At 73.6% G+C, this 56443-nt stretch carries 52 protein-coding genes, 1 pseudogene and 1 riboswitch (2 of these 54 running past the window's edge); of the genes and pseudogenes, 30 read left to right on the forward strand and 23 right to left on the reverse strand.

Annotated features, from left to right (window positions below; all coding sequences use genetic code 11):
• The 7 genes from ACZ6S5_RS19995 to eccB form a co-directional block, all read right to left on the reverse strand.
• On the reverse strand, positions 1 to 203 hold the 5' portion of the coding sequence (locus ACZ6S5_RS19995) for a hypothetical protein (RefSeq protein ID WP_466002453.1). 196 nt of this gene lie to the left of the window's left edge; 203 of the gene's 399 nt are visible here — the first part of the coding sequence; it begins with the start codon at positions 201 to 203; its stop codon lies beyond the left edge, outside the window.
• Positions 204 to 300: 97 nt separating this feature from the next.
• Entirely contained in the window at positions 301 to 2625 is a 2325-nt protein-coding gene (locus ACZ6S5_RS20000) for an FtsX-like permease family protein (RefSeq protein WP_466002455.1), read from the reverse strand.
• Positions 2622 to 3305, reverse strand: a complete 684-nt coding sequence (locus ACZ6S5_RS20005) for an ABC transporter ATP-binding protein (RefSeq protein WP_466002457.1) — start codon at positions 3303 to 3305, stop codon at positions 2622 to 2624. The genes ACZ6S5_RS20000 and ACZ6S5_RS20005 overlap by 4 nt, the downstream gene beginning before the upstream one ends.
• On the reverse strand, positions 3302 to 3826 hold the full coding sequence (locus ACZ6S5_RS20010) for a PadR family transcriptional regulator (RefSeq protein WP_466002459.1): 525 nt from the start codon (positions 3824 to 3826) through the stop codon (positions 3302 to 3304). The genes ACZ6S5_RS20005 and ACZ6S5_RS20010 overlap by 4 nt, the downstream gene beginning before the upstream one ends.
• Positions 3827 to 3937: 111 nt before the next feature.
• Positions 3938 to 5173: a WXG100 family type VII secretion target gene (locus ACZ6S5_RS20015; protein ID WP_466002461.1), complete on the reverse strand. Its 1236-nt coding sequence runs from the start codon at positions 5171 to 5173 to the stop codon at positions 3938 to 3940.
• On the reverse strand, positions 5166 to 5540 hold the full coding sequence (locus tag ACZ6S5_RS20020; protein ID WP_466002463.1) for a hypothetical protein: 375 nt from the start codon (positions 5538 to 5540) through the stop codon (positions 5166 to 5168). The genes ACZ6S5_RS20015 and ACZ6S5_RS20020 overlap by 8 nt, the downstream gene beginning before the upstream one ends.
• A 117-nt stretch (positions 5541 to 5657) precedes the next feature.
• Positions 5658 to 7148 carry a type VII secretion protein EccB gene (eccB, locus tag ACZ6S5_RS20025; protein ID WP_466002465.1) on the reverse strand — a complete coding sequence of 497 codons (1491 nt, stop codon included), beginning with the start codon at positions 7146 to 7148 and terminating at the stop codon, positions 5658 to 5660.
• 162 nt (positions 7149 to 7310) lie between these two features.
• Here eccB and ACZ6S5_RS20030 point away from each other — a divergent pair, with 162 nt between their 5' ends.
• Positions 7311 to 8483 (forward strand): type VII secretion protein EccE, encoded by a 1173-nt coding sequence (locus ACZ6S5_RS20030; RefSeq protein WP_466002467.1) that lies wholly within the window; start codon positions 7311 to 7313, stop codon positions 8481 to 8483.
• Here ACZ6S5_RS20030 and eccD read toward each other — a convergent pair.
• Positions 8467 to 9864 carry a type VII secretion integral membrane protein EccD gene (eccD, locus tag ACZ6S5_RS20035; RefSeq protein WP_466002469.1) on the reverse strand — a complete coding sequence of 466 codons (1398 nt, stop codon included), beginning with the start codon at positions 9862 to 9864 and terminating at the stop codon, positions 8467 to 8469. The two genes, ACZ6S5_RS20030 and eccD, sit on opposite strands and share 17 nt — an antisense overlap.
• Before the next feature lie 169 nt (positions 9865 to 10033).
• On the opposite strand from eccD, the gene eccCa reads away from it, so the two are divergent.
• The 4 genes from eccCa to ACZ6S5_RS20055 all read left to right on the forward strand — a co-directional run bounded on the left by eccCa (position 10034) and on the right by ACZ6S5_RS20055 (position 15162).
• Positions 10034 to 13999 (forward strand): type VII secretion protein EccCa, encoded by a 3966-nt coding sequence (gene eccCa, locus ACZ6S5_RS20040; RefSeq protein ID WP_466002471.1) that lies wholly within the window; start codon positions 10034 to 10036, stop codon positions 13997 to 13999.
• Positions 14000 to 14049: 50 nt separating this feature from the next.
• Complete coding sequence (locus tag ACZ6S5_RS20045) at positions 14050 to 14316, forward strand: hypothetical protein (protein ID WP_466002473.1); 267 nt, start codon at positions 14050 to 14052, stop codon at positions 14314 to 14316.
• A gap of 227 nt (positions 14317 to 14543) precedes the next feature.
• Positions 14544 to 14852: a WXG100 family type VII secretion target gene (locus ACZ6S5_RS20050; protein WP_123239542.1), complete on the forward strand. Its 309-nt coding sequence runs from the start codon at positions 14544 to 14546 to the stop codon at positions 14850 to 14852.
• A 28-nt stretch (positions 14853 to 14880) separates the two neighbouring features.
• Positions 14881 to 15162 (forward strand): WXG100 family type VII secretion target, encoded by a 282-nt coding sequence (locus ACZ6S5_RS20055; protein WP_073839147.1) that lies wholly within the window; start codon positions 14881 to 14883, stop codon positions 15160 to 15162.
• A 102-nt stretch (positions 15163 to 15264) separates the two neighbouring features.
• Here ACZ6S5_RS20055 and mycP read toward each other — a convergent pair whose 3' ends face one another.
• On the reverse strand, positions 15265 to 16503 hold the full coding sequence (gene mycP / locus ACZ6S5_RS20060; RefSeq protein WP_466002476.1) for a type VII secretion-associated serine protease mycosin: 1239 nt from the start codon (positions 16501 to 16503) through the stop codon (positions 15265 to 15267).
• Positions 16504 to 16560: 57 nt separating this feature from the next.
• Positions 16561 to 16887 (reverse strand): helix-turn-helix transcriptional regulator, encoded by a 327-nt coding sequence (locus tag ACZ6S5_RS20065; RefSeq protein ID WP_466002478.1) that lies wholly within the window; start codon positions 16885 to 16887, stop codon positions 16561 to 16563.
• A 216-nt stretch (positions 16888 to 17103) separates the two neighbouring features.
• Between ACZ6S5_RS20065 and ACZ6S5_RS20070 the strand changes: the two genes are divergently transcribed.
• Positions 17104 to 17781 carry a carbonic anhydrase gene (locus tag ACZ6S5_RS20070; protein WP_466002480.1) on the forward strand — a complete coding sequence of 226 codons (678 nt, stop codon included), beginning with the start codon at positions 17104 to 17106 and terminating at the stop codon, positions 17779 to 17781.
• Between the two features lie 69 nt (positions 17782 to 17850).
• Here ACZ6S5_RS20070 and ACZ6S5_RS20075 read toward each other — a convergent pair whose 3' ends face one another.
• Positions 17851 to 18867, reverse strand: coding sequence for a coiled-coil domain-containing protein (locus ACZ6S5_RS20075; protein ID WP_466002482.1), 1017 nt, complete (start codon positions 18865 to 18867; stop codon positions 17851 to 17853).
• Between the two features lie 5 nt (positions 18868 to 18872).
• Positions 18873 to 19003, reverse strand: a riboswitch (cyclic di-AMP (ydaO/yuaA leader).
• A 154-nt stretch (positions 19004 to 19157) separates the two neighbouring features.
• Positions 19158 to 20468: a YibE/F family protein gene (locus tag ACZ6S5_RS20080; protein ID WP_466002484.1), complete on the reverse strand. Its 1311-nt coding sequence runs from the start codon at positions 20466 to 20468 to the stop codon at positions 19158 to 19160.
• 198 nt (positions 20469 to 20666) lie between these two features.
• Here ACZ6S5_RS20080 and ACZ6S5_RS20085 point away from each other — a divergent pair, with 198 nt between their 5' ends.
• Both ACZ6S5_RS20085 and ACZ6S5_RS20090 read left to right on the forward strand, forming a co-directional pair.
• A complete protein-coding gene (locus ACZ6S5_RS20085) occupies positions 20667 to 21185 on the forward strand; it encodes a hypothetical protein (protein ID WP_466002486.1) in 519 nt (172 codons plus the stop codon).
• Positions 21186 to 21271: 86 nt separating this feature from the next.
• Positions 21272 to 21904 (forward strand): DUF305 domain-containing protein, encoded by a 633-nt coding sequence (locus ACZ6S5_RS20090; RefSeq protein ID WP_466002488.1) that lies wholly within the window; start codon positions 21272 to 21274, stop codon positions 21902 to 21904.
• A 57-nt stretch (positions 21905 to 21961) separates the two neighbouring features.
• Here ACZ6S5_RS20090 and ACZ6S5_RS20095 read toward each other — a convergent pair whose 3' ends face one another.
• Both ACZ6S5_RS20095 and ACZ6S5_RS20100 read right to left on the reverse strand, forming a co-directional pair.
• Positions 21962 to 22249 (reverse strand): SHOCT domain-containing protein, encoded by a 288-nt coding sequence (locus tag ACZ6S5_RS20095; RefSeq protein ID WP_466002490.1) that lies wholly within the window; start codon positions 22247 to 22249, stop codon positions 21962 to 21964.
• Between the two features lie 72 nt (positions 22250 to 22321).
• The gene (locus tag ACZ6S5_RS20100) at positions 22322 to 22621 is read right to left on the reverse strand and encodes a metal-sensitive transcriptional regulator (RefSeq protein ID WP_046568942.1); all 300 of its coding nucleotides are present in this window, start codon (positions 22619 to 22621) and stop codon (positions 22322 to 22324) included.
• Between the two features lie 153 nt (positions 22622 to 22774).
• On the opposite strand from ACZ6S5_RS20100, the gene ACZ6S5_RS20105 reads away from it, so the two are divergent.
• The 5 genes from ACZ6S5_RS20105 (at position 22775) to ACZ6S5_RS20125 (ending at position 27267) form a co-directional block, all read left to right on the forward strand.
• Positions 22775 to 22984: a heavy-metal-associated domain-containing protein gene (locus ACZ6S5_RS20105; RefSeq protein WP_466002492.1), complete on the forward strand. Its 210-nt coding sequence runs from the start codon at positions 22775 to 22777 to the stop codon at positions 22982 to 22984.
• Positions 22985 to 23019: 35 nt separating this feature from the next.
• Complete coding sequence (locus ACZ6S5_RS20110; protein WP_466002494.1) at positions 23020 to 23982, forward strand: hypothetical protein; 963 nt, start codon at positions 23020 to 23022, stop codon at positions 23980 to 23982.
• Between the two features lie 14 nt (positions 23983 to 23996).
• Entirely contained in the window at positions 23997 to 26252 is a 2256-nt protein-coding gene (locus tag ACZ6S5_RS20115; RefSeq protein ID WP_466002496.1) for a heavy metal translocating P-type ATPase, read from the forward strand.
• Between the two features lie 141 nt (positions 26253 to 26393).
• The gene (locus tag ACZ6S5_RS20120; RefSeq protein WP_466002498.1) at positions 26394 to 26567 is read left to right on the forward strand and encodes a CsbD family protein; all 174 of its coding nucleotides are present in this window, start codon (positions 26394 to 26396) and stop codon (positions 26565 to 26567) included.
• A gap of 205 nt (positions 26568 to 26772) precedes the next feature.
• Positions 26773 to 27267 carry a hypothetical protein gene (locus ACZ6S5_RS20125; RefSeq protein WP_466002500.1) on the forward strand — a complete coding sequence of 165 codons (495 nt, stop codon included), beginning with the start codon at positions 26773 to 26775 and terminating at the stop codon, positions 27265 to 27267.
• Positions 27268 to 27306: 39 nt separating this feature from the next.
• On the opposite strand, the gene ACZ6S5_RS20130 is transcribed toward ACZ6S5_RS20125, so the two are convergent.
• The 3 genes from ACZ6S5_RS20130 to ACZ6S5_RS20140 all read right to left on the reverse strand — a co-directional run bounded on the left by ACZ6S5_RS20130 (position 27307) and on the right by ACZ6S5_RS20140 (position 30218).
• Positions 27307 to 28551: an RNA polymerase sigma factor gene (locus tag ACZ6S5_RS20130; RefSeq protein WP_466002502.1), complete on the reverse strand. Its 1245-nt coding sequence runs from the start codon at positions 28549 to 28551 to the stop codon at positions 27307 to 27309.
• Positions 28548 to 28910 (reverse strand): YciI family protein, encoded by a 363-nt coding sequence (locus ACZ6S5_RS20135; protein ID WP_466002549.1) that lies wholly within the window; start codon positions 28908 to 28910, stop codon positions 28548 to 28550. The genes ACZ6S5_RS20130 and ACZ6S5_RS20135 overlap by 4 nt, the downstream gene beginning before the upstream one ends.
• Positions 28911 to 29012: 102 nt before the next feature.
• Positions 29013 to 30218 (reverse strand): DUF2786 domain-containing protein, encoded by a 1206-nt coding sequence (locus tag ACZ6S5_RS20140; protein WP_466002504.1) that lies wholly within the window; start codon positions 30216 to 30218, stop codon positions 29013 to 29015.
• Positions 30219 to 30513: 295 nt separating this feature from the next.
• On the opposite strand from ACZ6S5_RS20140, the gene ACZ6S5_RS20145 reads away from it, so the two are divergent.
• From ACZ6S5_RS20145 to ACZ6S5_RS20165, 5 genes and pseudogenes are all read left to right on the forward strand, one after another.
• Positions 30514 to 31281 (forward strand): DUF3152 domain-containing protein, encoded by a 768-nt coding sequence (locus ACZ6S5_RS20145; protein WP_466002506.1) that lies wholly within the window; start codon positions 30514 to 30516, stop codon positions 31279 to 31281.
• Positions 31282 to 31310: 29 nt separating this feature from the next.
• Positions 31311 to 31976 (forward strand): response regulator transcription factor, encoded by a 666-nt coding sequence (locus ACZ6S5_RS20150; RefSeq protein ID WP_466002508.1) that lies wholly within the window; start codon positions 31311 to 31313, stop codon positions 31974 to 31976.
• Between the two features lie 10 nt (positions 31977 to 31986).
• Positions 31987 to 33177 carry a sensor histidine kinase gene (locus tag ACZ6S5_RS20155; protein WP_466002510.1) on the forward strand — a complete coding sequence of 397 codons (1191 nt, stop codon included), beginning with the start codon at positions 31987 to 31989 and terminating at the stop codon, positions 33175 to 33177.
• A gap of 98 nt (positions 33178 to 33275) precedes the next feature.
• Positions 33276 to 33794: a DUF2231 domain-containing protein gene (locus ACZ6S5_RS20160; RefSeq protein ID WP_466002512.1), complete on the forward strand. Its 519-nt coding sequence runs from the start codon at positions 33276 to 33278 to the stop codon at positions 33792 to 33794.
• A 79-nt stretch (positions 33795 to 33873) separates the two neighbouring features.
• A pseudogene (locus ACZ6S5_RS20165) lies at positions 33874 to 34850 on the forward strand (aldo/keto reductase).
• Between the two features lie 60 nt (positions 34851 to 34910).
• Here ACZ6S5_RS20165 and ACZ6S5_RS20170 read toward each other — a convergent pair.
• Both ACZ6S5_RS20170 and ACZ6S5_RS20175 read right to left on the reverse strand, forming a co-directional pair.
• Entirely contained in the window at positions 34911 to 35351 is a 441-nt protein-coding gene (locus tag ACZ6S5_RS20170) for an ATP-binding protein (RefSeq protein ID WP_466002514.1), read from the reverse strand.
• Positions 35352 to 35454: 103 nt separating this feature from the next.
• On the reverse strand, positions 35455 to 36210 hold the full coding sequence (locus ACZ6S5_RS20175) for an SAM-dependent methyltransferase (protein ID WP_466002516.1): 756 nt from the start codon (positions 36208 to 36210) through the stop codon (positions 35455 to 35457).
• 226 nt (positions 36211 to 36436) lie between these two features.
• On the opposite strand from ACZ6S5_RS20175, the gene ACZ6S5_RS20180 reads away from it, so the two are divergent.
• Entirely contained in the window at positions 36437 to 36775 is a 339-nt protein-coding gene (locus ACZ6S5_RS20180) for a hypothetical protein (protein WP_466002518.1), read from the forward strand.
• Positions 36775 to 38970, forward strand: coding sequence for a bifunctional polysaccharide deacetylase/glycosyltransferase family 2 protein (locus ACZ6S5_RS20185; RefSeq protein WP_466002520.1), 2196 nt, complete (start codon positions 36775 to 36777; stop codon positions 38968 to 38970). Before ACZ6S5_RS20180 ends, ACZ6S5_RS20185 begins: the two co-directional genes overlap by 1 nt.
• On the opposite strand, the gene ACZ6S5_RS20190 is transcribed toward ACZ6S5_RS20185, so the two are convergent.
• Positions 38963 to 39946 (reverse strand): glycoside hydrolase family 6 protein, encoded by a 984-nt coding sequence (locus tag ACZ6S5_RS20190; protein ID WP_466002522.1) that lies wholly within the window; start codon positions 39944 to 39946, stop codon positions 38963 to 38965. The genes ACZ6S5_RS20185 and ACZ6S5_RS20190 overlap by 8 nt on opposite strands.
• 86 nt (positions 39947 to 40032) lie before the next feature.
• On the opposite strand from ACZ6S5_RS20190, the gene ACZ6S5_RS20195 reads away from it, so the two are divergent.
• The 10 genes from ACZ6S5_RS20195 (at position 40033) to ACZ6S5_RS20240 (ending at position 52317) form a co-directional block, all read left to right on the forward strand.
• Positions 40033 to 40635, forward strand: coding sequence for an FIMAH domain-containing protein (locus ACZ6S5_RS20195; RefSeq protein ID WP_466002524.1), 603 nt, complete (start codon positions 40033 to 40035; stop codon positions 40633 to 40635).
• A 141-nt stretch (positions 40636 to 40776) separates the two neighbouring features.
• Positions 40777 to 41811 (forward strand): extracellular catalytic domain type 2 short-chain-length polyhydroxyalkanoate depolymerase, encoded by a 1035-nt coding sequence (locus ACZ6S5_RS20200; protein WP_466002526.1) that lies wholly within the window; start codon positions 40777 to 40779, stop codon positions 41809 to 41811.
• Between the two features lie 140 nt (positions 41812 to 41951).
• The gene (locus ACZ6S5_RS20205) at positions 41952 to 43196 is read left to right on the forward strand and encodes an FUSC family protein (RefSeq protein ID WP_466002528.1); all 1245 of its coding nucleotides are present in this window, start codon (positions 41952 to 41954) and stop codon (positions 43194 to 43196) included.
• A gap of 311 nt (positions 43197 to 43507) precedes the next feature.
• The gene (locus ACZ6S5_RS20210; protein WP_466002530.1) at positions 43508 to 43942 is read left to right on the forward strand and encodes a hypothetical protein; all 435 of its coding nucleotides are present in this window, start codon (positions 43508 to 43510) and stop codon (positions 43940 to 43942) included.
• 199 nt (positions 43943 to 44141) lie between these two features.
• Positions 44142 to 44231: a K(+)-transporting ATPase subunit F gene (gene kdpF, locus ACZ6S5_RS20215; RefSeq protein WP_036343797.1), complete on the forward strand. Its 90-nt coding sequence runs from the start codon at positions 44142 to 44144 to the stop codon at positions 44229 to 44231.
• Positions 44231 to 45886 (forward strand): potassium-transporting ATPase subunit KdpA, encoded by a 1656-nt coding sequence (kdpA, locus tag ACZ6S5_RS20220; RefSeq protein WP_466002532.1) that lies wholly within the window; start codon positions 44231 to 44233, stop codon positions 45884 to 45886. Before kdpF ends, kdpA begins: the two co-directional genes overlap by 1 nt.
• Before the next feature lie 20 nt (positions 45887 to 45906).
• Positions 45907 to 48099, forward strand: a complete 2193-nt coding sequence (gene kdpB, locus ACZ6S5_RS20225; RefSeq protein ID WP_466002534.1) for a potassium-transporting ATPase subunit KdpB — start codon at positions 45907 to 45909, stop codon at positions 48097 to 48099.
• Positions 48099 to 48980, forward strand: a complete 882-nt coding sequence (locus ACZ6S5_RS20230; RefSeq protein WP_466002536.1) for a potassium-transporting ATPase subunit C — start codon at positions 48099 to 48101, stop codon at positions 48978 to 48980. Before kdpB ends, ACZ6S5_RS20230 begins: the two co-directional genes overlap by 1 nt.
• 86 nt (positions 48981 to 49066) lie before the next feature.
• Positions 49067 to 51622 carry a sensor histidine kinase gene (locus ACZ6S5_RS20235; protein ID WP_466002538.1) on the forward strand — a complete coding sequence of 852 codons (2556 nt, stop codon included), beginning with the start codon at positions 49067 to 49069 and terminating at the stop codon, positions 51620 to 51622.
• Positions 51619 to 52317, forward strand: a complete 699-nt coding sequence (locus tag ACZ6S5_RS20240; protein ID WP_466002540.1) for a response regulator — start codon at positions 51619 to 51621, stop codon at positions 52315 to 52317. The genes ACZ6S5_RS20235 and ACZ6S5_RS20240 overlap by 4 nt, the downstream gene beginning before the upstream one ends.
• Before the next feature lie 74 nt (positions 52318 to 52391).
• On the opposite strand, the gene ACZ6S5_RS20245 is transcribed toward ACZ6S5_RS20240, so the two are convergent.
• From ACZ6S5_RS20245 to ACZ6S5_RS20255, 3 genes are all read right to left on the reverse strand, one after another.
• On the reverse strand, positions 52392 to 54353 hold the full coding sequence (locus tag ACZ6S5_RS20245) for an APC family permease (protein WP_466002542.1): 1962 nt from the start codon (positions 54351 to 54353) through the stop codon (positions 52392 to 52394).
• 171 nt (positions 54354 to 54524) lie between these two features.
• A complete protein-coding gene (locus ACZ6S5_RS20250) occupies positions 54525 to 55742 on the reverse strand; it encodes an MFS transporter (protein WP_466002544.1) in 1218 nt (405 codons plus the stop codon).
• Positions 55743 to 56423: 681 nt separating this feature from the next.
• Positions 56424 to 56443, reverse strand: the final stretch of a protein-coding gene (locus tag ACZ6S5_RS20255) for a nucleotidyl transferase AbiEii/AbiGii toxin family protein (protein ID WP_466002545.1). The gene runs 652 nt beyond the window's last position; only the last 20 of its 672 coding nucleotides appear in the window; the start codon falls outside the window, past its right edge — the gene reads right to left on this strand; the stop codon is at positions 56424 to 56426.

The raw sequence follows: 56443 nt of genomic DNA on the forward strand, positions 1-56443 counted from the left end.
GCGTCCACCGGCCCGGGAGCGACCCGGAGGTCGGCCAGCGGGCGGACCGTCGAGACCGGACGGAGCGGATCGGCGGGAACGGGCGCGGTCAGGCCGTTGAGCCCGACGACGAGCACCAGTGCGGTCGCCGCCATCCGGGTGAGCCGGCGCAGGCTGCGCAGCGTGGCCGCCCAGACGGGCGGGGCGAACGCTACGGACTGCACCGTTTCAACCTATCGGTCAGATCCGTCTCATGCACCCCGATGAGCTGCCCGGAACACGTGACCCGGCCCACGATGCGCTGTGGACGGACCGTCCGGCTCACTCGGCGCGCAACCCGTCCGGCCGGGTCAGCCGCCAGAGCACCGGCAGGCTCGCGCCGGTGACCAGCAGCACGACCGCGGCGCCGAGGCCGACGCCCAGCCCGACCACCGGCCAGCTCACCACCACCGGCGCGCCGACCATCCGGAGCAGCGCCGCGCCCATGGCGATCCCGATCGCCGCGGCGAGGACCAGCCCGGCCAGCACCGGCACCCCGGTCTGCCCGAGCACCGACCAGCCGAGGGTGCCCCGGGGCGTCCCGACCGCGACCAGCGTGGCGAGCAGCCGCCGCCGTTCCCGCAGCTGCTCCAGAACGCCGACCAGCATGCTCATCCCGATCAGCAGCAGGGTGACCACCGCGCCGATGAGCAGCCCGCGCCGGACGTTGGCGAACTGGCGACTCTCCCGGGTCGCGTCCAGCGTGAGGACCGAGGCGGTCAGGTCGATCGCGGCCACCTCGCTACGGAGCCGTTCCACCGCGTCCGTGTCCGCCGGATCCAGGCGGACCAGCGCGGTGGCCGAGGCCTCGTGCGGCGGCCGGTACGCCAGCGCGCCGGGCGTCACCAGCAGACCGTTGCCCCGCCCACCCGTCGGATCGTCCCGCGCCGGCACCGTCCGGGTGTCTGCCGGGAGTCGCCAGGTCGGTGCGCCACCGCCGAAGCCGAGCCGGGTCCCCGGGCCGACGCCGGGGACGGGGCCGTCCCGCCAGGCCAGAAAGACGTCCCCATCGGCGCAGCCGCCCAGGTCGGCGTACTCGGCCAGGGCCGCGCAGTCGCCGACCCGCACCTCGACGGGCGAGTCGTCCGTGCGGGCCACGCCGGCGGGCGCCGGGAACGCCACGAACGACACGGTGGCGAGGCTCCGGGCCACACCCGGTACGGCGGCGATCCGGGCGAGTGCCTGCCGGGACTCCGGCGGCCCGTACAGCGAGACCATCGCCTGCGCGCGATCCGGGTCCTGGCCGGTGGCCTGCCGGAACTCGTCCTGCACCCCGGCCACCAGCATCTGCAGCCCGATGGTGCCGGCCACGGCCACCGCCACCCCGCCGACCAGCCGGGCCGACGCGGCGCTGTCGAGCTGGAGCCGCCGTACCGCGAGCTGCCACGGCGGCGGTCCGCCGCGCAGCCGGCGTACCAGCAGGTCGACCAGCCAGGGCAGGAGGGTGACCGTGCCGATGAGCAGGAGCACCGCGCCGGCCGCGACCTGGGCGTCGGTCGCCACGGCACGCGTGGTTCGCACGTCGGCGAGCGGCTGGAGCAGCGCCAGCCCGGTGACCGGCAGCAGCAGCCGCCACCAGAGTCGTCGTCGGGCCGGAGTCGCCTGACGGCTGACGCCCAGCGGCGTCACCACGACCCGGCGCAGCGCGAGCAGCGCCATACCCGCGGCGAGCAGTGGTACGCCCAGCGCCACCACCGCCACCAGCCACGGCACCGGACGCAGGTCGGCCGGGAAGACGCTGATGTCGTACAGCGACACCAGGGTCGCCAACTGTCGGCCGGCGAGGAAGAACCCCGCGCCCACGGCGAGCCCGAGCAGCGCGGCGGCACCGGCCTCGGCGGCGGCGATCCGGCGGACCATGCCGGCGTCGGCGCCGAGCAGCCGGAGCGCGGCCAGCCGGCGGTCGCGCTGCTCGCCGCCGAAGCGGACCGCCGCCCCGAGGAACACCACGATCGGCAGCAGCAGCACCACGACGACCACCACGACGAGCAGCCACAGCAGGGGACTGAACTCCTCCGCCGGGCCACCCGCGCCGAATTGGTCGAGCCGCGTCGCGCGGTCCGCCGTCAGGTTGTCGCGGCCGAGGTAGAAGGCCAGTTCGTGCGGGCCGGCCAGGCCCGCGGGGGCGATGGTGCCGGCGACCCGGGCGCCGCCCAGCCGCGGCGCGAGCAGGGGCCCGTCGGGCGAGTCGAGCAGCTCCCGCAGTGCCGGCGAGACCACCACCTCGCCGTCCCGCGGAAACGCGGTCAACCCCGGCGGCAGCGGCGCGTCGGGGCCCTCCGGGTGCAGCAGTCGCCCCCGCACGGGGTGGTTCCGGAAGACGGTGTCGACCGGGGCGATCAGTAGGCTGCCCGCCGCCGGCAGCCCCGACCGGGGCGGCCCCAGGTCGTTGCGGGCGGCGCCCCGCTCCGCGCGGGCGTCGATCGCGCCGGGCGCCGCCGCCGCGAGCAGCAGCATCGCCACGCCGATGCCGACGCCGAGCGCGGTCAGCAGCGTCCGGGTCCAGCCGGATCGTCCGCCGGTGACCGCCATCCGCGCACCCATCACCAGGTCGCCGTAGCCCGCGCGCAGCCGGCCGCCGCGCCGTCGGGGGTCCGCCCCGGTCACGGCACCTGCTCCAGGCTCCGGGTCCGGCCGTCCCGGACCACCACCTCCCGGTCGGAGTACGCGGCCACCCGCGGCTCGTGGGTGACCAGCAGCACGGCTGCCCCGGTCTCCCGAGCCGCCCCGGCCAGCAGGCGCATCACCCGCTCGCCGTTGAGCGAGTCCAGCGCCCCGGTGGGCTCGTCGGCGAAGACCACCCGCGGGCCGGTGACCAGCGCCCGGGCCACCGCCACCCGCTGCCCCTGCCCGCCGGAGATCTCTCCGGGGCGCTTGCCGGCGACGTCGGTCACCTCCAGCCGCGCCAGCCACTCGGCGGCCCGCCGCTCCGCCTCCCGGCGCGGCACCCGCTCCAGGCGCAGCGGCAGCGCCACGTTCTCCAGGCAGGTCAGCTCCGGCACGAGCTGTCCGAACTGGAAGACAAAGCCGAACTTGCGGCGGCGCAGGGCGCTGCGGCCCGCATCGGAGAGGCCGGTCAGCTCGGTGCCCCGGTAGCGGACCGAGCCCTGGTCCGGGCGGACGATGCCGGCGAGGCAGTGCAGCAGGGTGGACTTGCCGGACCCGGACGGGCCCATCACCGCCACCACCTCGCCGGCGCGTACGGAGATCGACGCGCCGGCGAGGGCCGGGGTGGGGCCGAAGGACCGGTGCAGGTCCTCGCCGACCAGCAGCGGCTCGGCGGTCATGCCCGTACCTCCTTCGCCAGCTCGTCCAGCCGCGCCGCGGTGAGTTCCAGCCAGCGCAGGTCCGCCTCGAGGTGGAACAGCGCGTGGTCGCAGATCAGCTGCTCGGCGAGGTCGCCGTGGGTCTTGCGGCGGGTCAGCTCGCGCATCAACCGCAGGTGCTCGGCGCGCTGGGTGTCGAGCAGGTCGGCTGCGGGCCGGTCGGTGAGCAGCGCCAGCACCACCTTGGTGTAGAGGAGGCTCTGCAGGTACGGCTCCGGCTTCTCCGGCTGGGACAGCCACCGCTGGACGTCGGTCACCCCCGCCTCGGTGATCGCGTACCGCTTGCGCTCGGGGCCCTCGCCGGGCTCGACCGAGTCCACCGCCACCAGGCCGTTGCGCAGCAGCCGGGACAGGGTGGAGTAGACCTGGCCGAAGTGGAGCGGACGGGCGTGCCCGAACCGCTCGTCGTACGTCCGCTTGAGGTCATATCCGTGCCGGGGACTGGACTCCAGCAGCCCGAGGAAGGTGTGGCCGATCGACATGGCGCGACTATACACAGCAGGTATACCACGTAGGTATACCCGGACAGTCGAAACGACGAACGGCGCGACGCCCCTCGTCGGAGGGGCGCCGCGCCGTCGGTCAGCAGGCGATCAGTCGGTGCCGAGCACCGAGGGCGGGGCGGACCGGCCGTCGCCCCAGACCATCTCGTCCTCGGTCAGCCAGGTGAGGTGCTCATCCGTCTCGTCCTCGTCGTGCTGGCCGTGCTTGCCCAGCACCCCGTTGCGGCCCGGCATCGCGGAGCGCGCCCCGGTGCCCTTGCCGCCGTTGGACCGGCTCTCGGCGTCGATCACGGCACCGCGGCCGCCGGCGAGTCGGCCGGTGCCGGCCGCCGACCGGTTCTCCAGCCCGCCCGGCCGACCGGCCGCCCCGCCGGTGGAGCCGGCGAGCGAGCCGGTGCCCACGCCGGGCACCCCGAAGAAGGAGTTGCCGCCGGCGGTCGGAGCGGTGGGGGTGGTGCCGGTGAAGGTGGCGCCGCTGAGACCGGTCGTCGGGCCCGTGCTGGTGAGCGGCGGGGCCGCGCCGGCGAGCGAGGTGCCGGCTGGGTCGGTGACGCCGACCGACCCGATGGTGCCCGGGCTGCCGGCGCCGGGGCCGGTGCCCGGGTCGCCGCCCGCCGTGCCGCTGGTCGGCGCGGTGTGGTGGACGCCCGAGGTGGTCGCGGTGGCGCTGGAGGTGGGACCGAACGTGCCCGAGCTCGGCCCGCCGGACGGCGTGCCCACCGAGGGGCCGCTGCCCAGCGTCGGGCCGGAGGTGTCGGTGCTGCCCGGGAGGTGGATGGGGGGCTCCTCCGGCACGACGATCCGCCCGTACGCGGAGAAGTCGTAGCCCTCGGCGAGGTTGGCGACGACCTGCACCATCCGCTGGTGCGCCTTCTCCTGCTCGGCCTCGTCCTGCTCGTGCCCGACGAACCCGCCGATCACCGCGCCGGCCGCGCCACCCATCAGGAAGCCCTTGACCGCCCCGTCGACCAGCTTGTCGTTGTCGTCGGTCTCCTCCGGGCTCTCCGCCTTCGACTGGGCGGTGCGCAGCTCCGTCGCCATCATGCCGAGACCCTGCTTGATGCCGGCCATGCCCTCGGCCAGGTTGCCGGAGTAGTCGACGACCAGGTTCAGCCGTTGGTGGAACACCCGGGCGGCGTCGCCGGACCAGGTCTTGGCGAGCGCGTCCAGATCCTTGGTCAGGTCCCGGCCGAGGCCCTCCAGGGTGTCCTTCATCGAACTCCACTGGGCGCTGAGCCCGTCGATCTGCTTCGGGTCGCCCGCGGTGACGCCCTGGTAGAGCTCCTTGTGGCTGACGTGCTCGTAGCGCTGGGTGTACTCAGACACGCGGATCCTCTCCCTTCGCCGGCTTCATCGCCTCGCTGAGCCCGGAGAGGGCGGCGATGATGTCGGCCGCGGCGGCCGCGTTGCGCGCCTCGGCGGTCCGGTAGTTCGTCATGATCGTCTTGGTCGCCTCCTGGGCGGCCACGATCGCCCGACGCAGCCGCTCGGCGTGGTTGGCGAAGCTCGCGTGCGTCTCGGAGTAGCGACGGGCGTTGTCGGTCGCGTCGGTGAAGGCACCCAGCGCCGGCGGCCGGCACTGCATCTCGGTGTTGAGCTTCTTCAACACCGACTCGGCCTCGCTCAGCCGCCGCTCGAGCCGCTGGTGAAAGTCCTCCAAGGACAGTACGTCTACTGTCGTGCGCCCGGTCATGGCTGCATCCCCGTAGTCATCGTCGAGAACCGTTGGCCACGCTCAGGTTAGTCGACCCGGGCCAGCCAAGGCGACCCGTACCCGCCGGGGCCCTCCACATCGGACCGCCGATGCCGGTCATCCGCCCTGCGCGGGCGACGATCCTGACGGCGCCGGAGTGTCTGGCTGGTCCGGCTTGTCCGCTGCGGCGTCGCCCGACGGGGCACCCGGGTCGAAGAAGCTCATCGCGTCCCGCCGCTCCAGCGCCGGCCCGGTCGGCACCAGGGCCAGCAGCGAGGCGGGCACCGCCAGCGGCGTCACGCCGCCGTACCCGAGGGCGGCGCGGGCGTCTCCGGAGGCGGTGCCGAGCGGGTAGCGGACCCCCTGGGCGGTGATCAGGTAGACCGTCGAGCCGGCTGCCGCCTTCCCGGTGTCCCCGGCCGCCGCCTGCACCAGCACGCCCTTGCCACCGGGCAGCAGCACGCTCTCGGCGGTCCGCACCGCGTCCCGGGCGCTCTGCCGCGCGGCGACCCCGGTCGTCGCGGTCAGCTCGGCCGGCCGCTGGTCGTAGACCTCCAGCGTGGTGGTCGGCGGCTGGCCCGGCCCGCCCGACCGGTAGCTGGCGCAGAGCACGGGGCGCCCGGCCCGGACCTCGTGCAGCGCGGGCAGCTTCTGCGGCAGGCCCTCGGCGTCCAGCCGCCGGTCGGTGAGGAGCTCGCCGACCTGGGACGGGGTGATGTCGGTGATCTGACCGCCGTCGCCGAGCAGCAGCAGCGCGGTCATCTCCTTGACCGCCACCAGCCCCTGCCGGGTGAGCACGTAGTACTGGTCGGCGGCCCGGAACACCTGGCCGATCCGTGCCGGCCGGTCGGCCACCGACACGCTGCTGGAGCCGCCGTACCCGTCGATGCTCGGCTTGCGCAGCTCCGGCCCGACCGGCACCGCGTTGAGCAGTTGCTGCCCCACGGTCAGCGTGGGCGCGCCGGCCATCTTCAGCGCGACCAGGGCCTGCTCGTCGCCGGCGACGCGCAGCTGTGCGCCCCCGGTGAGCAGGTACCGGGTGCCGTCCACCCGGACCAGCACCGCCTCGTCGGTGAGCGGGGTGCCGCCCGGCAACTGCCGGTCGATCACGAGCCGCGTGGTGGAGCGCTGCGGGTCGACCGGGTCGGGCACGTCGCAGACCGACCAGGGGAGGCCGACCAGGGACTTCCGGTCCGGCACGTCGTCCGGCGCGCCCACGATGCCGACCGTCCGGCCGCGCGGGCGGTCCTTGATGGCGGCCTGCGACATGGTACGCACCGGGGCGTCGGCCTCGTTGAGGATCAGCCGGGCGGAGGCGTAGTTGAGCGTGGGGTGCAGCAACCCGTCGTCGGTGAAGACGTAGGTGGCGCCGGTCTCCCGCTCGATCACCAGCGTGTTCGGCTCCAACGGCGCGGCGTTGCCGGTGAACTGCCCGTACGCGCCCGCGCCGCCGAGCACCACGGCGGCGGCGACGATGCTGCCGAACACCGCCATGCCGAGCCGCCGCATCGGCAGGTCGTTGGTCTCCGGGTCACCGGAGAGCAGTGCGGAGACGATGCGGCGGGTGACGAAGCGGTACGCCTGCACCTGATCGCGGCGGGTCCGCATGACTAACCTCCGACGGGGGTGGGTCCGCGACGATCAGGTCCGAACTCCGTCGCGGGCTTCCCTACGATAAGGGGCCGTCGGGGGTCCACCGGGACCCCGCCCGCCCTCCGACGTCGCACCGATCCGGCGGATGCCCAGGATGTCCAGAAGGGACGCTCACCGATGACGCAGGTCCAGGCGCCACCCGGCCGTACGGCGACCGCCCCCGCTACCCCGGACGACCGTCCGGTCACCCCCGCCGACAGGCGTCGACGCGGCCGGCTCGGCCCGGTCGTGGTCGGCCAGCTGGTGGTGCTGGAGTGCGCCGCGCTCGCCGTGTGGTTCGCCACTGCCGGCCCGCCCTGGCTGCTCCCGGCCGTCGGCGCGGTGGCGCTGATCGCGGTGGTGGCCGCCTTCGCCCGGCGCGGCGGCCGCTGGTGGTACGAGGACCTGACGCTCCGCCGCCGGCTGCGCCGGCGCCGCGACCGGGCGCGGGGCGCGGTGCCGTCCGGCGATCCGCGACTGGCCGCCCTCGCCCCCGAGCTGACGGTGGTCGAGCTGACCGAGCGCGGCACCCGGATCGGCGTCGGGCAGGACGAGCGGGGCTGGTTCGCGGCGGTCGCGCTGACCGGCCGTCCGGGCAGCCCCGCCGGCTCGATCGAGGCGGCCGTGGTGGACCGGGCGCTCGCGGTGCTCGCCGACCTCGCCGGCCCGGTCACCCAGGCCCAGGTCGTCTCGCACACCCTGGTCTGGTACCCGGCGCCGGGTGGCCCGCCGGCGGCGCACCGGACGGTCTGGGTGGCGCTGCGCCTCTCCGTCGCCGACGCCCGCGCCGAGACGGTGAGCCGGGGCGGCGGCCTGCGCGGGGTGCACCGTACCGTCGCCGCCGGCATGGGCCGGCTGGGCAAGGCGCTGAACGCCGCCGGCCTCCACCACCGCGTCCTCGGCCGGGACGAGCTGCACGCGGCGGTGGTCTCCGGCGCCGGGCTCGACCTCGCGCCGCAGGCCCCGGTGGAGAGCTGGACCAGCCTCAGCGGTGGCGGCTGGACGCAGCGCTGCCTGGCCCTGCGGGTCCGCCCCAACGGCTCGCTCGGCGCGCTGGTGGACGCGGTGACCGCCACCTCCGCCCCGTCGCACACGGTCGCGGCGGTGGTACTCCCCGGCGGCCGCCGGGTGCCCCCGCTGCTGCGGGTGGCGGCGATGGACGGGCACGCCGCCGCGCTGGTGAAGGTCGTCCGGGACGTGGCCAAGCGGTCCGGTGTGCCGGCCCGCCCGCTGGACGGGCAGCACGGCCCCGGCGTCTACGCCACCGCGCCGGTGGCCACCGTGATGGGCACGGTCACGGTCGAAGGTTGACGATCCAGCCGTAGAGGCCGCAGACCCAGACGGCCAGCGGCACCAGGGCGACGATCAGCAGGATCTCGACGATGTCCAGGGTGCGTCCCCAGACCGGCGAGATCCGCTTGCCCGCCACGGTCAGCCCGTAGATCAGGCTGATCAGCGCGGCCAGCAGCAGGCCGCCCAGGATCAGCCCGAGCCGGACCGGGAGCGAGCCGGCGCCGAAGGTCGCCGCGGCCGCCAGCCCGAGACCGACCGTGCCGGCCAGCAGCACCGGAGTGCGCTGGGCCCGGCCGATGAACGGGCGGGCGCGCAGCAGCGAGAGCAGAGCCAGCACCAGGCAGAGCAGCACCGACGGCAGCCGGCCGTTGTCGGCCAGCACGAGCTGACCGCCGAGAACCAGCACCGAGACCGTCCACAGCAGGCCGGTCAGGAAGGAGTCGGCCCGCTCGCTGTTGCGCAGCACCTGCGGGCCGTCCACCGACTCGGTGTCGGTCCTCAGGTCGTCCGGGCCGGTCGGGATCGACGGCACCGGCAGCCGGGCCAGCCGGTAGGAGACCATCGGCAGCGCCGGCAGGGCGGCGAACGCGATCGTCGCGACCACCGCCGCGGCGGCCGCCGCGCCGATGCCGAAGGCCAGGCAGAGCACCGCGCCGATGCCGACGGCGACGCCCACCGCCACCGCGCCGAGGAAGAGCGGCAACCGGTCGCCGACGGCGAGCGCGGCCACCGCGCCGAAGAGCACCACCGCGGTCGCGGCCATCAGCACGTGCGGGCTGGCCAGGTCGCTCAGCTTCCGGTCCCCGGCGAGCACCAGCAGGCCGCCGATCGCCGCGTAGCCGAGGCCGGCCATGGCCAGCACGGCACCGGTACGGCTGTCGCCGGCCGCCCTCGACAGCACCGCCGAGGTCACCAGCAGGGCGAGGGAGACCACCAGCGCGGCCAGCGCCCCGGGCAGCTGCGGCGGGCCGGCGAAGAGCGCCGCCACCGCGCCGGCCGCCAGGGCCGCCCCGGCGAACAGCACCGCGAACGAGCGGGTGGTGCCGACCTGCCAGGTGCCGGGACGCTGGTTGGTGGCGGTGGCGACCGCGTCCACCACGTCGTCGAAGACGATCTCGGGCGCCGCCGAGGCCCGGGGGTTGAAGTAGAGCACCTCGCCGTCCCGGACGCCGAGCTGCGCGGCGGTACGGCCGCCGTCCAGCGGCGGCCCGCCGAGCCGGGACAGGCTCCACCCGCCGTGCCGCACGCCCTCGTCGGCCAGGTCCTCACCGGCGTACCGCAACAGGGTGGGCAGCAGGTCGGCCAGCGGGACGTCCGACGGCACCGCCAGATCCATCCTGGTCCGGGGCGCCACGATGGTGATCCGGCTCAGCCCGCCGGTCGCCGTCTTCGTCGCCACTGTGGCCTCCTCGTGCTCGCCTACGATCCACCTCGGCCGGTGACGTCGCCCCCCATGGGTCCACGACGCCTCCGGGAGATTACCTACGATGGCGGTCGCACAGGTTGCCCACCCGACGTCTCGGGCCGTTGGCAGACCACGATCAGGGCCACTTCTGGGGAGGAGAGCCGTGAGTACGGTGGTGTTCCGCCGGCTTCCGCGTCAACCGGGGCCCGCGCTGCCGCGCGGCGAGGTGTTGCTGGAGTCCCCGCCGGAGTTGCCCGAGCAGCAGCCCCGGGGCATGGGCCAGGTGTTGATGATCCTGCCGATGCTCTGTGGCGTCGGCGCGATGGCCTTCCTCTACGCCGGGCGCGGCGGCGGCATGATGACGTACGTCGCCGGCGGCCTGTTCGGCGTCTCGATGCTCGGCATGGCGGTCGGCACCCTCGGCAACGGGGGTAACGACAAGGCCGAGCTGAACGCCCAGCGGCGTGACTACATGCGCTACCTGACCCAGATGCGCAAGCGCACCCGGCGGGCCGCCGAGCAGCAGCGCGCGGCGATGACCTGGCGGCACCCGGAGCCGGACGCGCTCTGGTCGGTCGCGGCCTCGCGGCGGCTCTGGGAACGGCGGATCACCGAGGACGACTTCGGCGAGTCCCGGATCGCGCTCGGCCCGCAGCGGCTGGCCGTGGAGATCGTGCCGCCGGAGACCAAGCCGGTGGAGGACCTGGAGCCGATGAGCGCGATCGCGCTGCGCCGGTTCGTCCGGGCCCACTCCAGCGTGCCGGACCTGCCCACCGCGCTGTCGCTGCGCGCGTTCAGCCGGATCGCGCTGCGCGGCGAGCGGGAGGCGGTGCTCGGCCTGGCCCGGGCCGCGCTGGGGCAGCTGGTCACCTTCCACGCCCCGGACGACCTGATCGTCGCGGTGGTGGCCGCGCACGACCGACAGCCGATGTGGGATTGGGTGAAGTGGCTGCCGCACGCCCAGCACCCGGGGCGTACGGACGCGGCGGGCGCCCGCCGGATGGTCTTCGCCAGCCTGGCCGAGGCCGAGACGGCGCTCGCCAACGAGCTGGGCGGCCGCCCACGGTTCGCGCCGGAGGCGAAGCCGCTCACCACGGCCCCGCACATCGTGGTGGTGCTCGACGGCGGCGAGGTCTCGGCGACCTGTGCGCTGATGGGGCCGGGCCTGCTCGGCGCCACGGTCATCGACCTCTCCGGCACGGTCCCGCGCGACGCGGGCCGCTGGCTGCTCTGCCTGGACGCCGGGGACGGCACCGGGCTGGACCTGGTCCGGGGCACGACCACGTCCCGGCTCGGCAGGCCGGACCGGCTCAGCCTGGCGGCGGCCGAGGGCCTGGCCCGGCAGATCGCCCCCTACCGGCTTTCCCAGCAGCAGGGCGCCAGCACCGAGGAGCCGCTGGCCCGCAGCATGGAGCTGCCGGATCTGCTCGGCGTCGGCGACGCGGCCGCCGTGGACACCCGGCAGACCTGGCGGCCGCGCAGCCACCGCGACCGGCTGCGCATCCCGCTCGGCGTCGGGCCGGACGGCAACGTGGTCGAGCTGGACTTCAAGGAGTCCGCGCACGAGGGCATGGGTCCGCACGGCCTGGTCATCGGCGCGACCGGTTCGGGCAAGAGCGAGCTGCTGCGGACGGTGGTGGGGGCGCTGGCGGTGACCCACTCGTCCGAGGAGCTCAACTTCGTCCTGGTCGACTTCAAGGGTGGCGCCACCTTCGCCTCGCTGGACGCGTTGCCGCACACGAGCGCGGTGATCACCAACCTCTCCGACGAGCTGCCGCTGGTCGACCGGATGCGCGACGCCCTGGCCGGCGAGATGAACCGCCGCCAGGAGGTGCTGCGGGCGGCCGGCAACTATGTCTCCCGGTACGACTACGAGAAGGCCCGGGCGGCCGGTGAGCCGCTGGAGCCGATGCCCAGCCTGCTCATCATCTGCGACGAGTTCAGCGAGCTGCTCGCCGCCAAGCCGGACTTCATCGACCTGTTCGTGATGATCGGCCGGCTCGGCCGGTCGCTCGGCGTGCACCTGCTGCTGGCGAGCCAGCGGTTGGAAGAGGGGAAGCTCCGGGGACTCGACACCCACCTGTCGTACCGGATCGGCCTGCGGACCTTCTCGGCGGTGGAGAGCCGGATCGTGCTCGGCGTGCCCGACGCGTACGAGCTGCCGAACGCGCCCGGCCACGGTTACCTCAAGACCGACACCAGCACCATGCTCCGGTTCCGGGCGGCGTACGTCTCCGGGCCGTACCGGGCGCCGGGGCAGGTGCAGCGGTCCACCCGGGCGCAGGTGCAGCGGCGCATCGTCCCGTACGGCATCGACTACGTGCCGGCGCCGGCCGCGCCGGCCCGGGTGGAGACCGCGCCCGAGCCGGAGCAGACCGGCGACGGCAAGGCCGTGGCGATGCTGGACGTGCTCATCGACCGGCTCAAGGGCCAGGGTCGCGAGGCGCACCAGGTCTGGCTGCCGCCGCTGGCCGACCCGCCGGGCCTGGCCGAGCTGCTGCCGCCGCTGAAGGTGCACCCGACGTACGGCCTGACCACCGCCGACTGGCCGGGGCGCGGCCGGCTCACCGTGCCGGTCGGCATCGTCGATCGACCGTACGAGCAGCGGCGCGATCCGATGATGGTCGACCTGTCCGGTGCGGGCGGCAACGTGGTCATCGTCGGCGCCTCGCTGAGCGGCAAGAGCACCATGCTGCGCTCGATGCTCGCCTCGCTGGCGCTCACCCACACCCCGCGCGAGGTGCAGTTCTTCTGCCTCGACTTCGGCGGTGGCGCGCTACGCAGCCTGGACGGCCTGCCGCACACCTCCGGGGTGGCCGGGCGGCGGGACACCGAGGCGGTCCGGCGGACCGTCGCCGAGGTGGTCGCGATCATCGACGAGCGGGAGCTGCGGTTCACCCAGCACGGCATCGACTCGGTGGCCAGCTACCGCCGGCGCCGCGCGGCCGGGGAGTTCGCCGACGACCCGTTCGGCGACATCTTCCTGGTGGTCGACGGCTGGAACACCCTGCGCCAGGAGTACGAGGAGCTGGAGCAGACCATCACCAACCTGGCCAACCGTGGCCTCGGTTTCGGCGTACACGTGGTGGTCACCGCCGTGCGGTGGGCGGAGATCCGGATCAACATGCGCGACCTGCTCGGCACCAAGCTGGAGCTGCGGCTGGGCGACCCGGCCGAGTCGGAGATCGACCGCCGGGCCGCGCAGAACGTGCCGGTCGGCTCGCCCGGTCGCGGTCTGACCCGCGACAAGCTGCACTTCCTCGCCGGGGTCTCGCGGATCGACGGCAAGCGCGACATCGAGGACCTGACCGAGGCGTCGGTCGCGCTGGCCCGGCACGTGGCGGCCAACTGGCCGGGGCGCCCGGCGCCGAAGGTCCGGCTGCTGCCGCGCAAGCTGCCGGTCACCGAGCTGGCGAAGGTCGTCGACCGTTCGGTCCCGGGCATCCCGATCGGCGTCAACGAGTCGGCGCTCGCCCCGGTATACCTGGACCTGACGAACGAACCGCACCTGACCGTGTTCGGCGACGCGGAGTGCGGCAAGACGAACCTGCTGCGCCTGATCGCCCGGGGCATCGCCGAGCGGTACACCCCGGCGCAGGCCCGGCTGGTCATCGCCGACTACCGGCGTGGCCTGCTCGGCGCGGTGGAGGGCGACCACCTGCTCGACTACGCGCCGTCCAACCAGGTGTTCAGCCAGGGACTCGGCTCGATCCGCAGCGCCCTGCAGAACCGGCTGCCCGGCCCGGACGTGACCACCGCCCAGCTGCGCGACCGGAGCTGGTGGAAGGGGCCGGACCTCTACATCCTGGTCGACGACTACGACCTGGTCGCCTCCGGCGGGAACAACCCGCTCAGCGCGTTGACCGAGCTGCTGCCGCAGGCCCGGGACATCGGCCTGCACCTGATCATCACGCGGCGGGTCGGCGGCGTGGCCCGGGCGCTCTACGAGCCGGTGCTGCAACGCCTGCGCGAGCTGGACTCGCCGGGCCTGCTGATGTCCGGCAACCGGGAGGAGGGCGCGGTCTTCGGCAACCTGCGGCCGAGCCCGCAGCCGCCGGGCCGGGGCACCATGGTCCGCCGCCGGGACGGGCAGCAGTTGATCCAGACCGCGTGGACGGAGCCCGCCTGAGGGACCAACGGATGTCGATCGCTTACCGGTGACGCGAGAGAGGAGCCGCGATGGGCCTGGACTACTGGCTGTTCCTGTACTTCCTGGTCGCGTTCCCGGTCTTTCTCGGGCTCGCCCTGGTCGCCCAACTCGGCCGTTCGGCGCGGGCCCGCCGGGGCGCCGAGGTGGCGATCCTCACCGGGGCCGTCGCGCTCCTGGTCGTGGTCGCCCGGCGGGCGGTCGAGAAGCCGGTGCTGTGGCCGGCCGTGGCGCTGCTGCTGGCCGTCCTGGCGTTCGGCCTGGTGATGCACGTGAAGTCCTACCGGCGGCCGTCGTGAGGAGGGGGAGCGTGCGGTGGGCGACCGTCCATCTCGTACTGTCGTCGGTGTGATCCGTTGCGGCTCTTGGCGTGCGGCATCAGCACGGTCCGAAGGCAGGGCTGCGCGGGTTGGACGTCGTCCGCTACGGTCTGATTGAAGTGTCCGTCGGTGGGGTGCGTACGCCTTGCCGCGGGGGAGGGGCGCGGCGGATCCGCCGCCACGAAGATGACGGAAGGGTGTGAAGCATGGCGTTCGAGGTCAGTGCAGCGACTCTGCACACCGCCGCGAGTGACGTGCGGTCCACGCGCAGCGACGTCGATGGCGAGCTCAAGAAGCTGTGGAACGTGGTCGACGACCTGGCGATGGCCTGGAAGGGCCAGGCGTCGACCGGTTTCCAGTCGCTCATGACGCGCTGGAACGAGGACACGGTCAAGCTGCTGACGGCGATGGACAACATTGCCGACCTGCTCGACAAGTCGGGCACGACGCACCAGGTCAACGACGAAGAGCAGCAGCAGATGCTGGACAAGTTCCACTCTGCTCTCAACCCGTGATCCGCGAAGACAGGCAGAGGAGGAACTGATGAGCATCAAGGTTGACTACGCTGTCCTCGAGAGCAGCAACCAGCAGATGCAGGCCATCTCGCGGACCATCGACGAGAAGCTGGACACGCTGCGGTCGATGCTGACCAGGCTCGAGTGGGAGGGCCAGGACCGCGTCGCCTACCAGCAGCACCAGGCTCAGTGGGACGCCGCCGTTCGGGACATCAACAAGGTCCTGAACGACATCGGCCAGGCGGTCGGCATCGCGCGCGAGAACTACATGACCACCGAGATGAGCAACTCGAAGGTCTGGGGTAACTGACCCGACTGGTCTTCTGCGGCTCCGGTCCGGCTCTGCCGGGTCGGAGCCGCAGTGCTTTCCGGGCGACCCGGAGCAGTGCCCCTCAGGGCGGTTTCGGCCCGGTCAGGCGTCCAGCGCCGGGGGGCGACGCCCGGGGCGCCAGCCGCGCCGGCGGCCGAGGGTCAGGATCGGCCGGAGGGTCAGCAGGACGGCGGCGAGCAGCACGCCGACGGCGGCCACCCAGATCGCCACGGTCCGCTGCCACGCCAGTGGGTCGGCCGGCGGCTCGGGCTTCGGCATCGCGCCGAGCGGCGGGTTGGCCCGGGTGCCCAGCAGGCTGGTCACCGCCCGGTACGGGTCGACCATCCCGTACCCGACCTCGGCGTTGTGCCCGTCGGGCGGGTTGTCGGCGGTCCGGGTCAGCCGGTAGCGGACCTGTTCGGGGGTGAGCTCCGGATGCGCGGCCCGGATCAGGGCGGCCACCCCGGAGACGTACGCGGCGGCGAAGCTGGTGCCGCCCTGCGGCTCGTAGAGGTAGCCCGAGCCGCCGGGGGCCGGGCCGGCGATGTTCAGGCCGGGCGCGGCGATGTCCACATAGTCCCCGGTGACCGAGCTGCCGACGTGCTCGCCCTTCTCGTCGATGCCGGCGACGGCGATCACCCCGTCGTACGCGGCCGGGTACGCCGGCTGGTCCTGCTGGTTCTCCTGCCGGTTGCCGGCGGCGGCCACCAGGACGACGTCCTTGCTGAGGGCGTAGTCGACGGCGTCCTTGAGCTCCTTCCTGTTCAGGGTCACCAGGGACAGGTTGATCACGTCGGCGTCGTGGTCGACCGCCCACCGGATCGCCTTCCCGATCTCGGCGGGGATCGACTCGTCGAAGGTGCGCTGGTTGTCGGCCAGGATGCGGATCGGCAGGATCCTCGCCTCGGGCGCGACCCCGCTGAACGGCACGCCGGTGCCTTCCCGGCCGGCGATGATGCCCGCGACCAGGGTGCCGTGGCCGACGAGGTCGCACTGCCCTTCGAGCTGGGCCAGGTGGTTGAAGTCGGTGCCCGGCAGCACCTTGCCGCGGAGCAGCGGGTGCCGGGGCGAGACGCCGGAGTCGATCACCGCCACGGTGATCCCGCTGCCCCGGGTCACGCGCCAGGCCGCCTCCGGGGCGAGCCGGTCCAGTGCCCAGGTCGGTTGGGTCGGGGCGGGGTTGCCGGGCGGGCCGCACTTCGGCGGCGCCGCCGCGGCCGGGGCGGGCGCCACCAGGGCGGTGCCGAGCAGCGCCGCGACCGCTCCACTGAGGATGGACCGGAATCGGTGTCCGGTACCGGCGTTCACCGTCGTCCCGTCCGACCGCAAGCTGTCGCGCACGCGGGTGAGACTACCGTCGCCCCGCCCGTCGTGCGGTGACGGGCGCGGTGGACGGTGTCAGCCCTCCGCGGGCTCGGTGGTGAAGAGCGCCAGCAGGGCGCCGACCTGCTGGTCGGCCTCGGCCGGGTGGCGGAAGTGGCCGCTCGGGTTGATCGTGTACTCGTTGCGCCGGCCCACCCGGGTACGCCGCAGGTAGCCGCCGGCCTCCAGGTCCGCGACGATCGCCTGGGCGGCGCGTTCGGTCACCCCCACCTCGTCGGCCACGTCGCGCAGCCGGGCGGTGGGGTTGCGCGCGATCGCCAGCAGCACGTGCCCGTGGTTGGTGAGGAAGGTCCAGTTCCGGGGGCTCCCGTTCCCGCCCGCTGTCGTCGCCATGGTGGCCATGGTATGGCCCGGCGTGGCGTCGGCCGCCCCTGGCCCGGTCCCGAAACGCGCCGGCGGGCCCCGAACCTGTGGCCGCCCGGCCCGCCGTCAAGTGTGGTTCAACGCACGAAACGTGCTTCGTGTAAACCTTGACGCGCCTTCTGCTGCGTGTGACGGTGGTCGGCGAGGCCGCCTCCGCCGTCGGCCGGGTCGACCAGGTCGTAGGAAGGCACTGCATTGACGCCGACCACTCCGGAACAGGCACTCGCGGAGCTGTCCGCCGGTAACCGCAGGTTCGTCACCGGCGCCCCCCGCCATCCCAATCAGGATGCCGGCCACCGCGCCGCCGTCGCCGACGGCCAGCACCCGTTCGCGGTGATCGTCGGCTGCTCCGACTCCCGGCTCGCCGCCGAGATCATCTTCGACCGGGGCCTCGGCGACCTCTTCGTGGTCCGTACCGCCGGGCACACCGTCGGGCCCGAGGTGCTCGGCAGCGTCGAGTACGCGGTCACCGTCCTCGGCACCCCGCTGGTCGTGGTGCTCGGCCACGACTCCTGCGGCGCGGTGCAGGCCGCCCGCGAGTCGGTGCGCACCGGCACGTCCGCCGCCGGGCACCTCGGCGCGCTGGTGGACGCCGTCGCCCCCAGCCTGCTGCGGGCCGCCCGGGAGGGCGTCGAGGACGTCGACGGCATCGTCGACATCCACATCGCGCAGACCGTGGAGGCCATGCTGGCCCGCTCCGCCGTACTCGCCGAGCGGGTGTCCGCCGGGCGGTGCGGGGTGGTCGGCATGTCGTACCGGCTCAGCGCGGGCGAGGTGCGGACGGTGGCCGAGGTACCGGCCCGCACGCCGACCCCGACGCTGCCCGGCCCGGCCGCGGCCACGGACCCGGCGCCCACCACCGTCGCCGGCTGAACCGATACCGGAAACGCCACAGGGGCCGTCCCGCACGTGCGGGACGGCCCCTGCCGGTGCACGAGGTCGCTACAGCAGCGACATGTGCACGTGGTCGGTGTGGTTGGATGGTCCGCTGTACGACTTCCAACCGGTCGCCGGGAACCAGATCTGCCGGTTCCAGATCACGTAGTAGATGCCCAGCCGGTCGGCGTTGCGGATGAGGAAGGCGGCGACGTTGTTGCCGTACATCCGCGTGTCGTTGTTGTGCCAGGGAGAGAAGCCGCTCTTCTGCAGCGACCAGTCGCAGGCCCGGCCCTTCGGATGCTCCCACGGCCCACCGGAGCGGTAGCAGCCCGCGAAGCGATTGAAGCCGGCCCGTCGCACTTCCTTGTACGCGTGCAGCGTGCGCGGGGTGACGCAGCCGGAGGTGGTCGGGTCGTTCTCGCTGCACGACTCCGGCTTCCAGTCGCCGTCGGCCGTCCGACCGGGCCCCATCCGGGCAACCGGGGAGGTGGCCGAGACCAGACCGCCGGTGAAGCCGATGCCGCCGACCAACTTCAGTGCCTTCTCCGTCTCGGCCTTCTCGCGGGCCATCACGTTGGTCTGCTTCTGCTGCTCGCGCACCTCGGCGTCGAGGGCGAGCTTCGCCTGCTCGGCGCGGTTCTTCGCCGCGTTGACCTCGGCGAGCTTCTGCGCGTTCACCATGTTCAGCTCGTCCAGCGCGGCGGCCCGGCGGACGAACGAGTCGGGCGTGTTGCTCTCCAGCAGCATGGTCATCGCACCCAGCCGGCCGGTCCGGTAGGACTGCGCCGCGATCGCGGTGACCTGCGGGCTCAGCGCGTCGAGTTGCTGCTGCGCCGCCCGGACCTCCAGGGCCAGCTGGAGCTGGCGCTTCTTCGACTTCTCCAGCTTGTTCTTCGCCTGGAGGTAGTTCTTGTTCGCCTGGGCGATGGCGTCGGTGATGAGGAGGTCGCCGTCCTCCTCGTGCTCCGCGGGCGCGGGGTTGGTCGGCGCGGCCAGCGCCGGGGCGGGCCCGGCGAGGACGGCGCACGCGGCGAACACGGCCACCAGGGGTGTCAACCAGCGGCGCAGGGGTGCCGTCAACAGTGTTCCCTTCCGTCGACCGCCGACCGGGTTAGCTGCCGGGTTCGGGACGGAAGTGGCCCCTACCGCTGGCGCGGATTCACCCCAGGTACCTGGTTCCCCGGCTCGCCCGTGGGCGATTGGGCGGTGGCACCGCTGGCGCCGCTGCGCGCCTTCGGCGGTGACCGGGAGCGAGGTTACCCGAGAGTGCGTGCGGGGTTCTACGTCCGGAAGCCGACCAGAAGCCCTATTTCGTCGTGGCCCTGCGTGACCAGCGTCGCGTTTGAAATCGGTGGTCACGCTGCGGAGTGTCACCATGCCGGCTCCGTGGTCCTTTCCGGCCCGTGCCGCTCCCCGAGCGCCGCCAGGACGTCGTGCCGCGCCGCCGGCGGACGCGGCGTCACCGGCCCGCCCGGTCCGGCCGGCGTGCTGGCGGTCCCACCCCGGCCGGCGGTGGTGACCATCGCGGCCAGCCCGGTGGTCAGCGGTACGGCGGCGATCAGGCCGAGCGTGGCCACCGCGCTGCGGACGATCTCCTGGGCCATGAACTCACTGGTGAGGATCTCGCCGACCGGCCGGGAGTCGGCGACGAGCAGGAGCAGCAGCGGGAGCGACGCGCCCGCGTACGCCAGCACGATGGTGTTGACCGTGGACGCGATGTGCGCCCGGCCCACCCGGGTGGCCGCCCGGTAGAGCTGGCGCCGGGACAGCCCCGGGTTGGCGTGCGCCAGTTCGGTGACCGTGGCCGCCTGGGTGACCGTGACGTCGTCCAGCACGCCCAGCGAGCCGATGATGATGCCGGCGAGCAGCAGCCCGTGCAGGTCGACGTCCCGCTGGAACATGGAGAGCGTGGTGGCGTCCTCGCTGCCGAAGCCGGTGAGGTGGGTGGCCGCGGTGGCCAACGTGCCGAGGACCCCGGTGAGCACCAGGCTGCCCAGGGTGCCGAGGACCGCCACCGAGGTCTGCGCGGTGATGCCGTGCGTGAGGTAGAGCACCACGAACATGATCAGCGCGGCGCCGACGATAGCGACCAGCAGCGGCGGCTGGCCGGCGCCGATCCCGGGGAGCACGAAGCCGAGCAGGACGGCGAAGCTGGCGACCAGACCGCCCAGCGCGGCCAGCCCGCGCCAGCGGCCGAAGGCCACGATGGCGACGGCGAAGAGCACGGCCAGCCAGACCAGCGGCGTACCCCGCTGGTGCTCGGCGATGTTGTAGCTCTTCGTCGCCGGGTCGGCCGGGTCCGTCAGCTCGACCAGGATGATCCTGTCGCCGACCTCGACCCGGGGCGCGCCCGGCCCGGACGGGACCGGTGCCTCGACCTGGTGGCCGGCGTCCGGCCCCTGCTCGGCGGCGACGGTGACCGTGCCGCACGGACCCTCGGACCCGCCCGGACCACCCTCCGGGGTCTCCGGCGTCACCGGGCAGGGCTCGGTCACCACCCGGGTCACCGTGCCCTGGTAGCGCGGCAGGTCCGGGCCGCTCGCCGGCTCCCGGGTGTCGCGGGGCCAGAGCACCAGCGCGGCGATCACCGTGATCGCGAAGAGCGGCACCACCGTGGCGACGAGCAGTCGCCGCACGCCCGGCGGGGCGGACGGTGCGGGACGAGTGTGGTCGGCGCCCATCGCGAGTCTCCCAACGATTCACAGCGGGATAGGTGTCACCCGATCGGTCGGTTCGCCGGCCGGGGGGTGCCCGCGGGGTGACGCAGGCCCGGGTCGTCGCCCGGAATGGTAGTCAGCGGGACCCGCCGCGCGGCCGACGCGGGACGGGGCCGGCGGTTCCTCCCGGGCCGCCCGGCGCCACCCGCTACCGTGGTTGCCGTGGCGACGGAGGCGGCGGCGACCGGACGGTGGGTCCGGCTCCTGCTGCTGCTCTGCACCCTGGTCGGGCTGACCGCGATGCACACCCTTGGCCACGGCACGCACACCTCGGCCGACCACGGCACGGAGGACGGGACCGGCCACCACCTGGCGGCGCCTGCGGCCCTCGCCGAACTGGCAGCGCCCGCGGCTCTCGCCGGCCCGGCAGCTCATTCGGCCCTCGCCGCCATGGCGGACCTCCCGGTCCTCACCGGTACGGCCCCGGACTGCCCGGGTGATGCCTGCCACCTGCGTGCCCTGCCGCTCGGCGACCTCGGTGGCCATCCGTCCGGCTGGGACGTGTGCCTGGCGGTGCTCGGCGCGTTCGCCGTCGCACTGCTGGTCGCCGTGCTGCTCGGAGCCCGGTGGGCCGCCGGCCCGACCGTCGGTGGACCGCTCCGGCTCGCCGCCGGGCCGCGCGCCCCGCCGGTCCGGCCGTACGGACTACGCCTCGCCACGGTGTCGGTGCTGCGCAGATAGGAGCGTCCGACGCGGGTTCACCGGAGCACCGGCGTCCCGCGTCCCCGCCCGCTGCCTACGTTCCGACACCGAAAGGCTCTTCCACCGTGTTCACTCGTACCCTCGCGCGTCGGGCCGCCCTGGCCGGCGCGACCGCCACCGCCGCCCTCGTCCTCACCGCCTGCGGCGGCAACTCGACGTCCGGTTCCGGCCACGACATGCCGGGCATGGGCGGCACCGGCACGCCCGCCGCCGGGGCCTCGGCCTCGTTCGGAAACGCGGACGTGATGTTCGCCCAGATGATGATCCCGCACCACCAGCAGGCCGTGCAGATGGCGGAGCTGGCCGAGAGCCGGGCCGCCGACCCGGAGCTGAAGAAGCTGGCCGCGCAGATCAAGGGCGCCCAGGCGCCGGAGATCGCCACCATGACGGGCTGGCTCACCGCCTGGGGCCGGCCGGCCCCGTCGGCGAGCGCCGGGCACGGCATGCCGGGGATGGATCACGGCATGCCCGGGATGATGTCCGACGCCGACATGACGAAGCTCGCCGCGGCGTCCGGCACGGACTTCGACAAGCAGTTCCTGACCATGATGATCGCCCACCACGAGGGCGCGATCACCATGGCGAAGGACGAGCTGGCCCAGGGCGCCAACCCGGACGCCAAGGCGCTGGCCCAGCAGATCGTCACCGCTCAGCAGGGTGAGATCGACACCATGCGGAAGATGCTCGACCGGCTCTGAGCCGAAGCGCGCCGGGTGCCGGGGTCGTCCGCGACCCGGGCACCCGGCGTCGGCCGGTCAGGCGAGGCCGGCGCGGCGGCGGCGGTACTCCTCCTCGTCGATCTCGCCGCGGGCGTACCGCTCGTCGAGGACGCGCCGGGCCGAGGAGGGGGTGTTCCCGGTGCGGTCCCGCTCGGTGAGGCGGATCACCAGCCACACCAGCCCGACCAGCACCACCAGCCCCAGCAGGGACCAGATCCACATCCAGCCCATCATCGGGCCGTTCCACATCATCTGGCCGCCCTCCCGTCTGTACCCGAGGGTCGGCCGGTCCGGCGCGAGGGTGGCGCCGGCCCCGGTCGCCATCTTGAACGTACGCTGACGGCGGCTCGTCCGGGCCGGGTCGGTCGACCCGACGCCGGGGGACGGAAGTCCTGGTCAGCCGCGCTTCATCAGCCGGCCGACGGCGGCCATCATCTCGGTCGCCATCTCGTCGGCGCGCCCCTCGGCGGCGCCCTCGTGCATGCAGTGTCGGGCGTGCCCGTCGAGCAGGCCGAGTCCGACCTTGTCCAGGGCGGCCTGGATGGCGGAGATCTGGGTCAGCACGTCGATGCAGTAGCGGTCGTCCTCGACCATCTTCTCGATGCCGCGGACCTGGCCCTCGATACGGCGGAGCCGCGCGAGCAGCTGGTCCTTGCTGGCGGTGTAGCCCCGGGTCGGGGTCGTCGGTGCGGTCATGACGTCCAGGATAGCGTACCCCTCGGGGGTATGGTACGGTCGCATCTGTCGCCGATACCCCCACCGGGTATTGGCAACGGCGAGAGTGGCAGCCGTCTCTCCACCTCTTACCCCTGGGGGGTATAAGATGAGGGCGGCAGGAAGGGAGTAGCGATGGTCAACACCACCTATCAGGTGCAGGGCATGACCTGCGGGCACTGCGTCAACTCGGTCAGCACCGAGGTCGGCGCCCTCGCGGGCGTCACCGACGTGCAGGTGGACCTGGCCTCCGGCCAGGTCACCGTCACCAGCGAGAGCCCGTTGGACACGGACGCCGTCCGCGCCGCCGTGGACGAGGCCGGTTACGACCTCGTCGGGGCGTGACGGGTCCGAAGACCCGAAGGAACCGAGGTACCACGATGAACACGGCGACTAAGCTGAGCGGCTTCGCCCTCGGCCTCGCGGCGGTGTTCGGCGCGGCGTACGGGGCCGGTCACCTGGCCGGCCCCGTCACCCCCGCCGCCGAGACCCGCCACGACGCCACCGCACCCGACCACGACTCCGCCGACGCCGGCCACGCGAGCGGCGACGCCGCCGGCCACCTGCCCGGCGGGCTGCTCGTCTCCGACCGCGGCTACACCCTGCAACCGATTACCGCCCCGGCCGGCGAGTTCGCCTTCCGGATCACCGGCCCGGACGGCCGGCCGGTCACCCGCTTCGACGTGGCGCACGACAAGCGCATGCACCTGATCGTCGCCCGCCGCGACCTGTCCGGCTTCCGGCACGTTCACCCGGACCTGGCCGCCGACGGCACCTGGCGGGTCGCCTCGCCGCTCGCCGGGCCGGGCGCCTGGCGGGCGTTCGCCGACTTCACTCCGACCGGCGGGGAGCCGCTGACCCTCGGGGTCGACGTCACCGTCCCCGGCGCGCTCGCCGAGCGGCCGCTGCCGGCACCCGCCACCAGCACCACCGTCGACGGCTACACGGTCACCCTGACCGGCGCCCCGCAGCCCGGCCGGTCCAGCCGGCTCACCCTGACCGTCAGCCGGGACGGGCGGCCGGTCACCGACCTCCAGCCCTACCTCGGGGCGTACGGGCACCTGGTGGCGCTGCGCCAGGGCGATCTGGCGTACCTGCACGTGCACCCGGAGGGCGCGCCCGGCGACGGGCGGACCCCGGCCGGCCCGGCGGTCACCTTCGCCGCCGAGGTGCCCTCGGCCGGGGCGTACCGCCTCTACCTGGACTTCCGGCACGGCGACGCGGTGCACACCGCGGAGTTCACCGTGGTGGTGGGCGACGTTCCGCCGCCGGCCGCGCCGACCACCACCACCGCACCGACCCCGGACGCCGGCCACGGCACCCCGGGTCACGGACACAACTGACAGGAGGTGCCGCGATGACCTCGACCGCGAAGTCGTTGCCGGTCGCGCCGAATCGGATCGAACTCGCGATCGGCGGCATGACCTGCGCCTCCTGCGCCGCCCGGATCGAGAAGAAGCTCAACCGGCTGGACGGCGTCGAGGCGACGGTCAACTACGCCACCGAGAAGGCCACCGTCCGGTACGCCGACGACGTCACCCCGGCGTACCTGATCGCCACGGTGGAGAAGACCGGCTACACGGCCGCCGTACCGCCCCCGCCGGCGCAGGCCGCCGACGCGGCGACCGCGGAGCCGGTGGACGAACTGCGCGGGCTGCGTACCCGCCTGTGGGTGTCGGTGGCCCTGGCCGTGCCGGTGATCCTGCTGGCCATGGTGCCGGCCTGGCAGTTCGACTACTGGCAGTGGCTGTCGCTGACCCTGGCCGCCCCGGTCGTGGTCTACGGCGGGCTGCCGTTCCACCGGGCGGCCTGGATCAACCTGCGGCACGGCGCGGCCACCATGGACACCCTGGTGTCGCTCGGCACCCTCGCCGCGTTCGGCTGGTCGCTCTGGGCGCTCTTCCTCGGCGACGCCGGGATGCCGGGGATGACTCACCCGTTCCGCTTCGACATCACCCGCACCAACGGCGCCGGCAACATCTACCTGGAGGCGGCGGCCGGGGTGACGGTCTTCATCCTCGCCGGCCGCTACTTCGAGGCCCGCTCCAAGCGGACCGCCGGCGCCGCCCTGCGGGCCCTGCTCGAACTCGGCGCCAAGGACGTCGCGGTGCTGCGCGGCGACCGGGAGACCCGGATCCCGGTGGACCAGCTCGTGGTCGGGGACCGGTTCGTGGTCCGCCCCGGCGAGAAGGTCGCCACCGACGGCGTGGTCGAGGACGGCACCTCGGCGGTCGACGCCAGCATGCTCACCGGCGAGTCGGTGCCGGTCGAGGTCGGGCCGGGCGACACCGTGGTCGGCGCGACCGTCAACGCCGGCGGCCGGCTGGTCGTCCGGGCCACCCGGATCGACGGGGACACCCAGCTCGCTCAGATGGCGAAGCTGGTGGAGCAGGCGCAGACCGGCAAGGCGGCGGTGCAGCGGCTCGCCGACCGGATCTCCGGGGTCTTCGTGCCGATCGTGATCGGCCTGGCCGCCGGCACGCTGGGCTGGTGGCTCGGCACCGGGGCGGGGACGACCGCCGCGTTCACCGCCGCGGTGGCCGTGCTGATCATCGCCTGCCCGTGCGCCCTCGGGCTGGCCACGCCGACCGCGCTGCTGGTCGGCACCGGCCGGGGCGCGCAGCTCGGCATCCTGATCAAGGGGCCGGAGGTGCTGGAGTCGACCCGCCAGGTCGACACCGTGGTGCTGGACAAGACCGGCACCGTCACCACCGGCCGGATGACCCTGGTCGACGTGCTCCCCGCAGCCGGCGAGGACGCCGACGAACTGCTCCGGCTGGCCGGGGCGCTGGAGGCCGCCTCCGAGCACCCGATCGCCCGGGCGATCGCCGACGGCGCCGCCGAGCGCGGTCCGCTGCCGGCCGTCGGGGGCTTCGCCAACGCGGAAGGGCTCGGCGTCACCGGGTCGGTCGACGGCCGGGACCTGGTCGTCGGACGGCTCCGGCTGCTGCGGGAGCGGGGTCTCGACGTACCCGAGGAGATCGTGCGGGCGGCGACCGACGCGGAGGCCGCCGGGCGGACGGCGGTCCTGGCCGGCTGGGACGGCCGCGCCCGCGGGGTGCTCGCGGTGGCCGACGTGGTGAAGCCGACCAGTCGGGCGGCGATCGCCCGGCTGCGCGAACTCGGGCTGACCCCGGTGCTGCTCACCGGCGACAACGCCACCGTCGCGCAGGCGGTCGCCGCCGAGGTCGGCATCGACCAGGTGATCGCCGAGGTGCTGCCGGCCGACAAGGTGGACGCGGTGCAGCGGCTCCAGGCCGAGGGGCGGACGGTGGCCATGGTCGGCGACGGCATCAACGACGCCGCCGCGCTGGCCCAGGCCGACCTCGGACTGGCCATGGGCACCGGCACCGACGTGGCGATCGAGGCGTCCGACCTGACCCTGGTCCGCGGCGACCTGATGGCGGCGGTGGACGCCATCCGGCTCTCCCGGCGCACGCTGCGCATCATCAAGGGCAACCTGTTCTGGGCCTTCGCCTACAACGTGGCCGCCCTGCCGTTGGCCGCCGCCGGCCTGCTCAACCCGATGATCGCCGGGGCCGCGATGGCCTTCTCCTCGGTCTTCGTGGTGGCGAACAGCCTCCGGCTGCGCGGTTTCCGGCCGGTCGGCTGAGCCGTCGACCCGCCGCCGTCCCGGGCCCGTCCCGGACGGCGGCGGGTCGTCCGTTCACCCTCGGTGAGGAACAGTGGGTTGAGCCCCCGACCGGCGGGGTACCTCCACATTCGTCAGGACAACTGCTGAGTGGAGGTTCCGATGGGTTACGACGAGAAGATCGGCAACGCGACCGAGAACACCGCTGGCAAGGTCAAGGAGGGCGTCGGCCGGGCGACCGACAACGAGCGCCTCGAGGCCGAGGGCCGCAACGACCAGGCCGAGGCCAACCTCAAGCAGGCCGGAGAGAAGATCAAGGACGCCTTCAAGAGCTGACGTACGTCCATACCGCATCGCCGGGCCGGCGCCTCGCCGGCCCGGCGTGCTGCGCGCGGACCGCGTGTCCGGCGTTCGTGCCGCCTGCTTGGCACACTCGATCCGACGCCGCCCGATCCGGCCCGGGGCGCGGGCGGCGGCACCGCGAGGAAGCCCCGGCCGACCACCGGCCGTGACCGACGGCCGACGACGTACGGGGAGAACGATGTCCGCCACCACCGCGCTCCGCGCTGCCGCCCTGGTGACCCTGACCGCGCTCGCCGGGGCCTGCCAGTCCACCGGGGAGGACACCGCGGCCCCGGCCGGCAGCCCGACCGCGCCGACCGCCGCCGCCACCGAGCCCGCCCCGGCCACCGCCGCGCCGTCCCCGCAGACCGCGGCCAACACCGCCGAGGTCTGCGGCGCGGTGGACCGGCTCATCATCGCCAAGAGCAAGGAGATCGCCGCCGACTCCGCAGCCTCCACCCGCAGGCAGTTCACCCCCGAGCAGATCAACGCGCAGGTAAAGGCCGACCTCGCCGACCTGGCCGACGACGTACGCGGGCAGGCCGCCAAGGCCGAGGACCCGGAGGTCAAGGCGCTGGTCACCGAGACCGCGCAGACGATCGACGCCGGCGCGAAATCGGCCACGCCGGTGAAGTGGCTCAGCTCGACGTTCGTGTCGATCCCGCAGCGGCTGGCCCGGGAGTGCCGGGCCTGACCCGGTACCGCACGTGGACGACGGCCGGCGCCCGGGACCTCATCGGTCGGCGGCCTGCCGCGCGGCGCGCACCTCCAGGTAACGCCGCTCCGGCAGGCTGGTGGTGGCCCGGGCGGCGGCCAGGTACGCCGCCCGGGCGGCGTCCCGCTCGCCGGCCAGCTCCAGCAGGTGGGCCCGGACGGCGGCGAGCCGGTGGTGCCCGGCGAGGCGCTCGTCGCCGTCCAGCGGTGCCAGCAGGGCGAGCCCGGCCCGGGGACCGTCCACCATGGCGACCGCGGCGGCCTGGTTGAGGGTGACCATCGGGTTCGGCGCGAGCCGGGCGAGCACCCGGTAGAGCGCGACGATCTGCGGCCAGTCCGTCCCCGTCGCCGACGGCGCTTCCGCGTGCACCGCGGCGATCGCCGCCTGCACCTGGTACGGCCCCGGCGGTGACCAGGTCAGCGCCTCGGTCACCAGGGCCACGCCCTCCTCGATCTCGGCCCGGTCCCACCGGCCGCGATCCTGCTCGGCGAGTGGGACCAGCTCCCCGCCCGGCCCGGTGCGGGCGGCCCGGTGCGCGTCGGTGAGCAGCATCAACGCCAGCAGCCCGGCGACCTCGCCGTCCTCCGGGAGCAGCCGGTGCAGGTCCCGGGCCAGCCGGATCGCCTCCCCGGTCAGCTCCGCGCGGTGCAGCTCGCCGCCGCTGGAGGCGGTGTACCCCTCGTTGAAGACCAGGTAGAGCACGTGCAGCACGGCGCGCAGCCGCTCGTCCCGGTCGGCGGCCGAGGGCAGGACGAAGCGGGCACCCGCCGCCTCGATCTTCTGCTTGGCCCGGCGGATCCGCTGGCTCATCGTCGCCTCCGGCACCAGGTACGCGCGGGCGATCTCCGCCGTGCTCAGGCCGCCCACCGCCCGCAGCGTCAGGGCCACCTGGGCGGAGACCCCGAGCGCCGGGTGGCAGCAGAGGAAGAGCAACTTCAGCGTGTCGTCCGCGGTCGGCGGCTCCTCGTCGGCGGGCGGCGCGACCCCCGCGTACGCCGGCTCACGGACCGCCACCGCGACCTCGCGGTCCCGGCGGGCCCGCTCGCTGCGCCACTCGTCGGTGAGCCGGCGGGTCGCCACGGTGATCAGCCAGGCACGGGGATGGTCGGGGACGCCCTGTGCCGGCCACTGGGTGGCGGCGGCGAGCAGCGCCTCCTGGACGGCGTCCTCGCAGGCGTAGAACTGGCCGTGCCGGCGGACCAGCACGCCGAGGACCTGCGGCGCGAGGGTGCGCAGCAGGTCCTCGACGACCGGCGACGTCACATCTCCGTCCCGGCCTGCTCCATCACCGGCCGCACCTCCAGCACGCCCACCCCGCGCGCGACGTCCGGCCAGCTCGCGGCGATCTCGGCGGCCCGCTCCGGGGTCTCGCAGTCGACCATCAGGTAGCCGGCGAACTGCTCCTTGCTCTCCACGAACGGCCCGTCGGTGATCTCGGTGCCGCCGCCGGCCGCCGGCCGGACGGTACGGGTCTGCGCCGGGTGGGCCAGCGCGTCGCCGCCGACCAGCTCCCCGGACTCGGTCAGCTCTTTCATGATCCGGTCGACGTCGCCGAAGATCGCGTTCCGCTCCTCCTCGGACAGCTCCTCCACGAAGCCGGGCCGGTTCCAGATCAGCAGCATGTACTTCACGGTCCACTCCTCGGGTACGGGCCACCGGCGGTGGCGCCTCTCGCAGACGGGTCGGAGCCGGGAACTCCGATCCGACATCTTCCCCGAGAAAATTCAGCGACCGCGGCGTACCGCGCGGCGTGCCGGCGCACCGACGTCGAGCGAGGCCCGGTCGGCGGCCGAGGTGCCCGAGGTCCAGCCCTCGGCGTCGCGCACCTGGAGGCGGTGCCGGGTGACGCCCGGGAAGAGCTCGTCGACCCGCTCCTGCACGGCGTCCGACCGGGCGGCGAGCACCGGGAGCAGCCGGTCGTCGCCGCGCTCCTCGGCCGCGGCCCGGTCGGTCGCGGCGGTGGCCGCCCGCAGTCGCTCCCCGATCCGCAGCGCGAACGCGTTGAGGAAGGACTCGTCGTAGCCCCGGGTCCGCCGGCCGCTGCCGGTGCGGCGTTCGCCCCGCCCGCGCAGCATCGCGGCGGTGGCCTGCACCAGCAGCGAGGTGTGCAGCAGCTCGACCGCGGCCAGGTCGGCGGGGAAGCCGAGCACGGTGGCGAAGCCCAGGTCGTCGGACCAGACCGACTCGCAGCGGTTCGCCGCGGCCACCTCCTGGATGAGCAGCGCCTTGGCCGCCGCGTACGGGGGGTCGGTGCCCAGCCGCACCCCGCTCGGCCGGTCCGGGCGCTCGGCGGTCGCGTCGAGCAGCGCCGCGTCGATGCTGTGCCGGGCCATCAGCTCCTGGGCCTTCCCGGTCAACGCCTCGGCCTCGGCCGGGAAGGTGGTCGACTCGGCCTTGGCCAGCAGCGCGCGTACCCGGTCCAGGATCCGCGAGCCGGTGGCCGGGGCGGCGGCGCGCGGGGCGGCCCCGGTGGCGCCGGGCGGCGGGCGGAGCGTGGCGATCGGCGGCAGCCCCTCGACCAGCCCGAGCGCGTCCACCGCGTCGCGCAGCGCGGTGATCCGGTCGCCGTCGGCCCGGCGGTCCAGCCAGCCCGCGTCCGCGTCCCAGGCCGCGCCCAGCTCGCCGAGCTGGTCGTCGAACCACTGTGGGACCGGGCCGGGCTGCTCTCGGCGCTGGGCGACCAGCACGTCCCGGAGCAGCCAGGCACCGCGGGGCGTCAGCCGCCGGGCCGCGATCCGGTCCAGGTCGACCGGCTGCCAGCCGCGCGGCCAGAGCCGCCCCACGGCGCGGACCAGCCGGGCCAGGAGCACCGCGTCCACCGTCGGGCCGTCGCCGACCACCAGCCGGTCCAGCGCCCGTTCGGCCGCCCGTACGTCGGCGCCGCGCGCCGCCGCCAGGGCGTCGGCGAGCAGCCGTTCGGCGTCCGACACGGCTCGGCCTCCTCGAATTCGTCGTCGTGCCGGCGCGGCCCGCGTGATCCACCCCGGGATGCGGCAGGTCGGGCCCGCGGACGGGCGGGACGGCGCGAGATGCCGCGACCCGCCGGCACGACGGTACCGGCGGGGACCCGCCGGGCGCCCGTGAGTGGGGTCACCGTTCAACCTCGCGGGGCCGGTGTCCGTACTCCTGTCCGAGTCGGGGCGGCGCGGCGGACGGAGATCGAACGTGGGTGGGCGTCGGGATCGTGGTCTGCACCGGCGGCGTCGGATCTCCCGTGCCGGGACGATGACGCTGCTGGCGCTCGTGGTCGCGGTCGGCGTGGCGGCCGGTGGCGGGTACGCCGCCCGGCGGGGCGTACCCGAGCTGCCGGCGGCGGCCGCCGTCCGGGCGGCCACCGCGCGCCCGGCGCCGACCACGGACCCGCCGGTCGTCCCGGCGGACGGCCGGGTCGCCGGCGCGATCACCTACCCGGCCCGGGGTACGGGCGCCTTCCGCACCGCCACCGCGGTCGGTGCGGTGGCCGGGCGCGGCGGCCGGTTGCTCCGCTACCGGGTGGCGGTGGAGGAGGGCATCGGGAACGTCGACGTGGAGCGCTTCGCCCGACAGGTGGCGGTGATCCTGGCCGACCCGCGCGGCTGGACCGGGGGCGGCGAGTGGCGGCTGCAACGGGTCGCTCGGGACGATCCGGCCGATTTCACCGTGCTGCTGACCACCCCGGTGACCCGGGGCCGGCTCTGCGCCGACCCCACCGACCACTACACCTCCTGCCGCAACGGGGACCAGGTGGTAATCAACGTGGCCCGCTGGTTGCACGGCGTGCCGCACTTCCCGGATCTCGCCGGCTACCGGCAGTACCTGCTCAACCACGAGGTCGGCCACCGGTTGGGTCGGGGCCACGAACTCTGCCCGCGAGCCGGCGGCCCGGCCCCGGTGATGCTCCAGCAGACCCTCGGCCTGCACGGCTGCACGCCGAACGCCTGGCCGCAGGTGGACGGTGCCCTGCTCAGCGGCCCGTCCGGCCAGTACGACGACCCGGTCCCCGCCGAGGACTGACCCGTCGGCGACGGGTGAATACTGGGCCGGTGGACACCATCCGCCCCCGCCTGCTGCTGGTCGAGGACGACCGGGCCCTCACCGGCCTGCTCGCGGACCTGCTCACCGAGGAGGGGTACGCGGTCGACGTGGCCGGCGACGGGCACACCGGCCTGCACCACGCGCTGACCCGGGACTACCAGCTCATGGTGGTCGACCGAGGGCTGCCGGTGCTGGACGGGCTGGACCTGGTCACCCGGCTGCGGGCCCGCGGCGTGACCTGCCCGGTGCTGCTGCTCACCGCCCGCGGCTCGGTGGACGACCGGGTGGAGGGGCTCGATGCGGGCGCGGAGGACTACCTGGTCAAGCCCTTCGAGGTGGCCGAGCTGCTGGCCCGGCTCCGGGCGCTGCGCCGCCGGCACCCGGAGGCGGCCGGCTGGCTGCCGCTCGGACGGCGCCGGCTGGACGTGGACAACCGCCGGGTGCTCGACGGCGGCGAGGAGATCCCGCTCTCCGCCCGGGAGTTCGCCGTGCTGCACGCCCTGGCCGGCCGGCCGACCAAGACCTTCACCCGGGCCGAGCTGCTCAGCGCCGCGTTCGACCACGCCGACGCCCCGGGCACCGTCGACGCGTGCGTCCACCACCTGCGCCGCAAGCTGGGCCGGGGCGCCGTCCGTACGGTGCACGGGCTGGGCTACCGGCTCGGCCCGGGCTGAGGCGGGCGGGGTGGACGAGGCCCGGCTGACCCGTGCCCGGCGGCGCAGCGTCGCCCAGACCGCCGGGGCGATCGGGCTGGTCCTGCTGCTGGTCGGTGCGTTGATGTATGTGCTGACCATCGGTCAGGAGTCCCGGGTGCTCGACGTGGGCCTGACCAAGGTGCTGGCGATGGCCGAGGACGTGGACGACCCGCCCCCCGGCCAGTTCCTCGCCCGGCAGCGACCCGGGGCCAGCACGGTCGAGGTGACCCCGAGCGCGCCGCCCGAGCTGGTCCGGGTGCTGCAGGACACGGTCGGCCGGCGACCGGGCCGGTACGACACGACCATCGGCGACGACCAGCCGATCCGGGTGCTGGTCGCCCGCCGCGCGGACGGCAGCCGCTGGGCGGTCGCCGCCGACCTGGCGCCACTGCGTCGCCAGCAGGAGCAGCTCGGCCTCGCGCTGCTCGTGGCCGAGCTGGCCGGCCTGGCCGGCGCGCTGGTCGCCGCCGCGCTGCTGGCCCGGCGGGCGGTCGCGCCGCTGGCCACCGCGCTCACCCTGCAGCGCCGCTTCGTCGCCGACGCCTCGCATGAGCTGCGCACCCCGCTCACCGTGCTGCACACCCGGGCCCAGTTGCTGGCCCGGCGGGTCCGTACCCAGCCGCCCGAGCGGCTCGCCGGGCAGCTCGACCAGCTCGTCGCGGACACCCGGGCGCTCGGCGAGGTGGTCGAGGACCTGCTGGTGTCCGCCGCGGCCGAGCACCAGCCGCTGCCGGACACCGAGGTCGACCTGGCCGGGGTGGCGCGCGAGGTCGTGGCGAGCATGTCCGCGTACGCCGAGGGCCGGCAGGTCGACCTGCAGGTCGAGGCGGTCGGTCCGGTCCCGGTCCGGGGTGCGCGTGCCGCCCTGCGCCGGGCGCTGACCGCGCTGGTGGACAACGCCGTCGGGCACGTGCCGGCCGGTGGGCACGTCACGGTGACGGTCGACCGGCGGGACGGCCGGGTGGCCGCCGAGGTCGCCGACGACGGGGTGGGGCTGGACCCGGCCGAGGCGGACCACGTCTTCGACCGGTTCGCGCACGGCACGTCGGGCGCGGGGCGGCGGTTCGGGCTGGGCCTGGCGCTGGTGCAGCACGTCGCCCGGGCGCACCGGGGGTCGGTCGAGGTGACCGGCGCGCCGGGCGCGGGCGCCACCTTCACCCTGCTGCTGCCCCCGGCCTGAACGCCGCCCGGCGCCACCGGACGGCGGGCAAGAACTTCCCAAGAATCGCTGGGCACTGTGGGGCCGCAGAGTGAAGTCCCCGATCTTGAGGAGAGATCGTGCCCGACAACGTCAACGGACTGCCGGTGCACCCGCTCGTGGTGCACGCCGTGGTGGTCCTCCTGCCGCTGGCCGCGCTCGGCGTGGTAGCGCTGGCCGTCCGACCCTCCTGGCGGGGCCGCTTCGGCGTGCTCGTGGTGCTGATCGCCGCGCTGGCCACGGCCGCCGTCCCGCTCGCCACCGAGAGCGGCGAGAGCCTGGAGCGCCGGGTGGGCGACCCGGGCCAGCACGCCGAGTTGGGGGACCAGCTCATCTGGTTCGCGCTGCCGCTGCTGGTCGCCGCGGTCGCGTTGTACTGGCTGCACCGCCGGTCCGCCGCCCGGACGACCGAGGGGACCACCGAGGCCGCGCGTCCGGCCGGGCAGGGCGCGCTCGGCCTGGTGGTCGCGGTGCTGGCCGTGGTCGTCGCGGCGGCGAACGTCGTGCAGATCTACCGGATCGGCGACTCCGGGGCGAAGGCGGTCTGGAAGGACACCCCGGCGGCCAGCGCCGGGCACGGCGAGGGCGACGGGGACTGACCCGCATCCTGCGCCGCGCGCCCGCCGGTGGTGAGATGGACGGCGGGCGCGCGGCGCCGGGGCGGAGGAGGACGACCGCATGGAGTACGTGAAGTTCGGTTCGACCGGCCTGGAGGTGTCCCGGCTCTGCCTGGGCTGCATGAGCTACGGCGAACCGGGCCGTGGCGCGCACCCCTGGTCGCTGCCGGAGGAGGAGAGCCGGCCGTTCATCAAGCAGGCGCTGGAGCTGGGCGTCAATTTCTTCGACACCGCCAACGTCTACTCGGACGGCACCAGCGAGGAGATCGTCGGCCGGGCGTTGACGGACTTCGCCCGCCGGGACGACGTGGTCATCGCGACCAAGGTGCACGGCCGGATGGGGCCCGGACCGAACCGGGGCGGGCTGTCCCGCAAGCACATCATGAGCGAGATCGACGCCAGCCTGCGCCGGCTGGGCACCGACTACGTGGACCTCTACCAGATCCACCGGCTCGACCCGACCACACCGATCGAAGAGACCCTGGAGGCGCTGCACGACCTGGTCCGCGCCGGCAAGGTCCGCTACCTCGGCGCCTCCTCGATGTACGCGTGGCAGTTCGCCAAGGCCCTCTGGGCCGCCGAGCGGCACGGCTGGACCCGGTTCGTCTCCATGCAGAACCACTACAACCTGCTCTACCGGGAGGAGGAGCGGGAGATGCTGCCGCTCTGCGCGGACCAGGGCGTCGCGTGATCCCGTGGAGCCCGCTGGCGCGGGGCCGGTTGACCCGGGACTGGGGCGAGCGCACCGCCCGGGCGGAGACCGACGAGTTCGGCAAGGGCCTCTACGCGCGGACCGAGGAGCCGGACCGGGCGGTGGTCGAGGCGGTAGCCCGGATCGCGCAGCAGCGGGGCGTACCCCGGGCGCAGGTGGCGCTGGCCTGGGTGGCCCGCAATCCGGCGGTGACCGCGCCGATCGTCGGCGCGACGAAGCCGCACCACCTGACCGACGCGGTGGCGGCGCTGGAGCTGGAGCTGACCGACGACGAGGTGGCCGCGCTGGAGGCCCCCTACGTCCCGCACCCGGTCGCCGGCTTCTAGCTCGGTTCCACCCCGGGCGGCGGTGTCGGCCCGGGCCGCACGGGCGGAACGTGAGGTTGGTCACCGCGTCGGGACGGGGCGGGGGAACGAGGCCCAGATGTTCTTGGTGTGGTCGGTGGCGTACCAGCCGACCGCCAGCGAGACCTGCTCGGCCATGAACAGCCCGCGGCCGCCGGAGTCGAGCGGGTGGATGTCGGTCAGCTCGGGCACCGTGCTCACGTCGTGGTCGGCCACGTCGAGGACGAAGCAGTTGTCGGTGCGGTGCAGGGTGACGATCGTCGGCGGACGGCCGTGTCGCAGCGCGTTGCTCGCCAGCTCCGTGGCGACGAGCGCGACGAGGTGCGGCACCTCGTCCAGTTCCTCGCCTTGGACCAGGCCGTGCCGGGTCAGCGCGTCCCGCAGCGAGGCGCGCAGGTCGCGCAGGTCGGCGGGCGTGTCGAGCGCCCACCGCTCCAGCTCGGTGGCCTTCGGCGGTGGCGGCGACGTGCGCAACTGACCCATGATCCTGCCTTACCCTCCGTAGCCACCGGCTAAGCGGCACCGGCTGCCGGAAACCGCCGGGTCGGCCCCCGCCCGCGTCGAGCGGGGGCCGACCCGGCGACGGTCAGCGCCGGAGCAGGGCGAAGATCCCCCAGCCGAGGTACTCGCGCCGGTAGCGGACGTACCGCAGCGGGTCCTCGGTCAGCTCCTGCCGCAGGTCGCCGGCCAGCTCGTCGTCCGGGTTGGCATCCAGCCAGCGGCGCAGGTTGAGCCAGTGCGCGGCCGCGTACCGGTCCCAGCTGTCCTGGTCGGCGAGGACCATCTCGACCAGGTCCCAGCCGCATTCGCCGAAGAGCCGGACCAGCCCGGGCAGGTCCCGGAACTCGTCGCGGGAGCGGGCGTGCGAGCTGGTCACGGCCTCCTCGTCGGGCGGGTCGCGCCGCCAGTACGGCTCCCCGACCAGGACCATCCCGCCGGGGCGCAGGCTGCGTTCGAGGATCTCCAGGGTGCCGGGCACGCCGTCGCCGATCCAGGTGGCGCCGATGCAGGCGGCCAGGTCGACGGGCTCCGCCGCGACGTACGTGGCGGCGTCGCCGTGCACGAACCGGACCCGGTCCGCGACCACCAGCTCGGCGGCGCGCTCCCGGGCGGCGGCGGTGTTGACGGTGCTGATGTCCACCCCGGTGCCGGTCACGCCGTGGTCCCGGGCCCAGGTGCAGAGCAGTTCCCCCTTGCCGCTGCACAGGTCGAGGATCGACGTGCCGGGGGTGAGTTTGATCGCCCGGCCCAGGGTGGCGAGCTTGGCGTCGTCGATCGGGTTGATGATCCGGAGGTCGCCCTCGCGGATGGTGAACTTACGTGGCAGATCCAATGTGGTCACTCCAGATGACGGATGTGGGTGTCGGAACGGGCTGACGCAGATCGGCTCGGATCGGCACAGTCGGCACGGGCACCAAAACACCCTCTTCAGGCAGTCGGAGTGACGTCGCGGCGAGGCTAGCCGGCATTGGCGCAGCGGCCAACCGATTTATCCGGCAACCGGCGGTGCCCGGCGAATCGGAGGTGGTTCCCACTGGATGCCGGGGTACTGCATCCACGTGGGAAAGATGAGCGATCGTTACGTGGGACGGGTCCCGGTGGCGCCCCGCCGGGTCACCGGCCGGGCCGCCCCGGTGGCTCCGGCCGGTGGCCAGCACGCGGAGGCCCGGGCCGACCCGGCCATCGTGGGCGTCACCCGGCCGGCCGTCGGGCGCGCGGAGGCCGTGGACTCGGCGACGGCGATGTTCCAGCCGCCGGACGTCACCGGCGCGATCTTCGTGGACGGTTCGGGCCGTCGCGGCCGGCGCCTGCGCCGGGTCGCGTATCCGCTGGTCGCGGTGGTGTTGGTGCTGCTGTTGGCGTTCTGGCTGCTGCAGGGGCTGGACGTGCTCGGGGTGCTGTCCTGATGGGTGTCTGGCGTGCCGGACGCCGGCTGGACGGGGCCGGCGACGTGCTGGCCCCGACCGTGCCGCCCCCCGGGGAGCGGCGGCAGCGCCGGCGTAACCGGCGGCGCTGGCTGCTCGCCGCGGTGGCGACGTTCGTCCTGCTGAACCTGCTGGCGGTCGGCGCGTACGCAAACGCCCGCTTCACCCCCGACCACCGGGCCGCCGGGCGGTCGGGCGCGGCGTCGGTGCCGAAGGTGGTGCGGAACGGTGGCACGGTGGTCGATCTCCGGGACGGCCGGGTCGACGCCCGCCGGATGCCGCCGAGGACCATCGCCCTGACGTTCGACGACGGCCCGGATCCACGGTGGACGCCGAAGGTGCTGGACGTGCTCGCCCGGCACCACGCCCCGGCGACGTTCTTCGTGGTGGGCTCTCAGGTGGCCCGACATCCGGAGCTGGCCGATCGGATGGCCCGTGAGGGGCACGAGCTGGGCATCCACACCTTCACCCATCCGGAGATGACCGACCTGCCGTTGTGGCGGCGGAAGCTGGAGTACTCGCAGACCCAGGCGACCATCGCCCACACCACCGGCGTCCGCACCGCGCTGGCGCGGCTGCCGTACTCCAGCGGGGTCGACTCGCTCGACGACGCGAGCTGGTCGGTGGTGCGGGAGACGGGCCGGTGGGGGTACGTGTCGGTGTTCAACGACACCGACAGCCAGGACTGGGCGCGGCCCGGTGTCGCCGCCATCGTGCGCAACGCCACCCCGCGGGGGGATCGGGGCGCCGTGGTCCTGATGCACGACAGCGGTGGTGACCGAGCACAGACGGTCGCCGCCCTGGACCGGTTCATCCCGGAGATGCAGGCCCGCGGCTACCGGTTCACCACCGTCTCGCAGGGCCTCGGCTGGCCCGGCCCGAGCGCCGTCCAGCTGGACGCCCTCGACCAGGCGCGCGGTGCGCTGCTGGTCTGGGGGGTGCGAGCGGCGGACGGGACGATCCACCTGCTGTGGCTGCTCCTGATCGTGGTCGGTCTGCTCACCCTGGCCCGCACCCTGCTGCTCTTCGGGTACGCGCTGGCCCACGCCCGCCGTCGCCGGGCCCCCGCCTGGTCGTGGGGCGGCGAGGTGAACGATCCGGTGACGGTCGTCGTCCCGGCGTACAACGAACGGACGACGATCGCCGCGGCGGTGCGGTCCCTGGCCACCGGCACCCATCCCGGCATCGAGGTGCTGGTGGTGGACGACGAGTCCGACGACGGCACCGTGGAGGAGGTGGAGCGGCTCGGCCTGCCCAACGTCCGGGTGGCCCGGGTGCCCGGTGGGGGAAAGGCGGCCGCGCTCAACGCCGGGGTGGCGCTGGCCCGCAACGACCTGCTGGTGATGGTGGACGCCGACACGGTGGTCGAGCCCGACGCGATCCACCGGCTGGTGCAGCCCTTCGCCGACCCGCGGGTCGGCGCGGTCGCCGGCAATGTCAAGGTGGGCAACCGGCGGCGGCTGCTGGGCCGCTGGCAGCACATCGAGTACGTGATCGGGTTCAGCCTGGACCGCCGGCTCTACGACACGCTGCACTGCATGCCCACCGTCCCGGGGGCGCTCGGCGCCTTCCGGCGCGAGGCCGTGCTGGCGGCCGGCGGGCTCAGCCGCGCCACCCTCGCCGAGGACACCGACCTGACCATGGGCATCCACCGCGCCGGCTGGTGGGTGGTGTACGAGGAGACCGCGGTCGCCCGTACGGAGGCGCCGGTCACCCTGCCCGAGCTGTGGCGACAGCGCTACCGGTGGAGCTACGGCACCATGCAGGCGCTGTGGCGGCACCGTCGGGCGATGGTGCAACGGGGTCCGTCCGGCCGGTTCGGCCGCCGTGGCCTGCCGTTCATCGCCCTCTTCTCGGTGCTGCTGCCGCTGCTCGCCCCGGTGGTGGACATCTTCGCCGTGTACGGGCTGTTCTTCCTGGACCGGTACGAGACCGTGGCCGCCTGGCTGGCGCTGCTGGCGATCCAGATCGTCACCGCGGTCCTGGCCTTCCGGCTGGACCGGGAGCCGCTACGTCCGTTGTGGGCGCTGCCGTTGCAGCAGTTCCTGTACCGGCAGGTGATGTACCTGGTGCTGGTGCACTCGGTGATCACGGCGCTCAGCGGCGGCCGGCTCAGGTGGCAGAAGCTGCGCCGGACCGGTGAGGTCGCGATGGCGCAGCCGCAGGCGGTCAGGTGACCGGCGCGTCGGCCCGGGCCGCCGCTGCCCGGGCGGCGGGCGGCAGCCAGGGCGCGGCCGCGATCAGGGTGCGGGCCTGCGCGGGCGAGAAGGCCCCGGCCGCGGGCTCACCTCGCCCGCACGGGCCGTCCGACTCGCCCGGGCTCTTGATCCACAGCAGCGCGGCCACCCGGTCCAGCTTCGGCCCGGTGGTGGGGGGTTGGCCGAGGGCCTGTGGGGACGGGTTGCACCACTGGTCGTCGGCGGGGGCGGCCAGGCCGTTGCGGGAGGTGTCGATGACCATTTCCCGGTCCCCGACCAGCTTCGACAGCCGCAGCCCCCAGCGATGACTGTCGGCCGTCGACCGCCGGTTGGCCACGTTCACCGCGAAGCCCTCCGCGCGGGCGATGCCGGCGCGGCGCAGCCGCTCGGCCATCTCCTCCGGGGTACGCCAGCGCGAGTTGCCCGCGTCGAGGTAGACGTACTGTCCGGCGTCGGTGAGCCGGCGGGTGGCGTCGGCCAGCAGCGCGGCCCGGCCGTCGTCGAAGCACTCGTCGGCCACCGCGTCCGGCTCCAGGATCACGGCCGCCCGGCTGTGCCCGAGTGCGGCCACGGTCCGGTCGAGGAATTCGGCGTACGCGCGCGCGTCGGTGGCGCCGCCCGCGTCCCGGCCGGCGCAGTCCCGGTTCGGCACGTGGTAGACCACCACCACGGGCAGGGCCCGGTGGGTCCGGGCGGCGTCGAGGTACGCGCCCAGGTCGGCCAGGTCCGCCGGGCCGGTCACCCAGCGGGCCTGCGGGGTGTCCGCGATCGGAGCCAGCCATTCGGCGGCGTGGTCGTCCCGCCAGTGCGCCGCCGGGCTGTCGGCGTCCACGAGCAGGGTCGCCCCGCGGAAGGGGTGGCGGAGTTCCGCGTACTCCGCGCCGCCCCGGCAACCGCCGACCCCGACGGCGAGCACGACGGCCGCCAGGGTGGCGGGGAGCGGGTTCCGGCGCATCGGACCACCGTAGGTCGGGTCCGGGCGCCGCGCAGCGGACGAGCAACGGGCCGCCGTCCAGCCCGTCGGGTGGCATGATGTCCGGCGTGCCCGCCGCCCGTGACCTGCGCAGCGCCGACGTGGACCCGCCCACGGCGGCCCTGCCGCCGGCGCGCCCGCGCGGCAGTCGTCACCGGGCTCCCGACGACGGGCGCCGGCTGATGTGGCTGGCGGTCGGGGGAGCGGCCGTCGTGGCGCTGGTCGCCGTGTTGACGGTCGCCTTCGATGGAGGGGACGACGGGAGCCGGCCGCCGGGCGCCGTCGACACCGTCGCGCCCACGGACCTCCTACCGCCGGAGGAGCCGTCCGTGCCGACCGAGGCCACGCCGACGCCGGTGCCGACGTCGGCGTCGCCGACGCCCACCCGGCGGGTCGATCCGGCGAGCCTGCTGGCCGGGTTGCGCGGCACGGTCGACGGGTTGGTGCGGCAGAACGAGCTGCGCCGTAACGACGGTCAGGACCTGCGCAAGCGACTCCGTGAGGTGGAACGGCTGCTCGCCGCCGGCGACATCGGGCAGGCCCGGGAGCAGCTGCGCGAGTTCGCCACCAGGGTGGCCGACCTGCGCCGGGCGGGCCGGCTCAGCGGGCGGGGTTACGACGCCCTGATCGCCGGGACCAACCAACTGGTCGGGACGCTGTCCGGCCGCTGACGCGGGGAAGCGCCGACCGGTGGACCGCCCACACCGGCTGCCTCTCCGAGGTGTCGGCCGCACGGATATCTGCTGTGGTCTATGTCACGTTACCGTTCCCGCACGCCGGCCGTCCCGCCGGCGCTCCGACGGGAGAACGCCATGAAGACACCGTGGAAAGCCGCCACCACCCTCGCCGCGGCCCTCCTCCTGGTCCTGCCCGGCGGCGTCGCCGCCCGGGCCGCGAGCACGCCGTACACCAAGACCCCGGTTTCCGGCTCGCTCGGCACCTACAACGTCTCCGCCGTGTACGTCGCCGGGGTCTCCTCCGGCGGGTACATGGCCACCCAGCTCCAGGTCGCCTACTCCGGGCGGATCCGGGGTGCGGCGATCTTCGCCGCCGGCCCCTACTACTGCGCGCAGAACAACGCCAACCAGGCGCTCTACGGCTGCGGCGACAACATCTACCCGACGTACGTGTCCACGCTGGAGAGCTACACCCGCAGCTGGGCGTCCTACGGCTGGATCGACGGCACCGGCAACCTCTCCGGCCAGCCGGTGTACGTCTACCACGGTGCCAACGACAGCACCGTGAAGAAGTCCGTCACCGACGACCTGGTCCGCTACTACCAGGACTTCGGCGCCAGCGTCCGGTACGACTCCGGCAGCGCCGCCGGCCACGCCTGGGTCACCCCGTACGGCACGGTCGGCTGCACGGCGACCGCCTCGCCCTTCCTCAACGACTGCGGCACCGACCCGCAGGGCGCGTTCCTCGGCAAGCTGCTCGGTTCGGTGTCCGCGCCGAACACCGGCCCGCTCGGCGGCACGCTGGTCCGGTTCAGCCAGGACACCTTCGCCACCAACGGCTGGGCCAACGGCTTGAGCATGGACTCCAGCGGCTTCGCGTACGTGCCCAGCTCCTGCGCCGCCGGCAACACCTGCCGGCTGCTGGTCGCCCTGCACGGCTGCTCCCAGGGGTACGCCAAGGTCGGCACCGCCTTCGTCGATCGCGCCAACCTCAACCAGTACGCCGACACCAACCGGCTGATCGTGCTCTACCCGCAGGCCATCGCCAGCGGGGTGAACCCGTACGGCTGCTGGGACTGGTGGGGCTACCTCGGCGCCACCAACTACCCGATCAAGGGCGGCTACCAGGTGGAAACGATCATGAACATGGTCCGCCGCCTGGACGGCTGACCCGCGTTCAACCTCCCGCCCCGGGGCCCGGTTCCGCGCCGTGCCCTGGGAGCGCGAAATCGCGCCGAGCGCAGGCGAGGACCGTGGCCGGTCCTGAAAACGGCCAGGATTGACCCGCCCGGCAACGGGTAGGCCCGGCCGTGGCCGGTGCAGGTCCGCCGAGAGGGCGCAACGGGTCGGCGGGTACCCGCCAGGATCCTGCGACGGCTGCTGACCTGCCCCGGCGCTCGGCCAGCGTGCTGCGCGAGCGGCTGCGCCGGGTCCGGGCCGGCGCCGGGCTGGCGGCCCAGGCGGGGTTGGCGGCGGGGTTGGCCTGGTGGGTGGCCGGCAACCTGCTGGGCATCCCGAAACCGGTGTTCGCGCCGATCTCGGCGGTCGTGACGCTGGCCGCGTCGGTGGGGCAACGGCTGCGCCGTACCGTCGAACTGGTCATCGGGGTGGCCGTCGGGATCCTGATCGGCGACCTGCTGATCCACCTGCTCGGCACCGGGGCGTGGCAGCTCGGTCTGATCGTGGTGCTGGCGATCCTGGTCGCGGCGTTCGTCGGCCGCAGCCCCGCCCTGGTGGTCCAGGCGGGTGGGACCGCGGTGCTGATCGGCACGCTGTCACCGTCGGTGCCGAACCTGGAGATCCCACGCTTCATCGACGCGCTCATCGGCGGCGCGGTGGCCCTGGTCGTGACCGCGGTGCTGCTGCCGCTGAACCCGCTCCGGGCGATGAACCGGGCGGCGGGGCCGGCGCTGGACCTGCTCGTCGACCAGCTCGAGGCCACCGCCACCGCGCTCCGACAGCGAGACCCCGCGCGGGCGCAGGCCGCGCTCGACCGGCTGCGGAACAACAAGAAGGAACTCGGCGCCTTCGGCGAGGCCGCGCAGGGCGCCCAGGAGGCCACCCTGCTCTCCCCGGTGTACTGGAGCGCCCGGGAAGGACCGCTCGGCCGGTACGCCCAGGCCGTGGACCCGATCGACCGGGCCATGCGCAACAGCGGGACCCTCATCCGCCGAGCGGTGACCCTGATCGAGGACGGCGAGCCGATCCCCGAGGACCTGCCGGAGGCGGTGTCGGCGCTCGCCGAGGCGACCCGAACGCTGCGGCGGGAGTTCGTCCGAGGGGCGGCGGAGGCCGACCGGACCAGGGAGCGGGTGCTGCGGGCGGTCGCCCGGGCGGGGCACGCCTACCGGTCCGGGGTGGGCTTCTCCGGTGCGGTGGCGGTCGCCCAGGTCCGCACGGCGGCCAGCGACCTGCTGGTGGCCACCGACCTGTCCCAGGACGACGCCAACGAACTGGTCCGGCGCGCCTTCGGCCCGCTCACCCCACCGTCCGGCCCGGACCGCGCCGGGCCCGACGGTCCGGAGCGGTCCGGCGCGCCCCGGACTGGAGGGTGACGCCTCAGGCGGGCCGCCCCGCCGGACGGGGCGACGCGGCGCCGACCGGCTCCGGAGGGCTGAGGCCGAATATGCGTCGGCAATTTGTCGGACGTCCTTTTTCGCTTCAAGATGTTGACGGTTCGGCGGGCAAATGTGACGACATTTTCACCGAACCGTTCCGGTGGTCGGGCACCGTCAAATCGGCGTCAAAATTCGGCAGAACCGCGTAGCAGATCTGTATAAGTCGTCGACGGTGAACGGCCGGTGGGACTGGTATGGCCTCAGGGCGGCCCTGACCATGCGGGCCCGCTGTCGCCCGGAGGCGTGCTGTGGCTGTCGATCGAAATCAGGTCATCCCGGTTGCCGGGGAGCCGACCCCGACCGGAATCAGCGTCGCGGGTGGCGCCGTGCTCGTGGTCGGGGCGGCCCTGCTGGCGGCGGCGGCCTTCGCGCCGACCGAGCTGCCCGCCCGGACCCTGCTGATCGCCGCCACCGTCGGCACGTACGCGGCGGTGGTGGCCGATCTGCGGGCCGTGCTGGCGGTGTCCGCGCTGGCCGCCGCGACCTTCGTCGGCTTCCTCGCGCACCACTACGGCGACCTGACCGGCGGCGAGAACGCCTGGTCGTACGCCGTACTGATCGGTCTCGCCGCCGCCCTGGGCAGCGGCTACCGGTACCTCAGGTCGAGCACGGCGGACCACGCCGCGGCCCGCTGTGACCCCCTTCACCCGCACCGGGGTCGGCGTGAAAAGCGCGTCAAATAAAGGCCGTCACGCGTCATGGGCGCGTTATAGCCCCTGTCCGTTTGACAGGCGCAGCGTTTTGATTGCCCGGCGCGACCGGGAGGCGGTCGCGGACAAACGTCCGGTAAGAGGAGTCAGCCGTGTCTGACCTGGTGTTCGTGCTGTTGACGGTGGGGCTGTTCGCAGTGCTCGCCCTCGTGGTGAGGGGTGTGGAGAAGCTGTGAGCGCGGTGAACGCCGTCGGCCTGGTGCTGGCGATCGGTCTGGGCGTGTTCCTGGTCGTCGCCCTGCTGTTCCCGGAGCGCTTCTGATGACCACGACCACAGCCGGCATCATCTTCATCCTGTCGCTGGTGGCGGCGCTCGTCGCCGTCTACAAGCCGTTCGGCGACTACATGTACCGGGTGGTCGCCGGCACCCGGCACTCCCGTCCTGAGCGCGGGCTCTACCGCGTGATGGGCGTCAACCCGGCGGCCGAGCAGTCCTGGGGCGTCTACGCCCGCAGTGTGCTGGCCTTCTCGGCCGTCTCGATCCTGTTCCTGTACGCGTTCCAGCGGCTCCAGAACCACCTCTGGCTGTCGTTGGGCTTCGACCCGGTGATGACCCACGGCGCCTGGAACACCGCCGTCTCGTTCGTGACCAACACCAACTGGCAGTGGTACTCGGGTGAGTCGACCATGGGCCATCTGGTGCAGATGGCCGGCCTGGCGGTGCAGAACTTCGTCTCCGCCGCCGTCGGCATCGCCGTGGCGATCGCCTTGGTCCGCGGCTTCGCCCGCAGCCGTACGGGTGAGCTTGGCAACTTCTGGGTCGACCTGACCCGGATCACCCTGCGCATCCTGCTGCCCATCGCCGTGGTCGGCGCGGTGGCGCTGATGATCGGCGGTGCGGTGCAGAACCTCTCCGGCGGCACCGACGTCACCACCCTCACGGGCGGCACCCAGCACATCACCGGCGGCCCGGTCGCCAGCCAGGAGGTCATCAAGGAGCTGGGCACCAACGGTGGCGGCTTCTACAACGTCAACAGCGCCCACCCGTTCGAGAACCCGACCACCTGGACGAACTGGCTCGAGATATTCCTGATCCTGGCCATCCCGTTCAGCCTGCCCCGGGTCTTCGGTCGAATGGTGGGCCAGAACCGCCAGGGCTACGCGATCGCCGCCGTCATGGCGACCCTGGCGCTGGGCAGCATCATCCTGACCAACGTCTTTGAGCTGTCCGGCCACGGCACCGTTCCGCAGGCGGTCGCCGCCGCGATGGAGGGCAAGGACGTCCGGTTCGACGTGTCGAACTCGGCGACCTTCGCCGCGGCCACCACGTTGACCTCCACCGGTGCGGTGAACTCATTCCACGACTCGTTCACCTCGCTCGGCGGCATGATGACCATGTTCAACATGATGCTCGGCGAGGTGGCGCCCGGCGGTACCGGCTCCGGCCTCTACGGCCTGCTGATCCTCGCGGTGATCACGGTCTTCGTCGCCGGCCTGATGGTCGGCCGGACTCCGGAGTACATCGGGAAGAAGATCGGCGCCCGCGAGATCAAGCTGGCGTCGCTGTACTTCCTGGTCACGCCGGCCCTGGTGCTGGCCGGCACGGCGGCGGCCTTCGCCACCGGCAACAACTCCACCGCGTTGAACGTCGGCCCGCACGGCCTGTCCGAGGTGCTCTACGCGTTCACCTCGGCGAGCAACAACAACGGCTCGGCCTTCGCCGGCATCACGGTGAACACGCCGTGGTGGAACACCGCGCTGGGGCTGTGCATGTTGCTCGGCCGGTTCCTGCCGATCATCTTCGTGCTCGGCCTGGCCGGCTCATTGGCCCGCCAGCAACCCACCCCCGCCTCCGAGGGCACTCTGCCGACCCACCGACCGCTGTTCGTCGGCATGGTCGTCGGCGTCACGGTGATCCTCGTGGCGCTGACCTTCCTGCCCGCGCTCGCGCTCGGCCCCGTCGCTGAGGGGCTGTAACCACCATGAGGAACGAGGACATGTCCGTCACACCCGTGACATCCGGCGGCACCGCCGAACAGCCGGTCGCCGGTACCCCAGCCATCCACGGCAACCGGGTCGGCGGAGGACTGCTCGACCCGAGGCAGCTGTTCCGGTCCCTGCCGGACGCGCTGCGCAAGCTCGACCCCCGCACGCTCTGGCGCAACCCGGTGATGTTCATCGTGGAGATCGGCGCCGTCTTCACCACCGTCCTGGCGGTGGTCGACCCGTCGGTCTTCGCCTGGGCGATCACGGTCTGGCTCTGGCTGACCGTGGTCTTCGCGAACCTGGCCGAGGCGGTCGCCGAGGGCCGGGGCAAGGCCCAGGCCGCCGCGCTGCGGCAGGCCAAGCAGGACACGATCGCCACCCGCCTCGTCGGCTGGACGCCCGGGGCGGCGGCGAACACCTACCGCGACGAGGCGGTGCCCGCACCGCAGCTCCGGCAGGGCGACATCGTCCTGGTCGAGGCCGGTCAGATCATCCCCGGCGACGGCGACGTGGTGGAGGGCATCGCCAGCGTCGACGAGTCCGCGATCACCGGCGAGTCCGCGCCCGTCATCCGGGAATCCGGCGGCGACCGCAGCGCGGTCACCGGAGGCACCAAGGTGCTCTCCGACCGGATCGTCGTGAAGATCACCCAGAAGCCGGGCGAGAGCTTCATCGACCGGATGATCGCACTCGTGGAGGGTGCGAACCGGCAGAAGACCCCGAACGAGATCGCGCTGAACATCCTGCTCGCCGCGCTCACGATCATCTTCCTGCTGGCCGTGGTCACCCTCCAGCCGCTGGCGATCTTCTCCAAGGGGTACCAGGCGGCTGCCGCCGACACCGGCGCGATCACCGACGCCGGCGTCACCGGCGTGGTGCTGGTGTCGCTACTGGTCTGCCTGATCCCCACCACCATCGGGGCGCTGCTGTCGGCGATCGGCATCGCCGGCATGGACCGGCTCGTGCAGCGCAACGTGCTGGCCATGAGCGGCCGGGCGGTCGAGGCGGCCGGCGACGTCAACACGCTGCTGCTGGACAAGACCGGCACCATCACCCTGGGCAACCGGCAGGCCGACGAATTCCTCCCGGTCGACGGGGTGAACGTCGCCACGGTGGCCGACGCGGCGCAACTCTCCAGCCTCGCCGACGAGACCCCCGAGGGTCGCTCCATCGTGGTGCTCGCCAAGAACGAGTTCGGGCTCCGGGAGCGCGAGCCCGGCTTCATCCCGCACGCCACCTTCGTGCCGTTCAGCGCGCAGACCCGGATGAGCGGCGTCGATCTGACCCCCGCCGGAACCGAGCCGGCGCGCCGGATCCGCAAGGGCGCCGCCGCGGCGGTGATGAAGTGGGTCCGGGAGAACGGCGGCCACCCCACCGAGCAGGTGGGGCAGCTGGTCGACGAGATCAGCGGCATCGGCGGCACCCCGCTCGTCGTCGCCGAGCACGTCGACGGCCAACCGGCCCGCACCCTCGGCGTCATCCACCTGAAGGACATCGTCAAGACGGGGATGAAGGAGCGGTTCGACGAGATGCGCCGAATGGGCATCCGAACCGTGATGATCACCGGCGACAACCCGCGTACCGCGAAGGCGATCGCGGACGAGGCCGGGGTGGACGACTTCCTCGCCGAGGCCACCCCGGAGGACAAGCTCGCCCTGATCAAGAAGGAGCAGGAGGGTGGCCGGCTGGTCGCGATGACCGGCGACGGCACCAACGACGCGCCGGCCCTCGCCCAGGCGGACGTCGGCGTGGCGATGAACACCGGCACGTCGGCCGCCAAGGAGGCCGGCAACATGGTCGACCTCGACTCCGACCCGACCAAGCTGATCGAGATCGTGGAGATCGGCAAGCAGTTGCTGATCACTCGGGGTGCGTTGACGACGTTCAGCATCGCCAACGACATCGCCAAGTACTTCGCGATCATCCCCGCGATGTTCGCCGGCATCTACCCGTCGCTGGACGCGCTGAACATCATGCGGCTGGCCAGCCCCGAGTCGGCGATCCTGTCCGCGGTCATCTTCAACGCGATCATCATCGTCGCGCTGATCCCGCTGGCCCTGCGGGGCGTGCGGTACCGGCCGGCGAGCGCGTCGAAGCTGCTCAGCCGCAACCTGTGGCTCTACGGCCTCGGCGGCATCATCGTGCCGTTCGTCGGCATCAAGCTCATCGACCTGCTCATCCAGTTCATTCCGGGGATCTCGTGATGCGCCTCCCTACCTGGCTCGCCCAACATCTGGCCGCGCTGCGCGCGCTGCTCGTGTTCACCGTCCTGCTCGGCCTCGCGTATCCGCTGGCCCTGGTCGCCGTCGGCCGCATCCCCGGCCTCGACGGCAAGGCCGACGGCTCGCTGGTCAGCGTCGACGGCAAGACCGTCGGCAGTTCGATCATCGGCCAGTCCTTCACCGACGGGGACGGCAACCCCGTCCCGCGCTACTTCCAGTCCCGGCCGTCCGCCGCCGGCGACGGCTACGACCCCACCTCCACCGCGGCCAGCAACCTGGGCCCGGAGAGCGTGGTCGACACCATCGCCGCCAACCCCGACGACTCGACGCAGAGCCTGCTCACCCAGGTCTGCTCGCGGAGCAAGGCGATCGGCGAACTCGACGGGGTCGACGGGCGGCGGCCGTACTGCACGCCGGACGGCGCCGGCGCGGTGCTGGCTGTCTTCCACGCCAACGGACTGACCGGCCGGATCACCCGGGTGGTCAGCGTCAACCAGGTCGCGCCGGCCACCCCGTTCGTCAGCAGCTATCAGGGGGTGCCGGTGGAGTTGGCCCAGCCCGACCACGACTACGTCGCCGAGGGCGGGGTCGTCACCCCGATCCGGGGGGACGCGCCGGACGAGCCGGCCGTGCCGGCCGACGCGGTCACCGCCAGTGGCAGCGGCCTCGACCCGCACATCTCCCCGGCGTACGCGGAGATCCAGGTGGCCCGGGTCGCGCGTGAGCGCGGCGCGGACCCGGCGGAGATCCGCAAGTTGGTCAAGGAGCACACCACGGGACGGTCGCTCGGCTTCATGGGCGCGCCCGCGGTGAACGTGCTCGAACTCAACCTGGCGCTCGACGCGAAGTTCCCGGCGCGCTGACCGGCTAGCTGTCAGGAAGGGCCCCTTCACCCGCACGAGGCGTCAAGAAGGGGCCCTTCCTTACACCGATCGGGGAGGATGGGCACGTGCCCAGGGGCGAACTGCGTATCTATCTCGGGGCCGCGCCCGGCGTAGGCAAGACCTACGCCATGCTCGAGGAGGCCCAGCGGCGCGCCGAGCGCGGCACCGACGTGGTCGTCGGGCTGGTGGAGACCCACGGCCGGCCGCACACCGCCGCCATGCTCGGTGATCTGGAAATCGTGCCGCGTCGGACCATGAGCTACCGGGGCGTCGAGTTCACCGAGATGGATCTCGAAGCCGTGCTGGCCCGCCACCCCGAGGTCGCCGTGGTCGACGAGCTGGCGCACACCAACGTGCCCGGCTCCCGCAACGAGAAGCGCTGGCGGGACGTCCAGGAGCTGCTCGACGCCGGGATCAGCGTGCTGACCACGGTCAACGTCCAGCACCTGGAGTCGCTCAACGACGTCGTCGCCCAGATCACCGGCACCACCCAGCGGGAAACGCTGCCGGACCAAGTGGTCCGCGCGGCCGAGCAGGTCGAGCTGGTGGACATGACGCCGGAGGCGCTGCGCCGCCGGATGGCGCACGGCAACATCTACCGCCCGGACAAGATCGACGCCGCGCTGGGCAACTACTTCCGGGTCGGAAACCTCACCGCGCTGCGCGAACTGGCCCTGCTCTGGCTGGCCGACAAGGTCGACGAGCAGCTCGACGCGTACCGGGCGCAGCAGGGCATCTCAGACACCTGGGAGGCGCGGGAACGCGTCGTCGTGGCCCTGACCGGCGGGCCGGAGGGGGACACCCTGATCCGCCGGGCGGCTCGAATCGCCGCGCGCAGCAAGGGCGCGGACCTGCTCGCCGTGCATGTCGCCCGGAGCGACGGGCTGGCCGGTGCCGACCCGGCCCAGCTGGCCCGGCAGCGCGTCCTGGTGGAGAGCCTCGGCGGCACGTACCACCAGGTGCTCGGCACCGACATTCCGGCCGCCCTGCTGGACTTCGCCCGCGGTGTCAACGCCACCCAGCTGGTGCTGGGCGCGAGCCGGCGGGGCCGGTTCGCGCAGCTCCTCACGCGGGGGGTCGGGGTCACCACGACCGCGCTCTCCGGCCCGATCGACGTGCACCTCGTCACCCACCCTCAGGCCGGGCAGGGCCGACGGGGGGCGGCGGCGCCGGCGGCGCTGTCCCGGCGGCGCCGGGTGCTCGGCTTCGTACTCGCCGGCCTCGGCATGCCGCTGCTCACCCTCCTGCTCAAGACGCTGCCCGACCTGACCCTGACCAACGACATCCTGATCTCGCTCGCCGCCGTGGTCGGGGTGGCGCTGGTCGGTGGGCTGTGGCCGGCGCTGGTCGCCGCGCTCGGCGGCTCCCTGCTGCTCAACTTCTTCTTCACCCCGCCCCTGCATACGCTGACCATCGCCGAGACGGACAACCTCCTCGCCCTCGCCGTCTTCGTCGGCGTGGCCGTGGCGGTCAGCGGGGTGGTCGACGTGGCGGCCCGGCGTACCCGGGAGGCGGCGCGGGCGTCCGCCGACGCGCAGACGCTGGCCACCGTCGCCGGCAGCGTGCTGCGCGGCGAACGGCCGCTGCCCGCCCTGCTCGACCGGCTGCGGGAGACCTTCGCCCTCCGCGCGGTCAGCGTGCTGGAACTCGTCGCCGAGGCGGAAGGCCGGCCGGACCGGGCCCGGGAGGAAGGCGCCTGGCGGGTGGTGGCGAGTGTCGGGGACGCCCCGCCGTGCAGCCCCGGCGCGGGGGAGACCGTGGTGCCCGTCGACGAGCGACTTACGGTCGTGCTCTCCGGCCGGCGGCTGGAGGCCGCCGACCGGCGGGTGGTCGAGGCGTTCGCCGCTCAGGCCGCCGTGGCGCTGCGCCAGGAACGCCTCGCCGAGGAGGCCGCAGCCGCCCGGCCGCTCGCCGAGGCCGACCGGATGCGCACCGCGCTGCTCGCCGCCGTCAGCCACGACCTGCGTACGCCGCTCGCCTCCGCCAAGGCCGCGGTGTCCAGCCTGCGCAGCCACGACGTCGAGTTCGAGGCCGACGACCGGGAGGAGTTGCTGGCCACGGCCGACGAGTCCCTCGACCGACTGGGTCGGCTGGTGGCGAACCTGCTCGACATGAGCCGGCTGCAGGCCGGCGCGCTGGGCGTCAGCGCCACCGCCATCGGGCTGGAGGACGCCGTACCGCTGGCGCTGGACGAGATCGGGCCGGCCGCCCTGGACGTCACCACCGACATTCCCGCCGACCTGCCGGCGGCGCTCGCCGACCCCGGCCTGCTGGAGCGGGTGCTGGTCAACATCGTGGCCAACGCCCTGCGCTACAGCCCGCCCGGCCAGCCCCCGACGGTCACCGCGAGCGCGCACGCCGGGCAGGTGGAGCTGCGGGTGATCGACACCGGCCCGGGGATACCCGAGGGCCAGTGGGAGCACGTCTTCCTGCCGTTCCAGCGCCTCGGTGACCGGGACAACCAGACCGGCGTGGGGCTCGGTCTCGCGCTGTCCCGCGGACTCGCCGAGGCGATGGGTGGCAGCATCACCCCCGAGACGACCCCCGGGGGCGGACTCACCATGGTGGTACGCCTGCCGGCGGCCGCCGGAGGGATCGAGTCGGAAGGGCCGCAGGAATGACCCGGATTCTGGTCGTCGACGACGAACCGCAGATCCTGCGGGCACTCCGGATCAACCTCCGCGCCCGGGGCTACGACGTCGAGGTCGTGGACAGCGGCGCCGCCGCGCTCAAGGCCGCCGCCAGTCATCCACCCGACCTGGTGGTGCTGGACCTGGGCCTGCCCGACCTCGACGGCGTGGAGGTCATCCGCGGCCTGCGCGGCTGGACCGGCGTACCGATCATCGTGCTCTCCGGCCGGGCCGGCAGCGAGGACAAGGTCGCCGCGCTCGACGCCGGCGCCGACGACTACGTGACCAAGCCGTTCGGGGTGGACGAGCTGCTCGCCCGCATCCGGGCGGTCACCCGCCGCCTCGTCGGAGCCGCCGCGGATTCGACGACGGCGCAGGCTGCCGCGACCCAGCGGATCGGCCGGCACACCGTCGACCTCGCCGACCGGGTGGTCACCCGGGACGACGGCGTCGAGGTCAAGCTCACCCCCACCCAGTGGGCGATGCTGGAGAAGCTGCTCCGCCACCCCGGCAAGCTGGTCAGCCAGCGCCAGCTCCTGCACGAGGTGTGGGGTCCGGAGTACCACAACGAGACCAACTACCTGCGCCAGTACATGGCCCAGCTCCGACGCAAGCTGGAGGACGACCCGGCCCGGCCCCGGCACCTGATCACCGAGCCGGGGATGGGCTACCGCTACCGCCCCTGACCAGGATCGTCTTCACGGCTTGGGTACGGCCGACGCCCCCGATTCCACGCGCCCGCTACGCCCCGGTACAGCGGTCAGCCGGCGTGCACGTGCGGACGGCGGGACCGGTCCGGTTCCTGCTGACGGAGGATCTCCCGGGTGACCGGGGCGATCTCGCCCTGCCCGAAGATCAGATAGCGCAGGAAGTTGCCGGCCGGGTTGCCCTCGGTCCACTCGAAGTAGATGTGCGGGCGCCGGTGGGTGAGGTCGCGGATGTGCAGCAGCAGCGCGGCGAGTGCGGTCGGCACCGATGAACTGGCGAGCCGCAGCACCCGGTACCTCCCGTGCAGCACGGCGCCGTTGACGTGCAGCTCCGTCTCGAAATCCGAGGGGTCGGTAACGGTCACCTCGACGAAGATGACGTCGGCGTCGGCCGGGAAGTCGTTGTCGGCGACGATCTGGGCCAGCTTGTCGCGGTACTCGGCGGCGTCCCGGCTCGCCGACTCGTGCGCGATCAGCCGGATCCGTCGCCGGGCACCCTCGCTGACGAACTGCCGGGCCACCTGGTCCAGCTCGACCGTGTTGACCCGCAGCTCGAACGCCCGGAACAGTCGGGACAGCAGCGAGACCGCGATGATCCCGGCGATGAAGCAGGCCGCGATCTTCACGCCGTCGGGACGCTCCACCACGTTGGCGATCGTGGTGTATACAAAGATCACCGCGATGATCCCGAACGCGACCGTCCGGCTGTGCTGGCGGCGGTGCCGGGCGGAGAGGGTCACCGCAGTGGCCGCCGAGGTGATCAGCACCAGCACACCCGTTGCGTACGCCCCGCCCTGGGCATCGACGTTGGCGTTGAAGATGATCGTGATCAGGAAGGCCACGGCGGTGAACACCAGCACCAGCGGGCGCACCGCCCGGGCCCAGCTGGGCGCCATGCCGTACCGGGGCAGGTAGCGGGGGACCAGGTTGAGCAGGCCGGCCATCGCCGAGGCGCCGGCGAACCAGAGGATGGCGATGGTCGACAGGTCGTAGATCGTGCCGAAGACCTCGCCGAGGTTCTGGTGCGCCAGGTACGCCAGCGCTCGCCCGTTCGCCTCCCCACCCTGCCGGAAGGCGTCGGCCGGGATCAGCACGGTGGTGACGACGCTGCTGGTGACCAAGAAGACACTCATGATCACAGCGGCGGTGGTGAGCAGCCGCCGGGCGCCTCGGATCCGCCCGGCCGGCTTCTCCTCGTTGTCCTCCGGATCGCCCTGGATGTGCGGCATCACCGCCACCCCGGTCTCGAAGCCGGACAGGCCGAGCGCGAGTTTGGGGAAGACCAGCAGCGCGATGCCGACCATCAGCAGCGGGTCACCGTGCTGTGTGGTCAGCGCGGTCGTCCAGTCCGTGACCCGGCTGGGCTGGGTGACCACCCGCCAGAGGGCGTCGACCACCACCACGGCGTTGAGCGCCAGGTAGACCCCGACCAGGCCGACGGCGATCCCGATCGCCTCGGTGAAGCCCTTGAGAAACACCGCGCCCAGCAGCGCCACCAGCAGCAGGGTGATCAGCACCTCGTGGCCCTTGAGGGCGGCCGGCCAGAACGGGTTCTCGTCGATGTGCGCGGTGGCGTCCGCCGCCGAGAGGGTCATGGTGATGATGAAGTCGGTGGCGGCGAAACCGAGCAGCACCAGCACGAAGAGCTTGCCCTGCCAGTACGTCAGCAGCCGCACCAGCATGGCGATCGAGCCCTCGCCGTGCGGGCTGTCGTGGGCCACCCGCCGATAGACCGGCAGCGCCCCCAGCAGAGTGACCAGCACCAGCACCAGGGTCGCGATCGGGGAGAGCACGCCGGCGGCCAGCGCCGCGATGCCCGGCTGGTAGCCGAGGGTGGAGAAGTAGTCGACGCCGGTGAGGCACATGACCTTCCACCAGCTGTGGCGCCGCCGCTCCGGCGGCCTGGCGTACGGGCCCTCCGCCTGAGCCGGCTGGGCCGACGTGTCGGCCAGCAGCCAGTCCCGCAGTGGACGTTTCCGCTGTTCCCGTACCCGGTCGCGCGTGCCGATGCTCATCGTGCCTCCCCAGTCCACGGTCGTCGGGAGGGCAAGCCGTCGGGCGCGCGGCGTCCGGGCCGCAGCCCGATCGACCCCGACGTCCCGCCGACCATGATCGGGTCGGCGGGACGGGCGACGCGCCGCCGCTACGCGGATTTAACGCGCGCAGCCGGATTTTTTACGCCCTTTTCACGCTGCCGCCGGTTGACCGGGCGTCGCCGGTCTCCCGACCGGGCCACTGCGCGCACGCCGGTTGCTCGCCGAGACCGCCCAGAGCACCAGCGTCCCGAGCAGCGCCGCGACGGGTGCCACGGCCAGCCCGTACCGGAGGTCGGCCGACACCAGCGGGCCGGCGAGCGCCGATCCGGCGGCGCTGCCGATCACGAACGCGGTGGCCACCCAGGCGAACGCCTCGGCCACCGTGCCCGGCTCCGCCAGCCGCTCCGCAGCCAGGAAGATCGCGGTCAGCACGGGCGGCAGCGCCAACCCGCTCACCACCAGCAGGCCGGCCATCGGCACCGGACCGGGGGCGAGCAGCAACGGCAGGTACCCGACCGTCAGGCCGGCGGCCAGCAACGGCAGCCGACCCGGGCCACCCGGCCGGGCCCGGGTGTAGAGCAGCCCGCCGGCCAGCGCGCCGGCTGCCTGCGCCGCGAGCAGCCAGCCGCTCAACCGCCGGTCACCGACCGCCTCCGCGTACCCGGTCACCGCCACCGCGATGCTGCCCACCGCCGCACCGACCCCGACCACCCCGGCCACCATCACCGCGAACCGGGGTACGCGCAGCGGGCCCGCCCAGTGCCGCACCGCCGGCACCCCGCGCCACGTCCGGGCGGCGGGCGCCGAGGCGTAGGCGGCCGTGCCGACGAGTTGCGCCACTGCGGCGGCGACCAGCCCGGCCGGTGGCCCGCCCAGGGTCACCGCGAGCAGGGTGACCAACGGGCCCACCACGAAGATCACCTCCTGCACGGCGATGTCGAGGGTGTACGCCGTCGGCACGGCGGTCGCCGGCAGCAGGCTGGGCCAGAGCGTCCGCAGGCAGGCCTCCAGCGGCGGCGTACCCATTCCGGCCACCGCCGCGCCGACGACCGCGCCGGCCAGGTGGCCCCCGGTCAGTGCCACCGCGCCGAACCCGAGGCCGGACAGGATGGCCGACCCCCACAGCACCGGCGGCTGGCGCCAGCGGTCCACCGCCCGGGCCAGCAGCGGCGTGCCCACCGCCATCCCCGCCGTGTACGCGGCGACCAGCAGGCCGGCGGTGGCCAGGCTCAGCGACTGCCGGGCGAACAACAACAGGGCCAGCGGCCCGCTGGCGGTGGGCAGCCGACCGACCTGGCTGCTGACGAGGACCCGCAGGACCTGGGGTGCGCGCAGCACCGCGCGGATCCCGGAACTGTCGACGGACATGAGGCATCGCTCCCGGTTGCTTCCGAACGGGTGAGAGGAAAAGGATCCGGGAGCGGATCAGGGAGCGAAGTCGGCCCGCTCGTGGTCGTTGCCGTACAGCGGCAGGGCGGGCGTGATCCACTGCGCGTACGCGGCCGCCGCGGCCTCCACCGGGATCACCTGCTGAAGGTAACCCATCGGACCGCGGTGAGCCCGGAGCGGGCGGCTCCCTGCCACCCGGCCGTTCCGCCGGCCAGCGTGGCCTGACCGGCCGTGCCAGGCGCGATGGCCGCCGAGATCCGATCGAGGTCCATATTGACGGATGTGCATCGATGGTTGGGCTGGAAAGGTATCTCGCTTATAGAGCGACCGCGGTGAGAAGCTGAAGGAGACAAAGGGCAACGGCAACATCGTCGACTACACCTACTACCTCGACGGGCTGCTGAACACCCAGGTGGAGAAGAAGCCCAACGGGACGCTGGTGTCGGAGCACACCTACACCTACGACCTCAACGGCAACCGCACCCGCGACGTCGCCAAGAAGATGAACGCCGACAACCACTCGGCGTACCTCAACACCACCAGCACCTACACCTACGACCCCCGCGACCGGGTGGCTACGGTGAACGTCCTGGACGAAGAGGTCGCCGGCGAGCTCACCAAGTCCTACCAGTACTCCAGGCGCCAACGGAGCGCCGGGGATCAGCTGACGGAGCCGTCAG

This window comes from Micromonospora sp. NPDC051924 (assembly GCF_055586005.1).

Excerpts from the sequence above, each read along its gene's own strand:
- ACZ6S5_RS20005 (WP_466002457.1), bottom strand. The coding sequence starts at position 3,305 with ATGACCGCCGAGCCGCTGCTGGTCGGCGAGGACCTGCACCGGTCCTTC.
- ACZ6S5_RS20010 (WP_466002459.1), bottom strand. The coding sequence starts at position 3,826 with ATGTCGATCGGCCACACCTTCCTCGGGCTGCTGGAGTCCAGTCCCCGG.
- ACZ6S5_RS20020 (WP_466002463.1), bottom strand. The coding sequence starts at position 5,540 with ATGACCGGGCGCACGACAGTAGACGTACTGTCCTTGGAGGACTTTCAC.
- eccB (WP_466002465.1), bottom strand. The coding sequence starts at position 7,148 with ATGCGGACCCGCCGCGATCAGGTGCAGGCGTACCGCTTCGTCACCCGC.
- ACZ6S5_RS20030 (WP_466002467.1), top strand. The coding sequence starts at position 7,311 with ATGACGCAGGTCCAGGCGCCACCCGGCCGTACGGCGACCGCCCCCGCT.
- ACZ6S5_RS20045 (WP_466002473.1), top strand. The coding sequence starts at position 14,050 with ATGGGCCTGGACTACTGGCTGTTCCTGTACTTCCTGGTCGCGTTCCCG.
- ACZ6S5_RS20050 (WP_123239542.1), top strand. The coding sequence starts at position 14,544 with ATGGCGTTCGAGGTCAGTGCAGCGACTCTGCACACCGCCGCGAGTGAC.
- ACZ6S5_RS20055 (WP_073839147.1), top strand. The coding sequence starts at position 14,881 with ATGAGCATCAAGGTTGACTACGCTGTCCTCGAGAGCAGCAACCAGCAG.
- ACZ6S5_RS20065 (WP_466002478.1), bottom strand. The coding sequence starts at position 16,887 with ATGGCCACCATGGCGACGACAGCGGGCGGGAACGGGAGCCCCCGGAAC.
- ACZ6S5_RS20080 (WP_466002484.1), bottom strand. The coding sequence starts at position 20,468 with ATGGGCGCCGACCACACTCGTCCCGCACCGTCCGCCCCGCCGGGCGTG.
- ACZ6S5_RS20095 (WP_466002490.1), bottom strand. The coding sequence starts at position 22,249 with ATGGCGACCGGGGCCGGCGCCACCCTCGCGCCGGACCGGCCGACCCTC.
- ACZ6S5_RS20100 (WP_046568942.1), bottom strand. The coding sequence starts at position 22,621 with ATGACCGCACCGACGACCCCGACCCGGGGCTACACCGCCAGCAAGGAC.
- ACZ6S5_RS20105 (WP_466002492.1), top strand. The coding sequence starts at position 22,775 with ATGGTCAACACCACCTATCAGGTGCAGGGCATGACCTGCGGGCACTGC.
- ACZ6S5_RS20110 (WP_466002494.1), top strand. The coding sequence starts at position 23,020 with ATGAACACGGCGACTAAGCTGAGCGGCTTCGCCCTCGGCCTCGCGGCG.
- ACZ6S5_RS20115 (WP_466002496.1), top strand. The coding sequence starts at position 23,997 with ATGACCTCGACCGCGAAGTCGTTGCCGGTCGCGCCGAATCGGATCGAA.
- ACZ6S5_RS20120 (WP_466002498.1), top strand. The coding sequence starts at position 26,394 with ATGGGTTACGACGAGAAGATCGGCAACGCGACCGAGAACACCGCTGGC.
- ACZ6S5_RS20125 (WP_466002500.1), top strand. The coding sequence starts at position 26,773 with ATGTCCGCCACCACCGCGCTCCGCGCTGCCGCCCTGGTGACCCTGACC.
- ACZ6S5_RS20135 (WP_466002549.1), bottom strand. The coding sequence starts at position 28,910 with ATGCTGCTGATCTGGAACCGGCCCGGCTTCGTGGAGGAGCTGTCCGAG.
- ACZ6S5_RS20145 (WP_466002506.1), top strand. The coding sequence starts at position 30,514 with ATGACGCTGCTGGCGCTCGTGGTCGCGGTCGGCGTGGCGGCCGGTGGC.
- ACZ6S5_RS20170 (WP_466002514.1), bottom strand. The coding sequence starts at position 35,351 with ATGGGTCAGTTGCGCACGTCGCCGCCACCGCCGAAGGCCACCGAGCTG.
- ACZ6S5_RS20180 (WP_466002518.1), top strand. The coding sequence starts at position 36,437 with ATGAGCGATCGTTACGTGGGACGGGTCCCGGTGGCGCCCCGCCGGGTC.
- ACZ6S5_RS20185 (WP_466002520.1), top strand. The coding sequence starts at position 36,775 with ATGGGTGTCTGGCGTGCCGGACGCCGGCTGGACGGGGCCGGCGACGTG.
- ACZ6S5_RS20190 (WP_466002522.1), bottom strand. The coding sequence starts at position 39,946 with ATGCGCCGGAACCCGCTCCCCGCCACCCTGGCGGCCGTCGTGCTCGCC.
- ACZ6S5_RS20200 (WP_466002526.1), top strand. The coding sequence starts at position 40,777 with ATGAAGACACCGTGGAAAGCCGCCACCACCCTCGCCGCGGCCCTCCTC.
- kdpA (WP_466002532.1), top strand. The coding sequence starts at position 44,231 with ATGACCACGACCACAGCCGGCATCATCTTCATCCTGTCGCTGGTGGCG.
- kdpB (WP_466002534.1), top strand. The coding sequence starts at position 45,907 with ATGTCCGTCACACCCGTGACATCCGGCGGCACCGCCGAACAGCCGGTC.
- ACZ6S5_RS20230 (WP_466002536.1), top strand. The coding sequence starts at position 48,099 with ATGCGCCTCCCTACCTGGCTCGCCCAACATCTGGCCGCGCTGCGCGCG.
- ACZ6S5_RS20240 (WP_466002540.1), top strand. The coding sequence starts at position 51,619 with ATGACCCGGATTCTGGTCGTCGACGACGAACCGCAGATCCTGCGGGCA.
- ACZ6S5_RS20245 (WP_466002542.1), bottom strand. The coding sequence starts at position 54,353 with ATGAGCATCGGCACGCGCGACCGGGTACGGGAACAGCGGAAACGTCCA.
- ACZ6S5_RS20250 (WP_466002544.1), bottom strand. The coding sequence starts at position 55,742 with ATGTCCGTCGACAGTTCCGGGATCCGCGCGGTGCTGCGCGCACCCCAG.